General features: G+C 68.4%; 55 protein-coding genes (1 of these 55 cut by a window edge). 21 read left to right on the top strand and 34 right to left on the bottom strand.

The window, feature by feature from the left end; genetic code table 11:
• The 3 genes from lipA to EV653_RS03445 form a co-directional block, all read left to right on the top strand.
• Nucleotides 1-477, top strand: the 3' portion of a protein-coding gene (gene lipA, locus EV653_RS03455; RefSeq protein ID WP_134097866.1) for a lipoyl synthase. Its footprint begins 462 nt before the window's first position; the window shows 477 of its 939 coding nt (coding positions 463-939); its start codon lies off the left edge, out of view; its stop codon occupies nt 475-477.
• A gap of 2 nt (nt 478-479) precedes the next feature.
• On the top strand, nt 480-1,175 hold the full coding sequence (locus EV653_RS03450; protein WP_134097864.1) for a DUF4191 domain-containing protein: 696 nt from the start codon (nt 480-482) through the stop codon (nt 1,173-1,175).
• A gap of 101 nt (nt 1,176-1,276) precedes the next feature.
• Complete coding sequence (locus EV653_RS03445) at nt 1,277-2,569, top strand: SAM-dependent methyltransferase (protein WP_134097862.1); 1,293 nt, start codon at nt 1,277-1,279, stop codon at nt 2,567-2,569.
• 13 nt (nt 2,570-2,582) lie between these two features.
• Here EV653_RS03445 and EV653_RS03440 read toward each other — a convergent pair whose 3' ends face one another.
• The gene (locus EV653_RS03440) at nt 2,583-3,038 is read right to left on the bottom strand and encodes an RDD family protein (RefSeq protein WP_134097860.1); all 456 of its coding nucleotides are present in this window, start codon (nt 3,036-3,038) and stop codon (nt 2,583-2,585) included.
• A 190-nt stretch (nt 3,039-3,228) separates the two neighbouring features.
• Between EV653_RS03440 and glnA the strand changes: the two genes are divergently transcribed.
• Together glnA and EV653_RS03430 are read left to right on the top strand one after the other, a co-directional pair.
• The gene (gene glnA / locus EV653_RS03435; RefSeq protein ID WP_134097858.1) at nt 3,229-4,653 is read left to right on the top strand and encodes a type I glutamate--ammonia ligase; all 1,425 of its coding nucleotides are present in this window, start codon (nt 3,229-3,231) and stop codon (nt 4,651-4,653) included.
• Nucleotides 4,654-4,795: 142 nt separating this feature from the next.
• Nucleotides 4,796-6,490: a sialidase family protein gene (locus EV653_RS03430; RefSeq protein WP_202871468.1), complete on the top strand. Its 1,695-nt coding sequence runs from the start codon at nt 4,796-4,798 to the stop codon at nt 6,488-6,490.
• On the opposite strand, the gene EV653_RS03425 is transcribed toward EV653_RS03430, so the two are convergent.
• Nucleotides 6,480-7,358, bottom strand: coding sequence for an aldo/keto reductase (locus EV653_RS03425; RefSeq protein WP_134097856.1), 879 nt, complete (start codon nt 7,356-7,358; stop codon nt 6,480-6,482). The genes EV653_RS03430 and EV653_RS03425 overlap by 11 nt on opposite strands.
• Nucleotides 7,359-7,430: 72 nt before the next feature.
• On the opposite strand from EV653_RS03425, the gene EV653_RS03420 reads away from it, so the two are divergent.
• Nucleotides 7,431-8,000, top strand: coding sequence for a TetR/AcrR family transcriptional regulator (locus EV653_RS03420; protein WP_134097855.1), 570 nt, complete (start codon nt 7,431-7,433; stop codon nt 7,998-8,000).
• Here the strand turns inward: EV653_RS03420 and EV653_RS03415 are convergent.
• Entirely contained in the window at nt 7,997-8,824 is an 828-nt protein-coding gene (locus EV653_RS03415; protein WP_238159786.1) for a helix-turn-helix transcriptional regulator, read from the bottom strand. The two genes, EV653_RS03420 and EV653_RS03415, sit on opposite strands and share 4 nt — an antisense overlap.
• Nucleotides 8,825-8,934: 110 nt before the next feature.
• Between EV653_RS03415 and EV653_RS03410 the strand changes: the two genes are divergently transcribed.
• Nucleotides 8,935-9,948, top strand: a complete 1,014-nt coding sequence (locus tag EV653_RS03410) for an aldo/keto reductase (RefSeq protein WP_134097853.1) — start codon at nt 8,935-8,937, stop codon at nt 9,946-9,948.
• Here EV653_RS03410 and EV653_RS03405 read toward each other — a convergent pair.
• The 4 genes from EV653_RS03405 to EV653_RS03390 form a co-directional block, all read right to left on the bottom strand.
• Nucleotides 9,945-11,822 carry a glycoside hydrolase family 76 protein gene (locus EV653_RS03405; RefSeq protein WP_134097851.1) on the bottom strand — a complete coding sequence of 626 codons (1,878 nt, stop codon included), beginning with the start codon at nt 11,820-11,822 and terminating at the stop codon, nt 9,945-9,947. The two genes, EV653_RS03410 and EV653_RS03405, sit on opposite strands and share 4 nt — an antisense overlap.
• Before the next feature lie 78 nt (nt 11,823-11,900).
• Nucleotides 11,901-12,869, bottom strand: coding sequence for an aldo/keto reductase (locus EV653_RS03400; RefSeq protein ID WP_134097849.1), 969 nt, complete (start codon nt 12,867-12,869; stop codon nt 11,901-11,903).
• A gap of 105 nt (nt 12,870-12,974) precedes the next feature.
• Entirely contained in the window at nt 12,975-13,421 is a 447-nt protein-coding gene (locus tag EV653_RS03395) for a DUF4234 domain-containing protein (protein WP_238159533.1), read from the bottom strand.
• Nucleotides 13,422-13,511: 90 nt separating this feature from the next.
• Nucleotides 13,512-14,906, bottom strand: coding sequence for a DUF2252 domain-containing protein (locus tag EV653_RS03390; protein ID WP_202871466.1), 1,395 nt, complete (start codon nt 14,904-14,906; stop codon nt 13,512-13,514).
• A gap of 82 nt (nt 14,907-14,988) precedes the next feature.
• On the opposite strand from EV653_RS03390, the gene EV653_RS03385 reads away from it, so the two are divergent.
• Nucleotides 14,989-16,041, top strand: coding sequence for an LLM class flavin-dependent oxidoreductase (locus tag EV653_RS03385; RefSeq protein WP_134097847.1), 1,053 nt, complete (start codon nt 14,989-14,991; stop codon nt 16,039-16,041).
• 109 nt (nt 16,042-16,150) lie between these two features.
• Entirely contained in the window at nt 16,151-17,032 is an 882-nt protein-coding gene (locus EV653_RS42575; RefSeq protein ID WP_134097845.1) for a peptidoglycan recognition protein family protein, read from the top strand.
• A 67-nt stretch (nt 17,033-17,099) separates the two neighbouring features.
• Here the strand turns inward: EV653_RS42575 and EV653_RS03375 are convergent, their stop codons facing one another.
• The 5 genes from EV653_RS03375 to EV653_RS03355 are packed head-to-tail and all read right to left on the bottom strand — an operon-like array spanning nt 17,100 to nt 20,894.
• On the bottom strand, nt 17,100-17,660 hold the full coding sequence (locus EV653_RS03375; protein WP_134097843.1) for an HAAS signaling domain-containing protein: 561 nt from the start codon (nt 17,658-17,660) through the stop codon (nt 17,100-17,102).
• Nucleotides 17,657-17,998, bottom strand: coding sequence for a PadR family transcriptional regulator (locus EV653_RS03370; RefSeq protein WP_134097841.1), 342 nt, complete (start codon nt 17,996-17,998; stop codon nt 17,657-17,659). The genes EV653_RS03375 and EV653_RS03370 overlap by 4 nt, the downstream gene beginning before the upstream one ends.
• 45 nt (nt 17,999-18,043) lie before the next feature.
• Entirely contained in the window at nt 18,044-19,588 is a 1,545-nt protein-coding gene (locus EV653_RS03365; RefSeq protein WP_134097839.1) for a DUF6297 family protein, read from the bottom strand.
• Nucleotides 19,585-20,214 (bottom strand): ABC transporter ATP-binding protein, encoded by a 630-nt coding sequence (locus EV653_RS03360; RefSeq protein WP_134097837.1) that lies wholly within the window; start codon nt 20,212-20,214, stop codon nt 19,585-19,587. Before EV653_RS03360 ends, EV653_RS03365 begins: the two co-directional genes overlap by 4 nt.
• Nucleotides 20,215-20,258: 44 nt before the next feature.
• Nucleotides 20,259-20,894, bottom strand: coding sequence for an O-methyltransferase (locus EV653_RS03355; RefSeq protein WP_134097835.1), 636 nt, complete (start codon nt 20,892-20,894; stop codon nt 20,259-20,261).
• Between the two features lie 94 nt (nt 20,895-20,988).
• On the opposite strand from EV653_RS03355, the gene EV653_RS03350 reads away from it, so the two are divergent.
• A complete protein-coding gene (locus EV653_RS03350) occupies nt 20,989-21,969 on the top strand; it encodes a carbohydrate kinase family protein (protein ID WP_134097833.1) in 981 nt (326 codons plus the stop codon).
• On the opposite strand, the gene EV653_RS03345 is transcribed toward EV653_RS03350, so the two are convergent.
• Nucleotides 21,956-22,390, bottom strand: a complete 435-nt coding sequence (locus EV653_RS03345; RefSeq protein ID WP_134097831.1) for an ester cyclase — start codon at nt 22,388-22,390, stop codon at nt 21,956-21,958. The two genes, EV653_RS03350 and EV653_RS03345, sit on opposite strands and share 14 nt — an antisense overlap.
• A 79-nt stretch (nt 22,391-22,469) precedes the next feature.
• Between EV653_RS03345 and EV653_RS03340 the strand changes: the two genes are divergently transcribed.
• Nucleotides 22,470-23,063, top strand: a complete 594-nt coding sequence (locus tag EV653_RS03340) for a TetR/AcrR family transcriptional regulator (RefSeq protein WP_134097829.1) — start codon at nt 22,470-22,472, stop codon at nt 23,061-23,063.
• On the opposite strand, the gene EV653_RS03335 is transcribed toward EV653_RS03340, so the two are convergent.
• The 10 genes from EV653_RS03335 to EV653_RS03290 form a co-directional block, all read right to left on the bottom strand.
• Nucleotides 23,051-23,737, bottom strand: coding sequence for a GntR family transcriptional regulator (locus EV653_RS03335; protein ID WP_134097827.1), 687 nt, complete (start codon nt 23,735-23,737; stop codon nt 23,051-23,053). The genes EV653_RS03340 and EV653_RS03335 overlap by 13 nt on opposite strands.
• 43 nt (nt 23,738-23,780) lie before the next feature.
• Nucleotides 23,781-25,058, bottom strand: coding sequence for an alpha/beta fold hydrolase (locus EV653_RS03330; RefSeq protein WP_134097825.1), 1,278 nt, complete (start codon nt 25,056-25,058; stop codon nt 23,781-23,783).
• Nucleotides 25,055-25,879, bottom strand: a complete 825-nt coding sequence (locus EV653_RS03325; protein WP_134097823.1) for an ABC transporter ATP-binding protein — start codon at nt 25,877-25,879, stop codon at nt 25,055-25,057. The genes EV653_RS03330 and EV653_RS03325 overlap by 4 nt, the downstream gene beginning before the upstream one ends.
• On the bottom strand, nt 25,876-26,676 hold the full coding sequence (locus EV653_RS03320; RefSeq protein WP_134097821.1) for an ABC transporter ATP-binding protein: 801 nt from the start codon (nt 26,674-26,676) through the stop codon (nt 25,876-25,878). Before EV653_RS03320 ends, EV653_RS03325 begins: the two co-directional genes overlap by 4 nt.
• Entirely contained in the window at nt 26,673-27,656 is a 984-nt protein-coding gene (locus EV653_RS03315) for an ABC transporter permease (protein ID WP_134097819.1), read from the bottom strand. The genes EV653_RS03320 and EV653_RS03315 overlap by 4 nt, the downstream gene beginning before the upstream one ends.
• Complete coding sequence (locus EV653_RS03310; RefSeq protein WP_238159532.1) at nt 27,653-28,624, bottom strand: ABC transporter permease; 972 nt, start codon at nt 28,622-28,624, stop codon at nt 27,653-27,655. The genes EV653_RS03315 and EV653_RS03310 overlap by 4 nt, the downstream gene beginning before the upstream one ends.
• A complete protein-coding gene (locus EV653_RS03305) occupies nt 28,621-30,315 on the bottom strand; it encodes an ABC transporter substrate-binding protein (protein WP_238159531.1) in 1,695 nt (564 codons plus the stop codon). The genes EV653_RS03310 and EV653_RS03305 overlap by 4 nt, the downstream gene beginning before the upstream one ends.
• Nucleotides 30,315-32,183 carry a glycoside hydrolase family 127 protein gene (locus tag EV653_RS03300; RefSeq protein WP_134097817.1) on the bottom strand — a complete coding sequence of 623 codons (1,869 nt, stop codon included), beginning with the start codon at nt 32,181-32,183 and terminating at the stop codon, nt 30,315-30,317. The genes EV653_RS03305 and EV653_RS03300 overlap by 1 nt, the downstream gene beginning before the upstream one ends.
• A gap of 90 nt (nt 32,184-32,273) precedes the next feature.
• Nucleotides 32,274-34,796, bottom strand: coding sequence for a polynucleotide kinase-phosphatase (locus EV653_RS03295; RefSeq protein ID WP_134097815.1), 2,523 nt, complete (start codon nt 34,794-34,796; stop codon nt 32,274-32,276).
• The gene (locus EV653_RS03290) at nt 34,793-36,193 is read right to left on the bottom strand and encodes a 3' terminal RNA ribose 2'-O-methyltransferase Hen1 (RefSeq protein ID WP_134097813.1); all 1,401 of its coding nucleotides are present in this window, start codon (nt 36,191-36,193) and stop codon (nt 34,793-34,795) included. Before EV653_RS03290 ends, EV653_RS03295 begins: the two co-directional genes overlap by 4 nt.
• A 217-nt stretch (nt 36,194-36,410) precedes the next feature.
• On the opposite strand from EV653_RS03290, the gene EV653_RS03285 reads away from it, so the two are divergent.
• Nucleotides 36,411-36,734 (top strand): hypothetical protein, encoded by a 324-nt coding sequence (locus EV653_RS03285; RefSeq protein WP_134097811.1) that lies wholly within the window; start codon nt 36,411-36,413, stop codon nt 36,732-36,734.
• A gap of 43 nt (nt 36,735-36,777) precedes the next feature.
• Here EV653_RS03285 and folE read toward each other — a convergent pair whose 3' ends face one another.
• Nucleotides 36,778-37,389, bottom strand: coding sequence for a GTP cyclohydrolase I FolE (gene folE, locus EV653_RS03280; RefSeq protein ID WP_134097809.1), 612 nt, complete (start codon nt 37,387-37,389; stop codon nt 36,778-36,780).
• A 76-nt stretch (nt 37,390-37,465) separates the two neighbouring features.
• On the opposite strand from folE, the gene EV653_RS03275 reads away from it, so the two are divergent.
• Together EV653_RS03275 and ybaK are read left to right on the top strand one after the other, a co-directional pair.
• Nucleotides 37,466-38,152: a helix-turn-helix transcriptional regulator gene (locus tag EV653_RS03275; protein WP_134097807.1), complete on the top strand. Its 687-nt coding sequence runs from the start codon at nt 37,466-37,468 to the stop codon at nt 38,150-38,152.
• Nucleotides 38,139-38,627, top strand: a complete 489-nt coding sequence (gene ybaK / locus EV653_RS03270; RefSeq protein WP_134097805.1) for a Cys-tRNA(Pro) deacylase — start codon at nt 38,139-38,141, stop codon at nt 38,625-38,627. The genes EV653_RS03275 and ybaK overlap by 14 nt, the downstream gene beginning before the upstream one ends.
• Here the strand turns inward: ybaK and EV653_RS03265 are convergent.
• Together EV653_RS03265 and EV653_RS03260 are read right to left on the bottom strand one after the other, a co-directional pair.
• On the bottom strand, nt 38,614-39,909 hold the full coding sequence (locus EV653_RS03265; RefSeq protein WP_134097803.1) for a glycoside hydrolase family 32 protein: 1,296 nt from the start codon (nt 39,907-39,909) through the stop codon (nt 38,614-38,616). The two genes, ybaK and EV653_RS03265, sit on opposite strands and share 14 nt — an antisense overlap.
• 101 nt (nt 39,910-40,010) lie before the next feature.
• Nucleotides 40,011-41,090 (bottom strand): 3-deoxy-7-phosphoheptulonate synthase, encoded by a 1,080-nt coding sequence (locus tag EV653_RS03260; RefSeq protein ID WP_134097801.1) that lies wholly within the window; start codon nt 41,088-41,090, stop codon nt 40,011-40,013.
• 835 nt (nt 41,091-41,925) lie between these two features.
• On the opposite strand from EV653_RS03260, the gene EV653_RS03250 reads away from it, so the two are divergent.
• The 4 genes from EV653_RS03250 (at nt 41,926) to EV653_RS03235 (ending at nt 43,711) form a co-directional block, all read left to right on the top strand.
• Nucleotides 41,926-42,480: a histidine phosphatase family protein gene (locus EV653_RS03250; protein WP_134097799.1), complete on the top strand. Its 555-nt coding sequence runs from the start codon at nt 41,926-41,928 to the stop codon at nt 42,478-42,480.
• A complete protein-coding gene (locus EV653_RS03245) occupies nt 42,470-42,856 on the top strand; it encodes a fluoride efflux transporter FluC (RefSeq protein ID WP_134097797.1) in 387 nt (128 codons plus the stop codon). The genes EV653_RS03250 and EV653_RS03245 overlap by 11 nt, the downstream gene beginning before the upstream one ends.
• Nucleotides 42,853-43,218 carry a fluoride efflux transporter CrcB gene (crcB, locus tag EV653_RS03240; protein ID WP_134097795.1) on the top strand — a complete coding sequence of 122 codons (366 nt, stop codon included), beginning with the start codon at nt 42,853-42,855 and terminating at the stop codon, nt 43,216-43,218. The genes EV653_RS03245 and crcB overlap by 4 nt, the downstream gene beginning before the upstream one ends.
• 199 nt (nt 43,219-43,417) lie before the next feature.
• Complete coding sequence (locus EV653_RS03235) at nt 43,418-43,711, top strand: WhiB family transcriptional regulator (RefSeq protein ID WP_134097793.1); 294 nt, start codon at nt 43,418-43,420, stop codon at nt 43,709-43,711.
• A 19-nt stretch (nt 43,712-43,730) separates the two neighbouring features.
• Here EV653_RS03235 and EV653_RS03230 read toward each other — a convergent pair whose 3' ends face one another.
• The 6 genes from EV653_RS03230 to EV653_RS42655 all read right to left on the bottom strand — a co-directional run bounded on the left by EV653_RS03230 (nt 43,731) and on the right by EV653_RS42655 (nt 48,133).
• Nucleotides 43,731-44,126 carry a PLD nuclease N-terminal domain-containing protein gene (locus EV653_RS03230; protein ID WP_134097791.1) on the bottom strand — a complete coding sequence of 132 codons (396 nt, stop codon included), beginning with the start codon at nt 44,124-44,126 and terminating at the stop codon, nt 43,731-43,733.
• Between the two features lie 99 nt (nt 44,127-44,225).
• Nucleotides 44,226-45,095: an ABC transporter permease gene (locus EV653_RS03225; protein WP_134097789.1), complete on the bottom strand. Its 870-nt coding sequence runs from the start codon at nt 45,093-45,095 to the stop codon at nt 44,226-44,228.
• Complete coding sequence (locus EV653_RS03220) at nt 45,085-45,870, bottom strand: ABC transporter ATP-binding protein (RefSeq protein WP_134097787.1); 786 nt, start codon at nt 45,868-45,870, stop codon at nt 45,085-45,087. Before EV653_RS03220 ends, EV653_RS03225 begins: the two co-directional genes overlap by 11 nt.
• A 43-nt stretch (nt 45,871-45,913) precedes the next feature.
• Nucleotides 45,914-46,984 (bottom strand): ABC transporter substrate-binding protein, encoded by a 1,071-nt coding sequence (locus EV653_RS03215; protein ID WP_134097785.1) that lies wholly within the window; start codon nt 46,982-46,984, stop codon nt 45,914-45,916.
• Nucleotides 46,985-47,017: 33 nt separating this feature from the next.
• On the bottom strand, nt 47,018-47,992 hold the full coding sequence (locus EV653_RS03210) for a sulfite exporter TauE/SafE family protein (RefSeq protein WP_134097783.1): 975 nt from the start codon (nt 47,990-47,992) through the stop codon (nt 47,018-47,020).
• Between the two features lie 54 nt (nt 47,993-48,046).
• A complete protein-coding gene (locus EV653_RS42655; protein ID WP_363867744.1) occupies nt 48,047-48,133 on the bottom strand; it encodes a putative leader peptide in 87 nt (28 codons plus the stop codon).
• Between the two features lie 154 nt (nt 48,134-48,287).
• On the opposite strand from EV653_RS42655, the gene EV653_RS03205 reads away from it, so the two are divergent.
• Nucleotides 48,288-50,873, top strand: coding sequence for a family 78 glycoside hydrolase catalytic domain (locus EV653_RS03205; protein ID WP_238159530.1), 2,586 nt, complete (start codon nt 48,288-48,290; stop codon nt 50,871-50,873).
• Here EV653_RS03205 and trmB read toward each other — a convergent pair.
• Both trmB and EV653_RS03195 read right to left on the bottom strand, forming a co-directional pair.
• Complete coding sequence (gene trmB, locus EV653_RS03200; RefSeq protein ID WP_238159529.1) at nt 50,854-51,501, bottom strand: tRNA (guanosine(46)-N7)-methyltransferase TrmB; 648 nt, start codon at nt 51,499-51,501, stop codon at nt 50,854-50,856. The genes EV653_RS03205 and trmB overlap by 20 nt on opposite strands.
• Nucleotides 51,502-51,629: 128 nt before the next feature.
• A complete protein-coding gene (locus EV653_RS03195) occupies nt 51,630-54,551 on the bottom strand; it encodes a bifunctional [glutamine synthetase] adenylyltransferase/[glutamine synthetase]-adenylyl-L-tyrosine phosphorylase (RefSeq protein ID WP_238159785.1) in 2,922 nt (973 codons plus the stop codon).
• A gap of 252 nt (nt 54,552-54,803) precedes the next feature.
• On the opposite strand from EV653_RS03195, the gene EV653_RS03190 reads away from it, so the two are divergent.
• Together EV653_RS03190 and EV653_RS03185 are read left to right on the top strand one after the other, a co-directional pair.
• Nucleotides 54,804-55,298, top strand: coding sequence for a hypothetical protein (locus EV653_RS03190; protein ID WP_134097775.1), 495 nt, complete (start codon nt 54,804-54,806; stop codon nt 55,296-55,298).
• A 45-nt stretch (nt 55,299-55,343) separates the two neighbouring features.
• Nucleotides 55,344-55,919 (top strand): peptidylprolyl isomerase, encoded by a 576-nt coding sequence (locus EV653_RS03185; protein WP_134097773.1) that lies wholly within the window; start codon nt 55,344-55,346, stop codon nt 55,917-55,919.
• Nucleotides 55,920-55,948 lie beyond the last annotated feature (29 nt).

Below are 55,948 nucleotides of genomic sequence, written 5' to 3'. Positions count from 1 at the left end.
CTCGCGCCGGACTTCAACGCCGTGCCCGAGCAGCTGGCCGAGGTGTTCTCCTCCCGGCCGGAGGTGTTCGCGCACAACGTCGAGACCGTGCCGCGGATCTTCCGCCGGATCCGGCCCGGCTTCCGCTACGAGCGGTCGCTGGACGTCATCACCCAGGCCCGCGACTACGGCCTGGTCACCAAGTCGAACCTGATCCTCGGCATGGGCGAGACCCGCGACGAGGTCAGCCAGGCACTGAAGGACCTGCACGCGGCGGGCTGCGAGATCATCACGATCACGCAGTACCTGCGGCCCTCGGTGCGGCACCACCCGGTCGAGCGCTGGGTCAAGCCCGAGGAGTTCGTCGAGCTGGACGCCGAGGCGCAGGAGATCGGTTTCGCCGGAGTCATGTCCGGGCCGTTGGTGCGTTCGTCGTACCGGGCCGGTCGGCTGTACCGTCAGGCCGTTGAGTCACGTATGAAGAACCAGGACAGGTAGAGATGGCCAAGAACGACGCGCCCGAAGAGAAGACCAGCCGGCTCAAGCAGATCGTCTCTGCGTACAAGCTGACCCAGAAGTCCGACCCGACGGTCGGGCTGGTGCTCGCCGGGATCTTCCTCGGCATCGTCGCGCTGGCGGTGCTCGGCGGTTTCCTGGTCGGTCCGCTGCTGATCTGGATCCCGCTCGGTGTCGCGCTCGGCTTCCTGGCCGCGACGCTGGTGTTCGGCCGCAAGGTCGAGAAGGCGGCGTACAGCCAGATCGAGGGGCAGGCCGGTGCGGCCGCGTCGGCGCTGCAGACGCTGCGCCGCGGCTGGACCGTGACGCCCGCGATCGCGGTCACCAAGAACGCCGACATCGTCCACCGCGTGGTCGGCCGGCCCGGGATCATCCTGGTCGGCGAGGGCCAGGCGAGCCGGGTGAAGAACCTGCTCGCCGCCGAGGCGAAGAAGCACAACCGGGTAGCGGGCGGCGCGCCGGTGACCCAGATCATCGCCGGTCAGGGCGAGGACGAGATCGACATCCGCAAGCTGACCAAGCACGTCATGAAGCTGCCGGCGGTGATGCAGCCGTCGGAGATCACCGACCTGCTGCAGCGGCTCAAGGCTCTGGACGCGGTCCGGCCGCAGGTGCCGATGCCCAAGGGCCCGGTGCCGAGCAGCCTGAAGGGCGCCCGCCAGGCGATGCGGGGACGGTAACCAAGCGGCATGCCCGACAGTTGATCTGTTCAGACATGCGCCGTGGGGAGGCTGGGAGCCCTTAGGGTGCGACCAGGACGGATTACAGGGGAACAGCTGACATGACGGATCTGATGCCGCCAGTGCGCCGACGGGTGCACCAACCGGTGGCCGAGACGTGGCCGACGCTGGCGCGGCCACGCTCGAATCCGGTCCGGAGGTACGGCGCGGCGACCGCGATCAAGCTGATCGCGAAGGACCTGCCCGCCACGATCCACCTGGACAGCAACCGGTCGTACGGTCTGGGCGGCCCGGCGATGCGGGTGCACCGGACGTTGCCGTTCCTGGACCGGCTCGGGCACGACGCCGGGTCCGGGTTCGGCGAGGCGTACCTGGCCGGCGACTGGGACCCGGAGCCGGGCACCGATCTGGCCGACCTGCTGGTCCCGTTCGCGGAGCGGTTCAGCAACGACGAGACCCGGCACCTGCTGCCGAGGTGGGCACAGTCGCTGCGCTGGCTGGTCACCCGCTCGCAGCCTGGCGAGCAGGAGAACGACCGGGCCGGCGCCCGCGAGAACATCAGCCGGCACTACGACCTGAGCAACGCGATGTTCAGCGAGTTCCTCGATCCGACCCTGACGTACTCCGCGGCGTACTTCGGTGACTCTGCTCACAGCGACCTGGCAACCGCGTCGTACGACGAACTGACCGCGGCCCAGTTGCGCAAGCTCGATTCGATCCTGGATGCGGCCGGGGTGCAGTCCGGGTCGCGCGTGCTCGACATCGGGTGTGGCTGGGCGAGTCTCGCCATCCGGGCCGCCCAGCGGGGCGCGTGGGTGACGGCGATCACGATCGCTTCGCAACAGGCGTTGCTGGCGCAGCGCAAGATCGCGGATGCGGGTGTCGGCGACCGGGTGCAGGTCGCGCTGCGGGACTACCGCGACCAGATCGGCGAGTTCGACGCCGTCCTGAGCGTGGAGATGATCGAGGCGGTCGGCGAGAAGTACTGGCCGGTGTACTTCGAGGCGATCGAGCGGCGGCTCGCGCCGGGCGGCGTCGGCGTCGTGCAGGCGATCGTGATGCCGCACGAGCGGATGCTGGCGACCCGGAACACGTTCACCTGGGTGCAGAAGTACATCTTCCCGGGCGGCCTGATCCCGTCGATCAAGGTGATCGAGGACGTCACCGCACAGCACACCGGGTTGCGGGCGGAGGTCATACGCCACCTCGGTGCCGATTACGCGCGCACGCTGCGAGTCTGGCGGAACCGCTTCATCGAGCGCTGGCCGGAGATCTCGGCGCTCGGGTTCGACGACACGTTCGGGCGGATGTGGGAGTTCTACCTCGCGTACTCCGAGGCGGGCTTCCGCACCGGGTACCTCGACGACGTACAACTGCGGCTCACACGCCGCTGACCCTGCCGCCTGATCAGCGGCGTACGACGACGGTCTTCGCGGCCAGGTCGTGCAGGCCGCGGTGGTCACGGTCGAAGATCACCGCCGGGATCAGCAGGCAGATCAGGAACGACCTGATCACTCCCCCGAGCAGCCCGACCTGCGGGACGTCCTTGTTCTTCAGGTTGAGGACGCGCAGGCCGCAGATCCGGTGGCCGATGGTGCCGCCGGCCAGGCCGGTGAGGATCGCGGTGACCAGGAAGAAGATCGCCAGATGTGACGTGTTGTAGTCGTTGCCGCCCGCCCACATCGGCTTGCCCACCACGACCGACGCGATCAGGCCGGCGATCAGCCAGTCGATCAGCAGGGCGAGCAGCCGGCGCCCCCAGCCGGCCACCGAGCCCGGACCCTCCTCGGGCAGGCCCAGCCGGCTCCCCGGAAAACGGAATTCTTCGGTGGGTCCTGTGCCCGGCTGCGCCGACGATGCCATGATGACTAGCCTACGGAACAGCCCCGGGGCCGCCTGCGGCGGATCGTAAGATCTCAGGGCGTAATCGCCGTACACCAGTGGGTCAGCGCGGACACGCTGGGCGTAACATCCGCGAAACATCAGGGTCATGACGGAGAAACCGGCGGGCCCTACGTTCAGATGCAATCTCTGAGCCACCCTAGGAGTACGTATGTTTTCCAGCGCTGAGGAGCTGCTCGCCTACGTCAAGGACGAGGGCATCGAGATCATCGATGTCCGGTTCTCCGACCTGCCGGGCATCATGCAGCACTTCACCGTCCCGGTGTCGTCGTTCGGGCCCGAGGTCTTCGAAGAGGGCCTGATGTTCGACGGTTCGTCGGTGCGCGGGTTCCAGCAGATCCACGAATCGGACATGAAGCTGCTGCCCGACCCGACGACGGCCTTCCTCGACACGTTCCGCGGGACGAAGACGCTGGCCATCAACTTCTTCGTGCACGACCCGCTCACCGGCGAGGCGTACTCGCGTGACCCGCGCAACATCGCCCGCAAGGCGCAGGAGTACCTGAAGTCGACCGGTATCGCCGACACCGCGTTCTTCGCGCCGGAGGCCGAGTTCTACGTCTTCGACGACGTCCGGTTCGAGACCAAGTCCAACACCGGGTACTACGCGATCGACTCGGTCGCCGGCGCCTGGAACACCGGCCGGGTCGAGGACGGCGGCAACCGCGGCTACAAGGTCCGCTACAAGGGCGGCTACTTCCCGGTCGCGCCGACCGACCACTTCGGCGAGCTGCGCGACGACATCACGCTGGCGCTGGAGAAGGCCGGTCTGGTCGTCGAGCGGGCGCACCACGAGGTCGGCACCGCAGGTCAGGCGGAGATCAACTTCCGCTTCGACGAGCTGCTGAAGACCGCCGACAACCTGATGAAGTTCAAGTACATCGTCAAGAACACCGCCTGGGCGGCCGGCAAGACCGCGACCTTCATGCCGAAGCCGATCTTCGGCGACAACGGCTCGGGCATGCACGTCCACCAGTCGCTGTTCTCCAACGGCGACGCGCTGTTCTACGACGAGTCCGGGTACGGCGGCCTGTCCGACATCGCCCGCTGGTACATCGGCGGCCTGCTCAAGCACGCCCCGTCGCTGCTGGCCTTCACCAACCCGACGGTGAACTCGTACCACCGCCTGGTGCCGGGCTTCGAGGCGCCGGTCAACCTGGTCTACTCGCAGCGCAACCGCTCGGCCTGCATCCGGATCCCGATCACCGGATCGAACCCGAAGGCGAAGCGGATCGAGTTCCGCTGCCCCGACCCGTCGGCGAACCCGTACCTGGCGTTCTCGGCCCAGCTGCTGGCCGGCCTGGACGGTATCCGCAACAAGATCGAGCCGGCCGACCCGGTCGACAAGGACCTCTACGAGCTGCCGCCGGAGGAGCACGCGGGCATCCCGCAGGTCCCGACCTCGCTCCCGGCCGTGATCGACTCCCTCGAGGCCGACCACGCCTTCCTCCTCGAGGGCGACGTCTTCACCGAGGACCTGATCGAGACCTGGATCGACCTCAAGCGCGAGCAGGAGATCGCCCCGATCCAGCTCCGCCCGCACCCGCACGAGTTCGAGCTGTACTACGACGTCTGAGTTGCCTGAGACGTAGCTGAGAAGCCCCGCCCGATCAGTTCGGGCGGGGCTTTTCTGTGCCTTCTGCTCTGCTCTGGACCGGTGTCCGGGTGAGGCGCACAATGCGCATGACATCCCTCGGGGGGCTGGGAAGGGGGAACACGTGAGGCCGTCAACCATGCGCCGGTCCGCCGTCCTCGGAGTGATCGGCCTGATCGGGTCGCTCGCTCTGGTGACGATGGGCACACCGGCTGCCACCGCCGCGGGCACCACCGCCGTCCACAACCCGTTGCTGAAAGACGTTCTGGCCGAGGAGGAAGAACCCGATCCGGACGACCCGACGCAGTCGGCGCTCTGCCAGTCGTATCTCGGCCATCCGAATCCGTACGGGAACCCCGCGCCGAACGTCGACCAGATCGTCGGCGACACCGTGGTCCCGGTCGGCTCGCAGAAGGGCTGCAGCGCCGCGCAGAACGAGACCACGATCGCGGTCAACCCGCGCAACCCGAACAACATCGTCGCCGGCGCGAACGACTACCGGCTGTTCAATTCCCGGGAAGGCCGCAACGACAGCTCGAGCTTCGCGTACACGTCGTTCAACGGCGGCCGGACCTGGACGAATGTGGTGATCCCCGGTCTGACCTTCGCCGCGGGCGGCACCGGCGCCTTCAGCTGGTTCGACGGATCCGGTGACCCGGTCGTCGCGTTCGGGCCGAACAACACCGTCTACTTCGCCAGTATCGTGTTCAGCCGGTCGGCACCACTCGGCGGGCAGGACGCGACCGCGATCGTCGTCAACGTGTCGCACGACGGCGGCCTGCACTGGGGCGGACCGCATGTCATCGCGATGGACGGGGTCAACGCCGACGGCACGCCGGCCGTGACCCACATCTTCAACGACAAGCCGTGGATGGCAGCCGATCCGTCGAACGGCAGGGTCTACGTGAGCTGGACCAAGTTCACCTATGACACCGACGACAACTATCTCGAGTCGCCGATCATGGTGTCGGCCAGCGTCGACTTCGGCGCGCACTTCGGAGCACCGGTCCGGATCCCGCCGTCGCTGACCGGGTTCCACGGCGGCATCACGCCGTACGACCAGGGCTCGAATCCGCAGGTCGGCAACGACGGGCAGCTGTACGTCGCCTACGAGGCCTCGGTCTGCGCGACGGCCGCGTGTGACGCCGCGGGCGACCGCGACGCCACGGTGGTAGCGACCTCGACCGACCACGGGCGCACGTTCCGGCACGCGATCGTCGATACGAACTACGACTTCCCGGACACGCTGAGCGGCGAGAACTTCCGGCTCAACAGCTATCCGCAACTCGCCTACGACCGGGTGAACGAGAAGCTGACGGTGGTGTGGTCCGACGACCGCAACGGTCTGTACGACGCGACCACCGGCGCATCCGTCAAGACCAACGGTGACAACGTCGTGTCCTCGTCCGGCAACGGCAAGAGCTGGTCCCGGCCGCTGGTCATCGGCACGCCGCAGGACGAGTTCTTCAGTGCGGTCGCCGCGCGCGACGGCGAGGTCGCGATCACGTCGTACACCAGGCACTACGACCGCAACGGCATCGACCTCGACTACGCGTACTGGGCCGCTTCCGGCACCCGGTCGCTCAGCCGGGCCGCCACCCAGCGGATCACCACCGCCTCGGAGAACCCGCAGGTCCAGTTCCTCGCCGTCAACCCGGACGGCACCGAGGTGCAGGGAGTGTTCATCGGCGACTACTCAGCGGTTGCCATCGGCAATGACCTCCGGATCCACCCGTGCTGGACCGACTTCCGCGGCCGGCCCGGCGTGAACACGCCGAACCAGGACGCCTACACCCAGAGCATCCAGCTCAGGCACTGACGACAGCGTCGAGCTCGGCGAGGGCCTCCTCGTCGAGCTCGACGTCGACCGTGCGGAGGTTGTCCTCCAGGTGGGCAATGCTGCGGGTGCCGGGGATCAGGGCCGTGTTGCCCGAGTGTGCCAGGATCCAGGCCAGGCAGACCGCGGCGGGCGTGGCGCCGATCCGCGCGGCAATCCGCAGTACGACGGGGTTCTCGACGGGTGACGGGATCTGGTCGAAGGCGGAGCCGAGGGGGAAGTACGGGATCCAGGCGATACCGTTCGTCGCGCAGAGCTGCAGTTGCTCGTCGGCGGAGCGGTCGATCAGGCTGTAGGCATTCTGCACGCAGACGATGCCGGCCGGGAGGGCCTGTTTGAGCTGCTCTGTGCTGATGTTGCTGAGGCCGATCGCGCCGATGAGGCCTTCGTTGCGTAGGGCAATCAGTTCGGCGAGCTGGTCGTCGAGCGGGACACGCTGGTCGCCTTCGGCGATGAGCCCTGGGCCTTGGTCGGCGCGGCGGAGGTTGACCACTGGGACCTGGTCGAGGCCGAGGGACGTGAGGTCGAGCTGCACCTGCTCGCGTAGCTGCGACGGATGCTGGGCCAGGGCCAGAGGCACCGGCGCGTCGACGCGGCGGGCGCCGACCTTGCTGACGATGACGAGGTCATCCGCGTACGGGTGCAGGGCGGCACGGATGTGTTGGTTGACGGTCGTGTGGCCGTAGAACGAGGCGGTGTCGAGGTGGTTGACGCCGAGCTCTACGGCGCGCCGCAGGACGGCGCCCGCCGCTGTCGTGTCCAGCTTCTCGAGCTGCATCGCGCCGTACCCGATCCGGGCGATCTCGTACGGTCCGAGTGTGATGGCGCCGCCGGGGCGTTGAGAGGTCATAGCGGTGTCCCCAGGTAGAGTAAGTGGAGGTTTCTCCAATTACCGTAACACTAACTGGAGGTTTCTCCACTTATGCGGGCTGACGCGACGCGGAAGCGTGAGCAGGTGGTCGCGGCGACCGCGGACGAGCTGGCCGAACTCGCCGTGGCCGCCCGCGCGGGCGAACCTGTCCACCTCTCGCTCGACCGGGTGGCGGCGCGGGCGAGGGTCGGCGTGGCCACGCTGTACCGGCACTTCCCGACCCGGGAGGCGCTCCTCACGGCGGTCTACCACCAGGAGCTCGGTCGGCTCTGCGACGCCGCGCCCGAGCTGGCGACCGCCGAACCCGCCGACGAGGCCTTGCTGGCCTGGATGCACCGCTACCTCGACTTCGTCGACTCCAAGCGTGCGATGGGCGTCAGCCTGCGTGCCATCGTGGCCTCGGGCGCGGTCACGCAGTCGGACACCCGGTCCCGGCTCGCCGGGGCCATCGCCCATTTCCTCGAGGCGGGCGCGGCCGCGGGCACGCTGCGCTCCGGCGTACCGGCCGATGACGTCGTTGCGGCGATGGCCGGGGCTGCGATCACCGCGGCTCCCGAAGAGCAGCGCGAGCAAGCCGAGCGCCTGCTCGACCTGCTCCTGGACGGTCTCCGGCCCCGCTAGGCGAAGCTCTGCGTGCCGATCACGCGGAGGAGATCCAGCTTCTCGCGGGCGTCGGTGCCCTCGACGGGGAGGAAGGCGCGCACGCGAAGGTCGGCGGCTGGGGTGAGCAAGGTTTCGCAGGTCAGGTCCAGGTTTCCGACCTCGGTGTGCACGAAGCGTTTGCGGGGCAGGTGGACGGCGACGTCGTGGCGGGACCACAGCGTGCGGAACTCCTCGCTGTGGGCGATGAGGGCATCGACCAGCTCGGTGACGTCGCGGTCGCCCATCCGGCGGGAGTAGGTCGCACGGAGGTCGGCGACGTGGAAGGCGGAGTGAGCGTCCCAGTCCTCCGCGGGGAAGATCTGCCGGATCGCCGTGTCGGTGAACCAGAGCCAGGTCAGGTTTCGCCCGGCGCTGGGACCGATGACGACATCGGCGAGCGCGTTCTGCCAGAGGACCTCGTCGAGGTCCGTGCAGATCACCACCGGAATGTCGGTGAGGCGGCTGACCAGGGCCATCAGGCTGGGCGGGATGTGGCGACCGGCTCGGCGTAGCGGTGGCGTGAGGCCGGCCAGGTGGTACATGTGGTCGCGTTCGTTCAGGTCGCAGCGCAGCGCGCGGGCGAGGCCGGCGATGATCGGCTCGGACGGGTTCGCGCCGCGGGACTGCTCCAGCCGCGAGTAGTAGTCCGTGGACATGCCGGCGAGTTGAGCGACCTCCTCGCGGCGCAGGCCCGGCGTACGGCGGCGTGCACCGTCGGGCAGTCCCACGTCGGCCGGGCGCAGCACCTCCCGGCGCCGGCGGAGGAAGTCGGCCAGGCCGTCACGATCGATCACACGGTCCATCATCCGCGACCCCCCAAGCCCTATCCAGGGACAACCTGTCCGTGGATGAAGTGGGCCTTCTCCCCCGCCCCCGGCCGGCAGAGGGTAAAGGGGAACCCAAGGAGGAACCCATGCACTACCGCACGCTGGGCCGGACCGGTATCAAGGTCAGCCCGTACGCCCTCGGCGCGATGATGTTCGGTGCCGTCGGCAACAACGACCGCGACGAGTCGCTCCGGATGATCGACAAGGCACTCGACGCCGGGATCAACTTCGTCGACACGGCGGACTTCTACTCGCACGGCGAGTCCGAGGAGATCGTCGGCGCGGCACTCAAGGGCCGTCGCGAGCACGTCGTGCTGGCCACCAAATCGCACCTGCCGATGGGCGACGACCCCAACCAGCGGGGCAACTCGCGGCGCTGGATCATCACCGCGGTCGAGAACTCGCTGCGTCGCCTGCAGACCGATTACATCGACGTGTTCCAGATGCACCGGCCCGATCCGGACACCGATATCGAGGAGACCCTGTCCGCGCTGACCGACCTGATCCGGAGCGGGAAGGTCCGCGCGGTCGGTTCGTCGGCAACCCCCGCGAGCGAGATCGTCGAGGCGCAGTGGGTCGCCGAGCGTCGTGGCCTGGAGCGGTTCCGGACCGAGCAGCCGCCGTACTCGATCCTCAATCGTGGGATCGAGCGCGAGGTGCTGCCGATGGTGCAGAAGTACGGGATGGGCGCCTTGGTCTGGAGCCCGCTCGCTCAGGGGCAGCTGACCGGACGGGCGCCGGCCGACCTCCGGCGTACAGCGATCTTCAAGCACATGACCGACGAGCGGCGGCTCGAGGTCGTGGAGCAGCTGATCCCGGTCGCCGACGCGGCCGGGCTCAAGCTGACCCACCTGGCCATGGCCTTCGCCATCGCGCACCCGGGCGTCACGTCGGCGATCATCGGCCCGCGGACCATGGAGCACCTCGACGACGCCCTGGCCGGGATGGACGTCACCCTGGATGACGCCATCCTCGACCAGATCGACAAGATCGTCCCGCCGGGCACCGATGTCGGCCGGCTCGACATGGACTACGACACCCCGGCGATCCTCGACGCCTCGCTGCGCCGCCGGCCGATCGCCGACCGCGCCGCTGCCTAGTTGTACGTCGCGGTCACGTGGTAGACGCGGCCGCCCCAGCCGTCGTCGGGGAAGGAGTCCGACACTCGCACGTACCCGGCCCTGCTCGATCCGGCGGCCGGGCCGAGGTACGGCGTGAGGTCGAACGTGCGGGCTGCCTTGTTGTTCCCGTCGTGCTCCTGGTTGGTCTCGGTGGCGACCGTGGTCCAGGTCTGCCCGTCGCCGCTGACCTGGACGACGAACTCGTTGTCGATCGTCAACGTCGCGGACGCGCTGGTGGTGTCGGCCGGGAACGGGAACCGGTAGACGAAGTACGAATGCCCGTCGGCGAACCGGTTCTGTACGCCGTTGCTCTGCGAACCGTCCGCGTCGAACAGCCACGGGGTCTCCGCCGCCGTACCGGTGTCGAAGTCGACGTTGTGAGCGACCAGGATGTCCGACCGCGTGCTGAACGACAGCGACCCGGACGTCGCCGTCGCGGTGACCGAGTGGAGGCCGTCCGCAGTACCGGCGGGGATCGTGACGTCGAGAGGAACCGACGCGTGCACCGGCGAAGCATTGCCGTGCGGGCGCAGCGTGACCGTCGTCTTCGCGGGGGTCACCGTCCACCCGGAAGGGGCGGCCGGTCGCACGACGACCTGGAGTGGGGCCAGACCGGTTGCCTGCACGTCGACCTGGACCTTCACGTGCGTCGCGCTGCCGGTCGCGGGCATCACCACGGGCAACGCCGGATCGGTTGTCGCCGACAACGATCGCGCCGGCGGCACGGTGGGTACGGCGGCGATCAGGGCGCTCAGCGCACTGGCCTGTGTACGCCAGTCGAAGACGTTCGGCTCGGCGCCGGACCACCGCTCCCCCAGCCGGTCGGACGCGTCGCGGTCGTTGCCCCAGACCGTGGCGGCTTGCTGCGCGACGAAGTCCGTATAGCGCGGGTCGTGCGTGGTGTCGGCGAGATCCATCCAGTAGCGCATGAAGATGCCCTTGAACTGCTTGCCATTGTCGTCACAGGTGCGGCCCGGCGCATCGCAGTACTCCGTCAGCACGCCGTCGGTGACGAGTCCGCCCGGAGCGATCGCGGCGTCGGCCAACCGCCGTACGGTCGGGAGGATCTTCGCGTCGTTGGTGGCTCGGTAGAGCTCGAGGCCGGCACCGATCGCGAGGCCCTGGTTGTAGCTCCAGACCGTGTCGCCGTTGCTCGTGCAGTCGTCCCTCAGACCGTCGTTGACCAGACCGGCGGAGTTGATCATGCCGCTGGCGGTGAACCAGTTCCAGCCCTCCTGCGCGCGGCCGAGCCAGCGCTTGTCGTGCGGCATGCGGTTGTGCAGCTCCGCGGTGAGGCGGATCCAGAGGCCGTTGGTGACGGCGTTCTTGTACGTGCGTTCGCCGTTCCACCAGACTCCGCCGCCGCACGAGCTCGGGTCCCAGTACCCCTCGACGTACTCCGCGATCTTGACCGCCATGTCGAGGTACTTGGGGTTCTTGGTCAGGTCGTACGCCTGGACCCAGGTCAGACCCCACCACTCCGAGTCGTCGATCGCGCGGCTGGTGAAGTTGCCGAGCAGCGGGTCGCCGGACAGGTACCCGGCCGGGAACACGCCCTTGTCCTTCTCGAACGTGTTGTCCAGCTGACCGAGGTAGCGGCGGTCGCCGGTGCGTTGCATGTAGTCGCCGATGGTCTGCAACGCGACCGCGGAGTTCCACCAGCTGGAGGGGAACCAGGCTTTGTCCGGCTCGTAGGAGCTCATCAGTTCGTCGGCCGCGACCCGGGCCCGCGCGGTGGCGGTCGGGCCGTCGGTGGGCGGCGTAGTGGCTCCGGCCGGCGGTGACACCAGCGCGATCGCCAGTGTCACCGCCCCGGCCACGAGCAGACGGAAGGTACGACGGTGCAAGACCATGGGCGGATCTCCTCGAGCGGCGTGGAAACGTTTCACCGAGCTTCCGAGGAGATATCGTCGTCGGAGCAGACAACGATGTCAATGGCCCAGGATCGCGGCAATCTCATCCAGTTGCGCCGGGGCCAGCGGACCGTGCTGCAGGGCGCCGGCGTTCTCCTCGACCTGCGCGACCGTCTTGAAGCCGGGGATCGGCACGAACGCCTCACTGCGCGCCCACAGCCAGCCGAGCGCCCCCTGCGCGAGCGTCCGCCCGCCGGACGTGAGCACGTCGCGGATCGCGTCGAGACGGCGCAACGACTCCGCCTGGTCTCCGGTGCGGAAGTTCCAGCCGTGCCGTACGTCGTCCTCGGGCAAGCTGCTGTCCTGGTCGAACTTCCCGGTCAGCAGACCCATCCCCAGCGGACCGCGGACGATGCTCGCGAGACCCTTGTCCTCGCACAGCGCGAGGACGTCGGCGTTCCCGCCGAACACGTTGAAGTGCTGCTGGATCGCCTTGCAGTGCGGGCTTTTCGCGAACAGCGCGGCCCGCTCCGGATCGTCCGTGCTCCACCCGATCGCACGGACCTTGCCCGCGGCAACCAGTTCCTCGAAGACCGCGAGGACGTCGTCCGCCTTGGCGAGGTCGTACCCGCCGAGGTGGAACTGGTACAGGTCGATCCGGTCCGTGTTCAGCCGCCGGAGCGACTCGTCGCAGGCCCAGCGGATGTACTCCGGGTCGCCGTTCTCACCAGGTGCCTCGCGGGTCTCCTCGACGTACGTGTAGCCGGCCTTGGAGGCGATCACGATGTCGTCGCGGACGTCGCCGAGCGCGTCCGCGATCAGCTTCTCGCTGTGCCCGCATCCGTACACGTCGGCGGTGTCGAAGAACGTCACCCCCAGTTCGTACGCGCGCCGCAACGCGCGCTTCGACTCGCCGTCGTCGATGACCCCCCAACCGACCGGACTCCCCTGCCGGGCATGCGGTCCCCCGATCGCCCAACACCCCATGCCCAGCGCACTGACCGCCGTTCCGCCTGCACCCAACGAACGCTGCGCTGCCTGCGCCATAACACCCTCCGACCTAGAACGGGAACGTTTCCAGTCACCAGATCACGCTCCCGCGCGGGAGTCCAACAGGTGTTGCTCATGACCTCGACAAGTCGCAGCGATGAGTCAGACGTACGGCGAGATCGGCGTACCCACAGGAGCGTCGCCGTACGAGTTGACCACCTTGTTGAGCTCGACCTGGTAGTACAGCGTCCCCAGACCGAACACGAACATCAGCAACAGCCCGAGACCGGCACTGCACGTGATCGGCAGCCCGGCGGCCCGCTGCCCCTCCGCGATCCGCTTGCCGGTGCGGAAGTACGAGATCATCGGCGCGATCACGGTCCAGCTCAGGAAGAGCAGCACGAGCATCGGGCCGGCCACCGGAACCACGCGCCGGCGGTCGAAGTGCGCGAGCTCCTTGTGGATCTTGTAGTACCAGACCAGGTGATAGATCCCGAGCGTGATCAACGGCAGGCCGAGCCAGACACCGACCGGGTGCCGCAGCTTCATCTGCATTCCCTGCGCGACCGGCGTACCCGCTCGGCTCGGCAGGACGATCTGCTGTCCCACGAGTGTTCCCCCCTACGATCGGGTCACAGAGCGCGACCCTGTCGGGCACTACATCGCATTCTCGTCACGATGCGTTACAGCAGAACCTGATCAAACTCCGGTTCGGGCTTCAACCCGGCCGTCGGCGACGGCCTTGGCGAAGGTCTCGTGGTCCTGGGCGTTCTGCGCGGCGTAGGTGTCGGCGAAGTCGGTGACGGCCTGGTCGAAGCGGTCGGACTTGCCGAGGTAGGCGGCGAGAGCGAAGCGGTCGCCGGAGCGGGCGTGAGCTCTGGCGAGGGTCCAGCCGCAGAGCCGGGCGTACAAGATCATGGCGTCCGGAGTGAGGCTCTCGATGTCGGCGGACAGCTTCCAGTCGCGGAGCTGGCGGACGTAGTAGTCCTGCTCGCCGTCGGCGGTATCGGCGCGCAGCCAGCCGAGGAAGATGTCGCTGCTGGCCTGCATCATCCGCTGGCCGACGACCACGCGCTCGCCCTGGCTCATCCGCGCGGACGATCCGGCGTACGGCGACAAGACCGACGGACCCGCCTGCTTCGCCTGGAGGACCAGCGCTTCGTCGGCGATCGTGGACTCCAGCAGCATGATCCATGCCCTGGTGCCGACACTGCCGACGCCGACGACCTTGTGCGCGATATCGGTCAGCCGGAAATGATCCAGGAGATGGCGGCGGTCGTGCTGGAGAGTGTCGCGGTAGCCGGTAATAAGCTCCTGCAGCCTGGCCAGCACCACCGCGCCGTCGAGGTCGACCAGGTCGTCCATCGGGATGACGAGCGGTGGGTTCGAGACGATCCGCCGGTGGCCGTCGACGGTGGTGGTGAGCTTGCCGATCGCCTGCATGCTGTCGCGGGTGTATGCCTTCGCGAGCTTCCCGCGCGCCGCCTTCAGGCCCTTCCGCTGACCCGACGGGAGCGACGCCTGGAACCGCGCCGCCACCTCCTCGATGTCCAGCCGTGCATACCAGACGGCAAGAATCGGCTGCCCGGCGAACTCGCGCACCGTCTCGCGATACGTGCGTACGGCGTTGAGCACGATCTCGCGGCACTTCTTCGGACCGAACCCGTTGTCCTGTCCGGCCACCACGAAGCTCGTCGCGAGCCGCTTCACATCCCACTCGAACGATCCGGGCAGCGTCTCGTCGAAGTCGTTCACGTCGAACACGAGCCGCCGATCGGGCGACGCGTACGCACCGAAGTTCGACAGGTGAGCGTCTCCGCACAGCTGCACCTCCAGCCCGGTCGCCGGCGTCTGAGCGAGGTCGGCCGCCATGACCAGTGCGGCGCCACGGTAGAACGTGAACGGCGAGACGAGCATCCGGCCGTGCCGGATCGGAACGAGCTCCGGCACGCGCCCCTCGGCCTGGGTGAGCAGCAGCCCGACCGGATCCCGCGTGGCACTCAGCCGGACCTCGGCGTGCGACTCGCGCGGCACCTCCTTCCGCACCGCCTTCCCCCGCGCCGCTCGTTGTTCCGCAGTCAGTGGCTCATCCATGCCTCCAGAGTCGCCCGGCGGCGCCATCTTGACCAGCAAGACACTTTAAGTCGACTAATCGAGTGAACTTAAGCTGATTTGCATGACTTTCCTCTGGTACATCCCGAACCAGGTCGACCCCGGTCACCGCGGCGACGACACCGTCCAGGGACACAACAGCATCGAGCGCTTGACCGAGCTCGCCCGGCTCACCGAGGACCACGGCTGGTCCGGCGCGCTGCTCGGCACCGGGTGGGGCCGGCCGGACACGTTCACGGTCGCGACCGCGCTCGCCGCCCGGACGACGACCTTCCAGCCGCTGGCCGCGATCCGGCCGGGCTACTGGCATCCGGCGCATTTCGCGTCGTCGGCGAGCACGCTCGATCAGCTCAGCGGCGGGAGGTTGCTGATCAACATCGTCTCCGGCCAGGACAACCTCGCGGCGTACGGCGACAGCGAGGGCGATCAGCCGCAGCGCTACGCCCGGACGAAGGAGTTCCTCCAACTGGTACGGCGGTTGTGGACCGAGGAGGACGTCACGTTCACGGGCGAGTACTTCTCGGTGACCGGGTCGACGGTCGCGACGCGTCCCGTCGTACGGGAAGGGCGGCTGCATCCGCGGCTGTACTTCGGTGGGGCGTCGGACGCGGCGCAGCGGGTGGCGGCGACGGATGCCGACGTACAGCTGTTCTGGGGTGAGCCGCTGGACGGGATCGCGGAGCGGATCGCGCACCTGCAGGACCTCGAGGCTGAGCTCGGTCGCGAGCATGCGCCGCTGGAGTTCGGGCTGCGGATCACGACGCTGGTTCGGGACACCGCCGAGGAGGCGTGGGCCGACGCCGAGGCGAAGGTCGCGAAGATGGCCGAAGCGCAGGGCAATCGCGACCGCCGCTGGTTCAAGGCTGTCGGGCAGCAACGCCTCCTCGACCTGGCCGAACGCGGCGAGGTCCTCGACGACAACCTCTACACGGCCCCCGGCAAGTACGGCGGAGGCGGCGCCGGCACGACGTGGCTGGTCGGCTCGCCCGACGACGTCGCCAAGTCCCTGCGCAGGTACCGCGACCTGGGCATCACCCACTTCATCCTCTCCGACACGCCGTACCACGAAGAAACCATCCGCATCGGCGACCAGCTCCTCCCCCTGTTGCGCCAGTGACCTGAAAGGATGCTGCTCATCGCTTGACGTGTGCGCGCCCAGTGTGATCGGTTGATTACCGAGCGCCAGGGGTGGGTATGTGGCGCTGTGAGGCACGTGAGGAGCATCGATGGTCAACTATCTGCCCCGGTCTGCGTGGAATGCGCGACCACCGAAGGACGGGCCGGGCAACCTGACCGTGTCCCGGGTCGAGGGCGCGGTGATCCACTGGCCGGGCACCGGGTCGACGAAGGTCATCCACACCCAGGCGGCGGTCGCGTCCGCGTTGCGCGGGTGGCAGGACTACCACATGGACACCCGCGGCTGGTCGGACATCGCGTACCAGGTCGCGGTCGACCAGTCCGGTCGGGCCTGGACGCTGCGCGGTCTGCGTACGCAGTCCGGCGCGAACGGCGACAACGACGTGAACGAACGGTACGGCGCGATCCTGCTGGTGCTCGTGACCGGCGAGCAGCCGTCCGCCGCGATGAAGGCGACCACCCGCGCGGTGATCGCCGACTTCCGCAAGCTCTACCCCCGCGGTACGGCGATCCGGCCGCACTCCGCGGTCCGGCCGGAGCCGACAGACTGCCCCGGCGACCCCGCCCGTGCCGCGATCGCCCGCGGCGACTTCACCCCCGGCCATTCGGAGGACGACGACATGACCCCCGCCCAGATGCAGGAACTCAAGAACTTCATCGAGGCTCGCTCGCAGGCCTATGCCCTCTGGGTGCACAAGCAACTGCGCCGCGACCTCACCGCGGTGGTGAAGGCGTACGCACTCGACATCAAGAACTACGAACGCCAGACCGACGCCGCCGACGCCGCCCGCGCAGCCGCCGCCGTCTGGGCCACCGCCCCCAAAAACCTCCAGGCAGACGGCACCCCCACCACCCCGGAACCGGTCACCCCCGACCCCACCACCACCCCCGACCCAAGCCTCCCCGACCTGGACCCGTTCCCCACGGTCGACGAGCACCCAACACCGAACGGCAGCAACAACCCCGCCTAGCAAACCCAACCAAGCAGGCCCACCAACAACTGTCGGCGGGGCCTGCTTGGCTGTTCCGGTGGCTGGTCTACGACGTCTGACGCGGGGGGCGGGCGTTCAGTACGAGGGCGGCTGTCAGGGCGATCGAGACCAGCGCGTCGGCCGCCAGGCTGATGCCGATCGGGGCCTGGAAGAAGGTGTCCAGCGCCAGTGCCACGGCGTACCCCAACGGCCAGGACAGGGTGCCGATCAGCTTCCACAGCGTGGTCCAGCGGTTCGACGACCAGAGCATCCCGAGGCCGATCACCCAACCGACCACGGCCACGATCACACTGAACGACAGCAGGTAGGGCGCGAGCAGCAACAGCCCGACCGCGACGAAGTCCCACGGACGCAGCCTTGGGGGCACCTCGACCTCCACCAGGCCGTCGGTGGCGGCGGCGACGATCTCGCTCGGCCGGCCGAGCCGCTGCAGGATCTCGCGGATCTCGTCCTCGGATGTGGCACCTGCCGCGCGCGCTTCGGCGATGTGGGCCTTCACGTCGTCGAGCAACTCGTCGCGCCGGCCCGCCGGCAGCGCGGCGGCCTCGGTGGCCAACTCGTTCAGGTACGCATCGACCAGGCGGTCGCTGTCCAGTTCCATGTTCATCCCCGTCTCCCACTCTGCAAGATCTTGTCGACCGAGGTGCAGAACCGTTGCCAGTCCGCGGTGAACGCGGCCAGCGCCTGGCTGCCCTCGGGTGTCGAGGTGTAGTACCGCCGCGGCGGGCCTGATCCGGACTCCTGCCAGCTCGTCTCGACCAGGCCTTCACGGCGCAGCCGGGCCAGCAATGGGTAGATCGTGCCCTCGGTCGTGACCAGTCCGTCGACTTCACCCAGCGCCTTGACCAACTCGAAACCGTAACGAGGTTCTCCCTGCAACAGCGCCAGGACGCAGAACTCCAGCGTCCCGCGGCGCAGCTGCGTGAAGACCTTCTCGGCTACCATGCGAGACAAGGTACCTGTCCACGCCAAGATAGGCCAAGTCGAGGATCAGTCAGTTTTCGGGCGGACCGAGAACATCACGGTGAGGACGAAGGCCGGGATGGCCACGACCCACAGCGGAGGCAGGTTGAGCAGGACCGGCGCCAGGCACAGGAGCAACAGGTCGAACCCGCGAGCCGGCTGGGAGAACAGCCCGGGTGGGATCGCCCCCATCGGCGAGGCGACGAGCGGACCGGAGTACGTCGGGGGCCGCGCGGACGCCTGCCGCACCGCGCCGGAGATCACGCCGCCCGCGACCGCGAACGTGGCCGAGAGACTGCCGATCGCGGGGAAAGCGAGCCCCGCCCAGAGCACTGCGAACAGCCCCGGAACCACCGCCATCACGACGCGCAGCTCGCGCAGATCCATCCCCATCGCCCGGACCAAGCCGGTCGAACGGCAGACCGTCCGCAATCCGTCGAGCATCGGCCGTACGGCGATGAACCCCGCGAACGCGGCCGCGATCGGAACAAGTACGTCGAACCCCGCGCCCGCGACGGCGTACGGGACGACGAGCAGTGCGCCCGCGATCACGAGCCGCCGCGGCCAGCGCAGGATCCGCCAGAACTCGCGCTGCACGATCGCGCCACCACGCGAACCCATGCCGCGTCGCGAGCGCACCCGGCCCTTCAACCGCCAGTGCCGCCCGGCGATCACGTCGCCGAGCATGCTGATGTCCAGACTGCTCGCCGCGCCGGCAAGCCCCGCGAGCAACTCACCGCCCGCGATCACACTCGACCGCCCGAGCCTGTCGAGTGTGCGCGAGGTGATCGTCGTCAGGCCGAGGCAGAGCACGACGACGACCAGGCAGACCACCAGCAGATGCAGCCCACCTGGATCGAAGGCGGACACCTGCTCCATCTCCGCAAACGTCAGGACGACGTTCGCCGTCTGCACATTTCGCGTCGGTTCGTGCTGGAAGGCCAGGATCGCGGCGGGCACGAGGGCGGCGATCAACAGCAGGTCGGCCACCCGCAGAGTCCACCGGGAGCGCCGGGTCGACTGTTGGGCCCAGACCGTGGCAATGGCCGCACACACCAGGAGCGCGCTGATCAGGACCGCCGCCTCGAGCACGACGCCGAAGCTCGACCCGATCAGGGCCCAGATGATTGCCGCGGCCACGAGCCCGGCGACTGCGACGGTCGCGGTCACCAGCCGGTACGCCGGGCGCAGCAGCGCCGCTCGGTTGACCGGCGTGGCGAGCAACCAGAACCCGCTGGCCCTCGACGCCGACACCGGTCCGACGGCGAGCAGCATGCGCACGGTGATTGCCAGCAGCAACGGCACCATGATCCACGGCATCCACTCGGAGAGCCGGCCGCAGGTGTACGACGTACAGCGGGCCGCGTTCGAGTTCAGGTGCCGTACGACGTTGCCGGCCGTCGCGCCGAACATCGCCAGCGTGAACAGGACCAGGTACACGTCCTCGAAGATCTGCCAGAACGACCGATCCGCGTGCCGCCGCCGGGTCGTGCGCATCCACTGCCGTAACGACCTCGACGTCGGGATCGCCCCGAAATCGCTGGGATCGAAGACAACAGGCCCGTCGGTCATGGCAGCGGAGTCAGGGTGACGACGGAGTCGGCGACCGTCTCGACCAGCGCGGGATCGTGGCTCGCGAACAGGATCGAGGTGCCGGACTTCTTCTCCTCGAGCAGCCGGTTCGACAGCCACTGCACGCCGTCGGTGTCCAGCCGCGCCTCCGGCTCGTCGAGCACCATCAGCTTGCGCGGTCGGACCAGTGCCGTCGCCAGTGCGAGGCGACGGCGCTGGCCCGACGACAGCGAGCCGGGGAGCTGGTCGGCGGCCGGCAGCAGGCCGATGTCGTCGAGCGTGGTGTCGACGAGATCTTCCGGCGAGGCGTTGCCGTGCGCGCGGGCGAGCAGGTCGAGATGCTCAGCCGCGGTCAGGTCCGGGAAGAAGTCCAGGTCGTCGAGCAGCGTAGCGACATCACGACGTACGACCTCGACCCGCTCGTCGATCGGCACGCCGTCGAGCAGGATCTTCCCGGCGGCCGGCTCGGCCGACCCGACGATGCACTTGAGTACGGTCGTCTTGCCGGCGCCGTTCGGCCCGACCAGCGCGATCGCCTGCCCCGCGGCCAGCGAGAAGGTCAGCCCCTCGATCACCGGCCGGTCGCCGTACTTGTGCTGCAGACCCTGCACGGCCAGCCGCGGCACCGGCTTGCTCCCTGACTTGTTCGCCGGCCTGCTCCCCGACTTGCTCACTTCTTGCGGACCAGAGTCAGCCCGTCGCCGATGCCGAGCATGACCACGTCGACGCGATCGTCCTGCGCGATGTGCGCGTTGAACTCCTTGCGGTCGGCCGGGCCGTCCGCCTCGATCACCCGTCCGCCGGCCAGCGTGTTGTCGAACAGCATCAGCCCGTTCGGGCGGATCAGCGGCAGAACGGTCTCGAAGTACTTGATGTACCAGTCCTTGTCGGCGTCGACGAACGCCAGGTCGAACTCGCCGTCGAGCTTCGCCGCGGAGTCGTGCGCGTCACCGATCCGCAGGTCGATCTTGTCCGCGACGCCCGCCCGCTCCCAGTACTTGCGGCCGATCGAGGTCCACTCGTCGCTGACGTCCAGGCAGATCAGCTCGCCGTCGTCCGGCAGCCCACGCGAGATCGCCAGCGCGGAGAACCCGGTGAAGGTGCCGATCTCGACCGCCCGGCGGGCGCCGATCAGCCGGGTCAACATGGTCAGCAGGCCGGCCTGGTCCGCGGTGGTCAGCATCCCCGCCGGGTTGCCGAGCTTCTCGGTCTCGGCGCGCAGCTCGGTCGCGATCTCGTCCAGCGGCATACCGTGGGCGACCATGTAGTCGTGCAGTTCCTCGGTCACCGGTACCTGATGGCCCATGAATTCCCGCCCTCCGTGTATTTGTTCGGTCGCCTGTAGTCTCTATTGGCTGTCTGCACGCCGCACACCCACCCCACCTGAGGGAGCCTCAAGCATGCGCATCGCCGTCGCCGGTTCGATCGCGACCGACATCCTGATGACGTTCCCGGGCCGGTTCAAGGACCAGTTCCTCGAGGAGCAGATGCACAAGGTCTCCTTGTCGTTCCTGGTCGACGAGCTGGTGGTGCACCGCGGCGGTGTCGGCGCGAACATCTGCTACGGCATGGCCCAGCTCGGGTTCGGGTCGCTGCTGGTCGGGTCGGTCGGCGCCGACTTCGCCGAGTACGGCGCGGCGCTGACGGCGGCCGGCGTGGACGTGTCGCATGTCCGCGTCTGCGAGAACGTACACACCGCGCGGTTCACGTGTACGACGGACCAGGACGCGAACCAGATCGCCTCGTTCTACACCGGCGCGATGGCCGAGGCGCGCGAGCTCGACCTGGGCGCGATCCATCAGGCCACCGGCGGCGTCGACCTGGTGCTGATCGGCGCCGACGACCCGGACGCCATGCTCAAGCACACCGAGCTGGCCAAGCAGCACGGGATCGCCGTCGCCGCGGACCCGTCACAGCAGCTGGCGCGGATGGACGGTACGGACATCCGGCGGCTGATCGACGGAGCGGCGTACCTGTTCAGCAACGAGTACGAGGCCGGCCTGATGGTGCAGAAGACCGGCTGGAGCCACAACGAGATCCTCGAGCGGGTCGGCGTCCGCGTCACCACGCGCGGCGGCGACGGCGTGGTGATCGAGGACGCGACCGGCGTACTGGCGAAGGTCCCGGCCGTGCCCGCTCCGGGCCTGGTCGACCCGACCGGCGGCGGCGACGCGTTCCGCGCCGGCTACCTCACCGGCCGCGCCTCCGGTCTCGATCACGAAGCAGCCGCCCACCTCGGCTGCACGCTCGCCACCACCGTCCTCGAAACGGTCGGGACGCAGGAGTACATGCTCGACCACGACGTCTTCCTCGACCGCCTCACCAGCGCGTACGGCGCCGACGCCGCCTCCACCGCGAAGCAGGCGCTCAAGTCGTCGTAACCGCCTGAAGCCGGGCCAGCCCCCCGGTCTGCGCGAGCAGGGCGAAGCGGTCCGGGCAACCCCAGTGTTCGACGATCCGGCCGTTGACGACGCGGGCCACCTCGAACAGCCCGATCTCGATCGGGGCATTGCTCGGCGGCCCGAAGAACGAGCCGGTCGCGGTCCCCCGCGCCCGGCCGCGGGCCCACACGACGTCGTCGACGACGACCGACTCCTCCAGCGTGTACTCGATGTCCGGCATCAGCTCGTGCACCTGCCGGATCGCGGCCTTCACCTGTTCGCGTGCCTGGTCACCCCTCCCGGCCAGGCCGAACTGATGCTCGATCAGGTCCGGCGCGCACACCTCGTCGACGATCGCGTCGTTCCCGGTCGCGAACCCCTCGTGCAGGATCCGCTCCAGCACCTCACGTGGTCCTTCCATGACTCCCCCTCGAAGTGACTTCACTAGCAGTGCACTCGATGCAGTATCACTGCACTGAACACAGTGATAGTGTGCTGACATGCCCGAGGCTGTCAAGTCCTATCGCCAGGTGCAGGCCGAAGAGACCCGTCTGCGGATCGCCCGTGCGGCCCGTGCGCTCTTCGCCGCGCAGGGGTACGGCGCCACCAGCATCGACGCGATCGCCAAGGAGGCCGGCGTCGCGACCCGGACCGTCTACTCGGCCTTCGGCACCAAGCGGGAGATCCTGTCGCTGATCTGCGACCAGTGGCTGAGCGAGGCCGGCGCGATCGAGCGGGCAGATCAGGTGTTCGCGATCGAGGACCCGGCCGAGCGACTCCGCGGCGCGGCCGGCTGGCTCACCACCTTGTACTCGGCCGGCTTCGACGTCGTCCTGATCTTCGAGGCCGCGACCGACGAAAGCCCCGAAACAAAGGCCTTGCTGCGGTCGAAGCTTGCCGGACGCAACCAAGTGATGGACGCGATGATCGCGTCGCTGGAGGGCCGGCTGAGGATTCCGCTCAAGCAGGCGCAGGCCATCTACCGCGCGCTCGCGGCGCCCGGGGTGTATCAGGAACTGGTCGACGAGTCCGGGTGGACTCCGGAAGAGTTCGAGACGTTCGTTGCCGACTCACTCCTTCGTCAGCTGCTCTGAGAGCGGGCCCACAATCCGCGGACATGGCCGATGTGCCGACGCATCAGCTGTTCGGCGCCCTCGCCGTCGCCGGCCTCGACCAGGTCCATCAGCTCGTGGTGCTCGGTGGCCGACGGGAGCAGCCGGCCGCTCTCGACCAATGGCGTGAGACCGAGCAGACGGGTCTGGGAGCGCAGGTCTGATACGACGTCGACGAGCTTCTGGTTGCCGGAGTACGCGAGCAGCGTGACATGGAAGACCCGATCCGCCTCGATGTACGCGATCAGGTCGCCCGCCTGCGCCGCGACCACGATGTCCTCGGCGAGCCGGCGCAACCGCGGGTAGTCCGCGGCCGGAATCGCCGGTACGACGTCCCGGATCGTCGGCGGCTCGATCAGCTGCCGGACCGCGGCCACGTTGTCGAGGTCCTCGTCGGACACCTCGGTGACCCGGAAACCCTTGTTCCGCAGGGAGATCACCAGACCCTCGCGGACCAGGTCCAGCATCGCCTCGCGCACCGGCGTCGCGGAGACCCCGAACCGCGCCCCGAGCGTCGGCGCGGAGTACACCTCCCCCGGCTTCAGCTCACCGGAGATCACCGCCGCCCGCAGTGCGTTGGCAACGCTGTCACGCAGGTTCTCGCGCTGTGCGAGCCGCCGTACGCTCGGCATCGGCTCGGTCGAATCGGCAGTCATCGCTCACCTCCCAGGGTCGCCGCCTATTGTGAAACACCGCGCCTCACCGCGCTGGGATGCCACCCCCGATCGACGCGACCAAGTCGGCGAGCCGCTCGAACACGCGGTCCGACCCGAGGCCGTCGTGCTCGTACTCGTTCGTCACCCAGGCCTGCAGATTTCCGACCCGCCCCGCGGTGTCGAGCTGCAGCCCGGAGTCGACGTACATGTCGTCGAAGTACACGGCCGCAGCGACCGGTACGTCGTTCGCCGCGAGCCGGTCGAGGTCGTACAGCTCGGGCCACTGCGGCCGCTGCGCCATCAGCTCGACCGCGCCCTGGAACGGCCGCAGCCCGCGGATCTCGGAGAACATCCAGGGATACATCATCTCGCCGGTGAACAGCAGCGGCCGCGCGTCCTCGGCGAACTCCGGGCGCCGCGCCCGCTCCGCCTCGGCCGCCCAGCCGGTCGCGCCCTCACCGGATCCGTAGATGCTCTCCTGCAGCGCGGCGAACAACGGCTCCTCGAGGTACGACGACAGGTCGAGAGCCTGCCCGAGGAAGGTGTCCGAGAGCTCGTCCTCGTCGAACGCCTCGTCGATCAGCCAGTGGATCCGCTCGTATCCAGGCTTCATCCCGAACGCGATCCCGAGCGACTGGAACCGGCGTACCGTCAGCCGATCGCCATCCGGCAGCCGTACGTCGTCCGCCGCCAGCCGGTCCGCGATCGCACCGACCCGCTCGACGTTGTGCGGGTAGCGCTTGTAGAACTCGCGGTTCTTGGCCTCGACCCGCGGATAGGTACGCCGGTACACCTCGGCCGCCGACGGATCGATCGAGGCGAGCCCGCCAGTGACGTAACACGCTGTCAGACCCTCGGGCGCCTTGGAGAGATAGGTGAGCGTGAGGAATCCGCCGTAGCTCTGACCGAGCGTCGACCACGGCTTGTCGCCGAAGACCGTCGTCCGCAGGTGCTCGGCGTCGGCGATGATCGAGTCCGCCCGGAAGCACGCGAGATAGTCGGCGCCTTCCTCGGCCGACATCGTCGCGATCCGCCGGCGCGTGACCGGCGTACTCCGGCCTGTGCCCCGCTGGTCCATCAGGACGACCCGATAGTTCTTCAGAGCCTGCCCGATCCACCCGGTCACGCCGACCGGCCGCGGGCCCCTGCCGCCCGGACCGCCCTGGAGGAACAGCAGACACGGCAGGTCGTCGTTCTTGCGGGTCGGGTCGACGAGTTCGCGGGCGAAGACCCTGATCGTCTCGCCCGGTTCCGACCAGTCGAGCGGAACGTCGACGATGTGCTCGCGGACGTGCATACCTGGAATCGTGTAGCTGATCATGAAGCCTCTTTCTGCCTGCGTCTGGCATCCCACTCGGGGTTGATCCGCGGTACGGCGGCCAGCAGCGTCTTCGTGTACTCGTCCTGTGGATCGCCGAACACCTGGTCCCGCGACCCGACCTCCACGATTCTGCCTCTGTTCATCACAGCCACACGCTGGGAGATCTGCCGCACGACCGCGAGGTCGTGCGCGATGAAGATGTAGCTGAACCCGCTCTCCCGCTGCAGCCGCATCAGCAGTTCCAGCACCTGCGCCTGGATCGACACGTCGAGCGCCGACACCGCCTCGTCGCAGATCACCAGCTTCGGGTTCACCGCGAGCGCGCGAGCGATCCCGATCCGCTGCGCCTGCCCGCCGGAGAACTGCGCCGGGTAACGCCGGTAGTGGTCCGGGTTGAGCCCGACGCGTTCCATCAACTCCTGCGTGAACGCCCGTCGCCCACCGGCCGGCGCGATCCCTTGATACGTGAGCGGCGCGGTAATGATCCGCTCGACCGTGTAGCGCGGGTTGAGCGACGAGAACGGGTCCTGGAACACCACCTGCACGTTGTTCCGGAACGTCGCCAGCTCCTTGCCTCCGGCCCGGGTCACGTCCTGCCCGTCGAACACGACCGACCCGCTCGTCGGCTCCAGCAACCGGGCCGCGATCCGCGCGGTCGTCGACTTCCCGCTGCCCGACTCCCCCACGATCGCGAGCGTCTCACCGAGCTCGACCTCGAAGCTCACGTCGTCGACCGCGGTGAACGTGGACCTCTTCGCCATCGCGCCTTCGCTCCGGGTGACGAACTGCTTCGTCACGCCGCGAACCTGCAGCAACGTCATGCTGATACCTCGTCATCGATCCTGGGTACGGCGTCCAGCAGCATCCGCGTGTACTCGTGGCGGGGATCCGAGAACACCTGCTCGGCCGACCCGTACTCGACCGGATCGCCCTCGCGCATCACCAGCACCCGCTGCGCGATCGAGCTGATCACCGCCAGGTCGTGGGTGATGAAGATCATCCCGGTCCCGGTCGTCGACTGGAGTTCGGCCAGCAACTCGAGGATCTGCGCCTGTACCGTCACGTCGAGTGCGGTCGTCGGCTCGTCGGCGATCAGCAACGACGGCGAGCAGCACAACGCCATCGCGATCATGACTCGTTGCCGTTGGCCACCGGAGAACTGGTGCGGATAGTGATCGACCCGCCGGCCGGGATCAGGAATTCCGACCCGCTCGAGGGCCTCGATCGCCACGTGCTTCGCCGCCCGGCGCGATCCACCGCGATGGGTCTGGTACATCTCCGAGATCTGCAGACCCACGGTGTAGTAGGGATTCAGCGACGACAGCGGATCCTGGAAGACCATCGAGATCGCGTTGCCACGCACGGCTCTGAGCTCCCGTTCCGACTTGCCGAGCAACTCGGTGCCCTCCAGCCGAACACTCCCGGACGTCTGCGCACCGCGCGGCAGCAGACCGAGGACGGCGAGCGCGGTCATCGACTTGCCCGACCCGGACTCGCCGACGATCCCGACGGTGTCGTCGCGGCCGACGGTGAACGACACGTCTTTCACCACGTCGACCGGCCCACGACTTGTCGGAAGGGTGACCGTCAGACTGTCGACAACAAAGAGATCGCTCATGACGACACCACCCGCACCCGCGGATCCAGCGCCGTGTACAGCAGGTCCACCACCACGTTGCCGATGACAACGAAGAACGCGGCGAGCAGGGTCACCGCCATGATCACCGGCTGGTCGTTCTTGGCGATCGAGTCGGCGGCCATCTTGCCGATCCCGTTCAGCCCGAACACGGTCTCGGTGATCAACGCGCCGCCGAGCAGTCCGGCGAAGTCCATCCCGAAGATCGTCGTGATCGGTGTCAGCGCCGGCCGCAGTGCATGGCGGCGCATGATCAGCGATCCGCTCAGTCCCTTGGCGCGCGCAGTACGGAAGTAGTTCTCCGACAAGGTGTCGATGACGTTGCTCCGGGTCAACCGTGCGTACAGACAGGCGTAGCCGACCGCCAGCACGACCCATGTCATCAGGTACGACTCGAACCACAGCACCGGGTTGTCCGCGAACGGCACCGCCGACGGGAACGGCAGCACCTGCAGCTTCACCACGAGCACGTACTGCAGCAGCAGCGCGAGCACGTAGTTCGGCACACTCACGCCGCCGAGTGCGAGTGCCATCGCAGTACGGTCCCACCAGGTTCCTTGTTTCACGGCGCTGACGAGACCGCCGATGACACCGGCGAGCAGCCACAGTACGGCGGCGCCGACCGCGACCGTGATGCTGACGGGCAGCCGCGCGGTGATCATGCTCCACACCGACTCGTTGGTCTGGAAGCTGTAGCCGAGACACGGCGCCGGGCAGTGCACCGAGCCGTACTGACGGCCCGCGAAGATGCCGCGCAGGAACTCCCAGAACTGGGTCAGGATCGGCTGGTTCAGCCCGAGCACGTCGCGGATCGAGTTGATCCGGTCCGGCGTACACGTCTTGCCGCAGATCATCACCGCGGGATCCGGTGACAGCTTGAAGAAGATCAGGTACGTAAACAGACACACGGCCAGCAGGATCAGTACGACGCTACCGAGCCGGCCCAAGACATACCGGGTCATGCTGCCTCCCCCTGGTCGATCAGCGTGCGGATCTTGTCGCCGAGGACGGTCAGCGAGAGCACGGTGAGGAACAGGAACGCGCCCGGGATCGCGAAGAACATCGGGTCGACGGAGTACCAACTGACCGAGCTCGCGATCATCTGGCCCCACGACGCGGTCGGCGGCGAGACGCCGACGCCGAGGAACGACAGCCCGGCCTCGGTGCCGATGAAGCCGGGGATCGCCAGCGTCGTCATCACCACGATCGAGCCGCGCAGGTTCGGCAGGATCTCCCGGAACACCACCTGGGTGTCCTTGGCTCCGGAGGCCCGCGCCGCCTCGACGAACTCACGGTTGGCCAGCGTCATCGTCTGCCCGCGGATCACCCGGGCCAGGTACGGCCAGCCGAACACGCTGATCACCACGACCAGCAGCACCGGCCGGTTGCCCGAAGGCAGCGACGACAGGATCGCGATCATGAAGATCAGCGCGGGGAACGCCATCAGGAAGTCCATCAGACGCGAGATCACCTGGTCGACCCAACCGCGGTAGAACCCGGCCAGCATGCCGAGCACGACGCCGAGGATCCCGGTCAGCAGCGTCGCCGACAACGAGATCGTGATCGACACGCGCGCGCCGTACACGATCCGGGCGAACAGGTCGCGGCCGTTCTGCGGTTCGACGCCGAACCAGTGCGAGCCGCTGATCCCGCCCAGCGAGCCGTGCGGTACGCCGCCCAGGTCGGAGTTGATCGCGGCCGAGTCGAACTGGTACGGCCCCCACCCGCTGAGCTTGGTGATCAGCGGAGCGGCGACCGCCATCAGCACCACGATCGCCAGGAACACCAGGCACGCCAGCGCGCCCTTGTCCCCGGTGATCGTGGTGGGGATCCGCCGGCCCGAGGTCGGCGGACCGCCGGCGGGTGCCGACGGTCCTACCTCCGGTACCTCGAGCAGAGCTGCGCCTGTCCCCCCGGCGGTGGTCGTCACTTCCCCGCGTCCTTGAGCCCGACCGAGACCAGGTCGATCCCGCCGGAGAAGCCGTCGTGCAGGTAGGCGCCGCCGATGTTGCTACCGACAAGCATCAGCACCTTCTCGTACAGCAGCGGCACGACCGGCGCGAGCGCCATGATCTGCTTGTCCAGCTCGCCGTACGCCGCGTTGGCCGCGTTGACGTCGGTCAGCTTTGCGATCTCGTCGATCTTGGCGTTCACGCCCGGGTCGTTCAGCTGGGACAGGTTCGTGTTGCCCTTCGGGGTGATGTTGCGGCCGTCGAACAGCGGCGGCAGGAAGGTCGCGCCGGACGGCCAGTCCGGACACCAGCCGGTGATCGCCGCGTCGTGCTGCTGCGACGTCGTACCGATCACCTCGTAGTACGTCGCGGTGTCGATCGTGTTGATCTTCACGGTGACTTTCAGCGGCTCGAGCGCCTGCTGGATCGCGACCGCCATCGCCTGCATCTTCGGTTGCGCCCGGGTGTCGAGCGTCATCGTGAAGCCGTTCGCGAGGCCGGCCTCGGTCAGCAGTTTGCGCGCGCCTTCGATGTCGCCCTTGTTGTCCGGGCTCGGGTACGGGTCGTAGTCCACCCGGCCGGTGATCGTCGGCGGCTGGATCGTGTTCCCGATCTCGGCGAGCGCCGATCCGCCGTCCGCGTCACGCACAGTCTGCTTGTTCACCGCGAGGTTGATCGCCTGCCGCACCTTCACGTTGTCCAGCGGCTTCTTCGTGGTGTTCAGCCCCATGTACGTCGTACAGCCGTTGATGCCGGTCATCGTCCGCTGCTTGAGCTGCGGCGTCTGCATCCGGGCCACGGTCGCGGCCTGGACGGTCCCGGCGATCGCGTCGGCGTCCGTGCCCTGGCCCGCGAGCATCCGCTCGTCGATCGTGGCGGGGTCGAGGCCGAACGTCCACTGGAACGCGTCGGGGTTCGCCGTACGGACGTCGTCGGTCTTCTTGTCCCACTTGTCGTTGCGGACCAGCTTGAGCGACGCTCCCGGCTTGTAGTCGGCGAGCTTGTACGGACCGGACGAGATCGGCTTGCTGTCCAGCTGATTGCCCGCGCCCTGGCCCTTCGGCACCGGCGTGAACGTGTTCTGCGCGACCACGCTGCCGAAGTCCGCGAACGCCTTCTTCAGGTGGAACACGATCGTCTTCGCGTCCGGCGTCGCGATCGTTGCCAGGTCACCCGATTTGAACGGGCCCTGGTACGACGCGGGCGCCTCGATCAACTGCTTCGCGTACGGCGAGCCGATGCCGATCTCGGGATCCCAGGCGCGCTCGACACCCCACTTCACGTCGGCGCTGGTGATCGGCGCACCGGTCTCGAAGAACACTCCGTCCTTCAGCGTGAACGTCCAGGTCTTGCCGCCGTCGCTGGGCTTGCCGGTGTCGGTGGCGAGATCCGGGACGATCTTGGTGCCTTCGGCACCCGGTGCGGCGCCCTGGGTGGTGAGCGTCCGGTAGATCAGCCGGTAGAAGTTGTTGACGCCGCCGTCGAAGCCGCGGGCCGGGTCGAGGTGTGAGAAGGCCGCGTTCGCGAGCACCTGCAAGGTGCCGCCCTGTCCCGCCTTGGCATCCGGACCGGCCGACTGGCCGCTGGTCCCGGACGTGCCGCCACCGCACGCGCTGAGGGTGAGCGCGGCGGTAGCCACCAGCCCCACAAGCATTGAAGTTCTCTTCATCAGCCTTCTCTTTCGGTTCGAAGCCACACACGCATGGCCAGGGCCTCACGGTTTCCCCACAGGAAGTACGGGATGAACGTCGCCGGCACTTCGTGGACGGCGGATTGCTGGGTTGCCTCGGTGATCACGGGATAGAGCTCGGCCGGCGGCTCGGGTGCAACGCCGGCGGTCAGCTCGAGCACGAGATGGTCGTCGCGCTGCCGCGCGATCGCCGTGCGGACGGCGCTCGGCGTCAGTATCAGGTCGTCGACCGGCGCACCCACATCTTGTTGCTCGACGCAATAAACCAGCGGCCCGCGCGCCACCGCGATCGCGTCACGGGTCGCGTCCAGGTAGGGGTGCGATCCATGGGCTCTCGGTGCCATCGGCAACGTCAGCCGCACGACGTCGCCGGCAACGAAAGTGCGGCGGACGACAACCCAGCCGTCGTCCCCCAGCGCCGGCGCTTCGCCTGCAGCCCCGGGCAGGGCGAGGGTCGCCTCGGTCGCCCAGGCCGGGAGCCGGAGTGCGATCGTGCGTTCCTCGGCCGGTGCGTTCTCGACCGTGAGGGTGATCTCGCCGTCCCACGGGTAGTTGGTGGAGACGCTGATGGCCAGGTCACCAGCGGTGATGTGCGAGTCGGCGTACACCCCGACGTACAGGATGTCGTCGCGGGTGATTGCGATCTGGTCCTGGAGTTCGGACATCCAGCGGACGATGTTCGGTGGGCAGCACGGGCATCCGAACCACGCGCGCCGCAGCAGTTCACCACCGTCTTCGGCACCGGACCGCTGCTCATGATCCGACCGGCGCTGCAGCGGGTTGTCGTAGAAGAACGCCGTACCATCCGCCGAAAGCCCAACAGCGTAAGCGTTGTAGAGCACGGTCTCGTAGACATCGAGGTATGGCGCCTTGCCGGTGGCGACGAACATCCGCCAGGCCCATTGCATCGTCGCGATCGCGGCGCACGTCTCGGCGTACGCACGCTCGGACGGTAGTTCGTACCGGTCGCCGATCGCCTCGTCGGAATGCCGGCTGCCGAGGCCGCCGGTGAGGTAGAGCTTGGTCGCGACCATGTCGTCCCACAGACGCTCGAGCGCGGCCAGCAGCGTCTGATCGCCGGTCTCCAGGTACACATCCGTCGCGCCGGCGGCCAGATAGGCCATCCGTACGGCGTGCCCGATGACGGATGGCAACTCGCGGAACGGAACGTGATCCTGGAAGTACTCGCCCGGGAAGATCGTGTGCTTGAGCTTCCCCTGCCCGCGCCGGTCGACGAATAGTCGGGCCTGGGTCAGATAGTCCGCATTGCCGGTTTCTCGATACAGCTCGACGAGCGCCATCTCGACCTCGGGGTGACCGTCGATCACTTCCTCACCGTGCTCGCCGTACTTGCGCACCACGAGGTCGGCGAACGTGCGCGCGATCGTCAGCAGCCGGTCGTCGTCGAGCCGGCGGTTCGCGGCGACGGCGGCCTGGATGAGGTGGCCGAGGTTGTAGAGCTCGTGCCCCCACCCGAGATCCGACCACGGCTGCTTGGGCTGGTCCGGGTCCTGGAAGTACGAGTTCAGGTAACCGTCCTCGGCCTGCGCCTGGTCGAGCAGGACGACGACCTCGTCGAAGAACTCCCGCGCCCCGGCCGGCGCGTCGTCGCGGCCCACCTCGTACGCGAGCCCTTCGAGCGTCTTGTACAGATCCGTGTCCAGGAACGGGTAGCGCCCGCGGTACGGCCCGACCGACGGATCGGCGAGCCGGCGGAGGTTCTCGAGGTTCCCGGCCTTCCGCAGTTCCCCGATGACATGCGGAATCGTCGCCTCCCGGTTCCGCCGCTGCCAGCTCGCCAGCAGCCCACCGGTCAGCTCGACGTTCACTTCAGTACCGTGTGACATTGCACTGACCTTAAGTGCAATGTCACACCTTGCCAAGGGATCACGGCAGAGGTTTACACGCCGGAAACCATCACCCGCGCCCCGGCGAGCTCAGAGGCGCGGGTCGATCGGTTCTGATTCGAGGGCCAGGACGGCGAAGACGCATTCGTGGATGCGCCAGAGGGGCTCGCCGCGGGCGGCCCGGTCGAGGGACTCCAGACCCAGGGCATACTCGCGGAGTGCCAGCGAGCGCTTGTGACCCAGGTTGCGATCGCGGAGGCGGGTGAAGTTGGCGGGGTCGGTGTAGTCCGGGCCGTAGATGAGGCGCAGGTACTCCTGCCCGCGGACCTTCAGACCGGGCTGTGCGAGACCCTTCCCGGTGCGGGTCAGGTTCGGGGCCGGCTTCACGACCATGCCCTCTCCTCCAGCGCCGGTGAGCTCTTCCCACCAGGCGATGCCGGCGTCCCAGTTGTCCGCGTCGACGAACAGCCGCCTGGTCTGCGTGATCAGCTCCGGGCCCTTGGCAACCATCCGGTCGGCCACATCGAGGTGCCACGCGTGCGGCCGGTCCTGGTACGTCGCCCCTTCGGACGCCAGCACCTGGAACGGCGCCAGCCGTACTCCGTCGAGCCCGTCGGTCGGCCAGCAGTACCGTCGATGCGCCTCGGTGAACTTCGCGGCGTTCGACGTACGGCGCTCCATCGACGCCAGCAGGTCGCCCACGTCCAGCCCGGCGCCGACGGCGGAACGCAGCGCGGCGGTTGCTGCGGGCAACGACGTACGGGCGGCCGCGCCGACGGCGGCGTACTGGTTGCGCAGCAGGTCCTCGGCCTTCGCGCTCCACGGGAGCAGCTCGGCATCGAGCAGCAGCCAGGACGTGTCGAGCTGTTCGAAGATTCCGGCCTCGGAGGCGACGCGGCGCAGCCGGAGAAGGAGCTCGTCGGTCAGGTCCGCGTCGAAGAACGACCGCCCGGTGCGGGTGTGGATCGCACCCCGGCCGGCAAGGCCGAAGCGCTTCTCCGCCACGTCGTCGTCCCTCGTCAGCAGCACGACCGCACGCGAGCCCATGTGCTTCTCCTCGCACACCAGCTCGGTGACGCCTTGTGCGCGGTACGTCTCGAAGGCCTGCCGCGGGTGCTCCAGCAGCCCCGGCTCGGGCGATGTCGCGACCGGGCTCATCGTCGGCGGCAGGTACAGCAGGAACCGTGGATCGATCGCGAACCGGCTCATCACCTCGAGCGCCGCACCGGCCTGCTCCGCGCGGACACTCAGTCGCCCGTGCGTCGCGGTCTCGATCACCCGGCGCCCGGTCACGTCGGTCAGCTCGAGTACGTCGGGTTCGCGCGACGGTGCCGTTGCCACGTGCAACGGTTTGGCCGGCGCGTAGTACTCCTCGGCCGCCTTGACCGACACCAGCTCGCGCTCGGGATAGCGGAGCGCGGTCAGCGAGCCGCCGAAGACACAGCCTGTGTCGAGGCAGATCGTGTTGTTGATCCACTCCGGCTCGGGCGTCGGCGTGTGGCCGTAGACGACCATCGCGCGACCGCGGTAGTCGTTCGCCCACGGGTACCGCACGGGCAGCCCGAACTCGTCGGTCTCGCCCGTCGTCTCGCCGTACAGGCAGAACGAACGCACCCGGCCGGACGCACGACCGTGCATGCGCTCGACCAGGCCGGCGTGCGAGACAACCAGCTTGCCGCCGTCGAACACGTAGTGCGAGATCAGCCCGTCGATGAAGGTTTCGACCTGGTCGCGGAACTCCTGCGGCTCCAGCGCGAGCTGCTCGAGTGTCGTCTCGAGCCCGTGGCTGATCTTGACGTTCTTGCCGCGGAGCGCGCGGAGCAGCTTGTCCTCGTGGTTGCCCGGTACGCAGTACGCGTTGCCGTTGGCAACCATGCCCATGACGAGACGCAGTACGCCGGGAGTGTCCGGCCCGCGGTCGACCAGGTCGCCGACGAACACCGCACGGCGGTCCGCGTGAACAGCGTCGACTGGACGGCCGGCGTCGTCGCGGGTGATCGTGTAGCCGAGCTCGGTGAGTAGCTGCTCGAGCTCGGGACGGCAGCCATGGACATCGCCGACGATGTCGAACGGGCCGGGCTGGTCCTTGAGATCGTTGAACAGTCGCGTGCGTTCGATGCTGACGGCATCGATCTCGTCGACGCTGTTCAGCACGTGAACAGTCCGGAAGCCTTCGCGTTTGAGACTTCGCAGGCCGCGCTTCAGTTGTGAGCGCTGGCGGGCGATCACCTTCGCGCCGAACTGCCGGTCGGCCCGCTGCTCGGTGCGCTCGGTGCACACCCGCTCCGGCGGGTCGAGCACGATCGCGACCGGGAGTACGTCGTACTCCCGGGCGAGGTTCACGAGCTCCTTGCGTGCCTCAGGCTGCACGTTCGTCGCGTCGATGACCGTCAGCCGCCCGGCAGCGAGACGCTTGCCGGCGATGAAGTGCAGCACCTCGAACGCGTCCTTGGTCGCAGCCTGATCATTCTCGTCGTCCGAGACCAGCCCACGACAGAAGTCACTCGAGATCACCTCCGTCGCCAGGAAGTGCTGCCGAGCAAACGTGGACTTCCCCGAGCCACTCGCCCCCACCAGAACCACCAGGGAGAGCGCTGGTACGTCGATCTTCATCGAGCGTCCTCCCGTCGGAACAGTGCCAGCTGGGTTGGTGGGCCTACCTCGGGGTCGACCGGGCCGACAGGGCGGAAGTCGACTGAGTAGTCGTAGCGGGTCGCGACTTCATGGGACCAGGATTCGAACTCGCGGCGGGTCCACTCGAAGCGGTGGTCGGGGTGGCGGAAGTTGCCTGCGGGCAGGGATGGGAAGCGCACGTTGTACTCGCTGTTCGGGGTCGTCATCACGACGGCTGCCGGGCGAGCAGCGCGGAAGACCGAGTGGGCCAGAGCGGGCAGGCGGGGTGGGTCGACGTGTTCGACGACCTCCATCAGCACGACCGCGTCCAGCCCGGCGAGCCGCTCGTCGGAGTACGTGACGGACGACTGCAGGAACCGGAGCCGGTCCCGTTGCCGGTCGGGCAGGTCGTCGTAGTGCAGCCTCCGTTTGGCCCGGATCAAAGCTCGCGCCGAAACGTCGGTCGCGATCAGCTCACCGATCATCGGGTCCTTGAGCAGCTCGCCGACCAGCGCGCCCTCGCCGCAGCCGATGTCCGCGATCCGCCGCGCGCCCAGCTCACGCAGTACGCCGGCCACGACGCCGCGCCGTTCGACCGCAAGCGAGACCGAGCCCTCGTCCGACGACTCCTCGGCCAGCTCCTCGCCGTCGACTTCGACAAGTCGCTCCAACGCCGCATCAGACAGATACCGCCGGTGCGCGAGATAGCGGCGGGAGATGAGTTCCTTCTCGGGATGCGCACCGAGCCACCCCTCGCCGGCGCGCACCAGCTTGTCGACCTCGTCCGAGCCGACCCAGTAGTGCTTGGCGTCGTCCAGCACGGGCAGCATCACGTACAGGTGATTGAGCGCATCGGCCAACCGCAGTACGCCGGTCAGCCGCAGGTCGACGTACCTCGAATCACCCCAGGCCGGGATCTCCGGGTCGAGCGGCACCGGGCGCGCGTCGACGTTCCATCCGAGCGGCGCGAACAGCCGCTCAGCCAGGTCGGACCCGCCGTTGCACGGCAGCGCAGCCACATGGATCTCCAGCGGGATCGCGCGCGCCGCCAACTCCGGACGCGCGTCACAGCGACCGTTCATCGCGGTCCGGAAGAGCTTCGCCAGCGCCACCGCGAGCAGGCTCGATGCGGCGTACGGGCGGTCGTTGACGTACTGCCCGAGCGTGAATCCTTCCGCCGCCCTCCCACGGCCGGAGCGGACCAACCCGATCGGGTCGATCTCCAGCAGGACCGCCGCCGTACAACGCTCGTCGGTCGCCTCGGGGTAGAAGACATGCGCCGATCCGCCGGTGACCTCGATCTTCTGCGGCCGGGCCGGGTTCTTGTGCAAGAGGAACCCGAAATCACTCGCGGGCGCGTCTACTCCGGTCAGGTCGGTGCCGAGGGTCAGGAACACCGCGCCATTCGATCACGGGTCGAGGAGCGAGACACGCGGATTAGGGGCTGGCGTGTTCGGCCCTTTGGATCTAGCTTGTGGTGAGAAGATCAGTCGCTACAGACCGTACTTCCCCGCTGACAGTCGGTACATGTCCCCGGTTTGTGGCGAAAGCCCAAGCACGTGACAACGGGGAAAGGATCATGGCACCAATCTGTCGCCTCCCGGGGTGTACCCGGTGAAACCCCAGACTTTCGAACTCGTCCGCTACGCCGACATCAGCGGGGTTTCCGGCACCGGCGTCGTCGCCGAAGGGTGCGTCTTCACCGACGGCTCGGTCGCGCTCCGCTGGCACGGCGCGAACCCCTCCACGGCCGTCTGGCCGGACCTGGATTCCATCCTCGCCGTTCACGGCCACCGCGGCGCGACCGTGGTGCGCTGGCTGGACGTCTCCGAGATGGAGCCGGTGCCGGGCACCGACCTGCTGCCCGGCGAGCTCACGCACATCCTCGCCACCGGCCGCCGGACCCACCACCACCCGCCGGCCGTCGCGTCGGCGTGAAACTCGGCTGAAACCGGACTGAACTTCGGACTGACCGCCCGGCCTACGGGGTGAGGCCGGTCAGCGCGAAGAACTCCTGCCGCGAACTGGGGTTTTCGCGGAGGATCCCGTGCAGCGACGACGTGACCGTGCGCGAGCCGGCCGCACGGACGCCGCGCAGCGACATGCACTGATGCTCGGCCTCGATCACCACGCCAACGCCCTTCGGGTCGAGGTGGTCCTGCAGCCAGTCGGCGACCTGCTTCGTCAGCCGCTCCTGCACCTGGAAGTCACGCGCGAACAGCTCCACCACCCGGGCCAGCTTCGACAGCCCGAGGATCCGGTCGCCGGGCAGGTACCCGACGTGGGCGACGCCCTGGAACGGCAGCAGGTGGTGCTCGCACAACGACTGCACCGGGATGTCCTTGGCCAGGACGAGCTCGTCGTACCCCTCGTCGTTCGGGAAAGTGGTCAGCTCGAACTCCCGCGGTGTGAGCATCTCCGCGTACGCGTTCGCGACCCGGCGCGGGGTGTCCACCAGGTGTGCGCTCTCCGGGTCCCGCCCGAGCGCGGTCAGCAGATCCGCGACCGCACGCTGTGCGGCCGGAAGGTCGATCTCCTCCCGCCGCGCGACGATATGGAGGGGGACGGACTCGAGGTCGGCCGAGATCGCCATCTGCACACTCCCTGAGGTCTCAACGAACTGCCACTATAACTGTTACATCAACACAAGTTGTCGATAGAATCATCCTGTGGACACGTCGTGGGACACAGAGGTTCAGGCAGTCGCCGCATTGGAGGAGCCGACCCGCCGCCGGCTCTACGAGTACGTCGTCAACGCGCCGGACCCGGTCAGCCGCGACGAGGCCGCGGCCGAGCTCGGCATCCCCCGGACGACGGCCGCCTTCCATCTGGACCGGCTCACCGAGGAGGGCCTGCTCGACACCTGCTTCGAGCGCCGCAGCGGACGCACCGGCCCGGGTGCCGGGCGGCCCGCAAAGCTGTACCACCGCTCCGACCGGGAGATCGAGATCACCCTCCCCGAGCGCCAGTACGCGGTCGCGGGCCGGCTCCTCGCCGCAGCCGTCGAGGACGCCGAAGCCGACGGTACGTCGCCGCGCGCCGCGGTCAACCGCCGCGCCCGGGAGTACGGCGAAGCCATCGGCCGGGACGCCGGGGACCGCCCGGTGATCGAGATCCTGGCGTCGCACGGCTTCGAGCCGCGCGCGGACAAGGACGGCATCGGACTGGTCAACTGCCCGTTCCGGCGCATCGCCCAGGAGCAGCCCAAGCTGGTCTGCGGGATGAACCTGCACTTGCTGGCCGGCATCGTCGACGCACTCGACCTTCCCTACGAGGCCCGCCTCGCCCCGTCGCCCGGTCACTGCTGCGTCCGGCTGGTGCCCGCCGGTCTAAGCTCGCCAGGTGGCGAAGAGTAGGCAGAGTCAGGGGACGCCCGCGACGGTGGCGCTGACGAAGGCGAAGGTCGAGTTCACGACGCACGCGTACGAGCACGACCCGGCGGCGAAGTCGTACGGGCTGGAGGCCGCCGAGGCGCTCGGCCTGGACCCGGAGCAGGTGTTCAAGACCCTGCTCGTCGAGGTCGACGGCAAGCTCGCGGTCGGCGTCGTACCGGTCGGGAAACAGCTTGATCTGAAGGCGATCGCGGCCGCGACCGGCGGCAAGAAGGCGGTGATGGCCGACCCGGCTGCCGCCGAGCGCACCACCGGGTACGTCGTCGGCGGCATCAGCCCGATCGGCCAGAAGCGCGCATTGCCCACCGTCATCGACAGCACCGCCACCGACCACCCGACCATCTACGTGTCGGGCGGCCGACGCGGTTTCGACATCGGCCTGTCCCCCGCCGACCTGATCACCGTGACCAAGGCACGCACGGCGGCTATCGCCAGATAGACGCGAGCTGGTGGATCGTCAGCTGTTCCACGACGACCCGTCCCTCGGCCACCAGCTCGAGCTCGGCCGGACGGACGTTGTAGCTCTGGTAGACCGCGCCGTCGTTCCCGAACACGTCCAGCTGGTCGCGGTCGACCAGTAGGTGGAGTTTGATCCGGCCATTGACCGGCCGGAGCTCGGCGCCGTCGAGCCGTTGGTCCTGGTACGCGACGTCGCGGCCGACCTTGAGCGTGAAGCGGGTGACTTGGCCGACGTCGACCGTTGCCTCCAGCTCGTAAGTGCTGCCGGCTGGGATCTGCTGTACGCCGTCTTCGACCGTCAGGTTTTCCCAGGTCTGTGTGCTTTCTCGGAGCGACGCAAGCTCCGGGATCGGGGTGCTGAAAACGCGGAGGCCGTCGTCGGTGTGGTGCAGGGTTAGATCCACCGGGACCGACGCATTGCCGGTCCAGATCGAGCCTTTGTTCTCGCCCTGCCACGCCATCGAGACGATCCGCCCGTTCGGCACGTTCTCGAAGGTCAGGGCCGCGTAGTACCCGGCGCCGGCGAAGGTCTCGGTCTGGTTGATCCGCTGCGGCTCGGTCCACTCCGAGTGGTACGTCGTACCGTCCCAGGCGCCGACGACGTACTGGCCGCTGCCTGCGTGCAGGACCCAGCGGTGGTCGTCGTCGAGCGGCATCCGGATCAGGTTCGGGCACTCGAACAACCAGTCGGCCGAGTAGCGCGACGCGAACGTCCAGTCGAGCAGGTTGATCGAGGTGTAGAAGTCGACGCCGTTCCCGCCCTCGTCCGACCACACGACCATGCCCCAGGTCTCCGAGACGGGGTCCCGGAAGACCTTCGGGTCGCGGCTCGTGCCGCCGGGTGTGACGACCTTCTTGCCGTCGGCGTACGTCAGGAACGTGTTGCCGCCGTCCAGGCTGTAGAAGACGGTCACGCCGTTCGTGCCGGAGTACACAAGGATCGGGTCATGGTCGCCGTCCTTCAGACCGCTCACGTTCTCGAGGTCGACGACCCCGCCGCCCGACCACAGGTCACCGGGGTGGACCTGTGGGTCGAGGGCGATCGGTTGTTGCGTCCAGTGCACGAGGTCGGTGCTGGTCGCGTGACCCCAGTGCATGGTGTCCCAGACCAGGCTGTTCGGGGCGTGCTGGTAGTAGAGGTGATACACGCCGCGGTAGTACAGCGGCGCGTTCACGTCGTTCATCCAGCCGGCCCGCGAGCTGAAGTGGAACTGCCCGCGGTTGTCTTCCTGGTAGTTCGTCGCTGGATAGGGGAAGGTCATGGTCCACACCTACCCCATCAGCACGTCAGCCAGTGATTCCGGGCTTTCACGGTGACCGGACTGGTCGGCCCTCGACACCTACGGGACCTCCGGAGGAATAGCTATCGGCGGCGAGCGATTGCTGCGTCCCGAAGATCCTGCAGCGTCTGCTCGGTCGTCTCCCAGCCCATGCAGGCGTCGGTGACCGACTGGCCGTAGGTCAGCTCGCGGGTCGGGTCGAGGTCCTGGCGACCCTCCCGCAGGAACGACTCGAGCATCACGCCGACGATCGCCTTGTTGCCGGCCGCGACCTGCGCGCCGATCTCCTCGGCCACCACCGGCTGACGGCGGTGGTCCTTGCGGCTGTTGCCGTGGCTCGCGTCGATGACGACCCGCTCCGGCAGGCTCGCCGTACGGAGGAGCTCGACAGCGCCGGCGACGGACTCCGCGTCGTAGTTCGGCCCGCCGTCGGAGCCACGCAGTACGAGGTGGCAGTCCGGGTTGCCGCGGGTGTGCAGGATCGCGGGCGCGCCGTCGTGGTCGATACCGGTGAAGACGTGCGGTACCGCGGCAGCCTTGATCGCGTCGACGGCCGTGGCGATCGAACCGTCGGGGCGGTTCTTCATCCCGATCGGCATCGACAGGCCTGACGACAGCTGGCGGTGCACCTGGCTCTCGACCGTTCGTGCGCCGATCGCACCCCAGCCGACGGTGTCAGCGATGTACTGCGGGGTGATCGGGTCGAGGAACTCGCAGCCGGCCGGCAGGCCGAGCTCGGTCACCTGGACGAGCAGTTGGCGCGCGATCCGCAGACCGCGGTTCACGTCGCCGGAGCCGTCGAGGCCCGGGTCGTTGATCAGGCCCTTCCAGCCGAGGGTGGAGCGCGGCTTCTCGAAGTACACGCGCATCGCGATCAGCAGTCCGTCGGAGAGGCGCTCGGCGACCGGTCGCAGTCGTTCGGCGTACTCGAGGGCCGCTTTCGCGTCGTGGACCGAGCACGGGCCGACGACCACGAGCAACCGGTCGTCGACGCCGTCGAGTACGTCGGCCACCGCCTGCCGACCGTCGGCGACCCGGGCGGCGAGCTCGTCGTTGAGCGGGAACTCGTCGTGCAACGCCTGCGGGGTGATCAGCGGGACGGTCTTCTCGATCCGCCGGTCGACGACGCGCGCCTGTTCGGTCGGTTTCGGGAGGGTGTTCATCGGGGGGACCTTTCCGCCGGTCCGCTCGCGTTGCAGCGCAGGCAGCCGGCTGGTGGGACGAGAAAAGCCAAGGACGGATGTCCTTGGCTTCGGGCCGGCTGCGGTGTCTGCGGTTGGGCGTCAGCGATCGGCTGAGCTGCCCGGCACCAGAGCCGGCCACTCAAAAAATCGCCAATAGCTACGCTTCACGTCCACGACAATAGCATCCGTGAACATCCGTACCGCCCACCGAGACGAACTACCCGCCCTCCAGGTCGCGGAATCGGGCGGGAGCTGATCGCGTACGTCGACCAGTGGGCTGGCGGATCCGGGCGGCGGAAACTGCGTTCGGGTTGGACCCTGTGGAGCGGGTCTTCATGCGACGGGCGGTTGCCGGTCAGTAACCGGACGCGGTGTGGGCTCGTTGATGGCTGCAAGACCGGCTAGACGACGGGGAGTGCTGCAGGTGGTGAGGCCGCGGACCTTTGAGTTGGTTCGGTATCGGGATCCGAGTGGGGTTTCGGGGACCGGAGTGGTGGCTGAGGGCTGTGAGTTCAGCGACGGTTCGGTGGCCTTGCGATGGCGGGGTGACAACCCGGCCACAGCCGTCTGGCCCGACCTCGACTCGGTGCTGGCGGTGCACGGCCACCAGGGCGCGACCGAGGTCCGGTGGGTCGAGGGCCAGGGCCCCTCCGAGCCACGTGCAGGGCTCGACAACCTCTTCGACGAACTGCACCAGGTCCGAGCGCCACAAATACCTTCCCCACCCCACCACCCCGGTCAGGCATCGCTCACCGATCCGCCGCCGCCCGGCCACGCCCGTGGATGGGCAGGGGCCAGGCATCTGAGGTAGAACGTGGCCGGGACGCAGATCTACCTGGTCCGGCACGGCGAGCCGGACTACGAACCGATCGATTCGCGGGGGCTGCCGGGGATGGCGGCCGACTCCGCCCCGCTCAGTGCCGTCGGGATGAAGCAGGCCGAGGAGCTGGCTGACTTGCTCGGCGGCATCCGCGCGACGTACCTGGTCAGCTCGCCGCTCACCCGCGCCCTGCACAGCGCCGCGATCATCGGCCACCGGCTCGCGCTCGGCGTCCGGGTCGACTACGACCTGCGCGACTGGTTGCCGGACCAGACCGGCCGGTGGCGCAGCATCGCCGACCTCCACGCCGCGCAGGCCGAGTTCGAGGCGTACGACGGCGAATGGCCGGAAGGTGTGCAGCGACCGTGGGAGCCGCTGTCCCAGGTCCGCGAGCGTGCCCGCGCCGTCCTCGCTCGCCATACCGCCAGCACCGACGGACCCGTCCTCGCGATCACCCACGCGACGGTGATCCGGGCGCTGACCGGTGTGAAGGACACGGCCCACGGCGCCCACGAGTACTACCGGTACGATCCGGCGAATGACGGCTGAGCCGGGACTGCCACGCATCATTGGCGTCGTCGCTCTCGGTGGTGTCATCGGCTCGCTGGCCCGCTACGGCCTGGCCGAAGCAGTGCCGCACGGAGCGACTGGTTTCCCCTGGGCGACGTTCGTCACCAACGTGCTCGGCTGCTTCGCGATCGGGGTTCTGCTCGCGCGGTTGACCCCGCGCCATCATCCGCTGCTGCGGCCCTTCCTCGGCACCGGCATCCTCGGCGGCTTCACGACGTTCTCGACGTTCGCGGTCGACACGGAGAAGTTGCTGCACGTGCAGATGGTTGTTGCATTCGTCTACTTCTTCGGCACAGTCGCCGCGGCGTTGGCAGCGGCAACGATCGGCGAGCATCTCGGCGGGCGGACGCGATGAACATCGTCTTGGTGGCACTCGGGGCCGCGGTCGGTGCACCGCTCAGGTTCCTGGTGGACAAGCACATGGTGGCCCGGTTGTTGCTCGGTGCCCGGATCGAGACCCCGTTGCCTTGGGGCACCTTCGCCGTCAACATCCTCGGCAGCTTTCTGCTCGGGCTGCTGACCGGCGTCGGCAATCACACGATCGCTTTGCTCGTCGGCGTCGGGTTCTGCGGCGCGTTCACGACGTACAGCACGTTCGCGGCCGAGACGACGGCGTTGGCCAGTTCCGGACATCGCCGTAAGGCGGTCCTCAACGTGGTACTGAACCTGGGTACCGGCCTGGTCGCGGCAGTTGCCGGAGCCTGGCTGAGTAAGTGACTCATGTCACACGAGGTGATGACGTGAACACCTGCACCGCCTGACTCTGCGCCTGAAAGGGCCTGATCACGGCCCGCAACGGCACGCGGTGATAACGAATGGCCCGAAGTTCGAGACAACAAGGGTTGAACTACGTAAGAGATGAGCATAGTTTTCACCGAGCGCCCGTCCGCGCTCACGGTGAGTCAAGGAGGTTGCCATGTCGAGAGGGATGCCTCGCCTGCCCCGCCCGCTCATGGATCTGTGGGACTGGCAGTCACAAGCCGCATGCCGGGATGTCAACCCGGAGCTCTTCTTCTCACCCGAATCGGAGCGTGGCGTTCGCAAACGCGCCCGCGAGATGGTGGCCAAGTCGCTGTGCGGGACCTGCCCGGTCCAGCCCGAGTGCCGGCAGCACGCGCTCTCCGTCGGAGAGCCGTACGGCGTCTGGGGCGGCACGACGGAATCCGAGCGCGACAACACCGTCCTCCCCGAGCACCGGAAGTCGGCGTAGCAGCTGCCCGCTACCGATCTCAGGCAGTTCCCTCGTCGTTCTCGGACGGGGGATCGTCGTCCTGGGCCTTGTTCTTCGGGGCCTTGTTCTTGGGGTCTTCGGGCTCCGGCGGCTTGACCGTCGTGCGCGGGTCGCGGTAGCGGTCCAGTGACTTGAGAAAGTCCGGATCGTCATCGGGTGCCACAGGGCGACTGACGGGCCGCGACGGCCGTACCACGGCCTCGCGGCCGTCACCGCCCTGCGTGCGCGACATGAGCAGCCAAACGATCGGGCCCACGAACGGGACGAACACGATCAGGACGATCCACACCAGCTTGGGCAGGTGCGGCACGTCCTCGTCGGGTGTCTGGATGCAGGAGAACAGCGCATACACGCTGAGCACCAGGCTGATCAGGAACGGCAGGAATCGAACCACGCTCCCAACAGTACGGCGCGGACCCGATCAGCGGGCGGAGGCGGCGGGTCCTGTCCGGTAATCCCACGCCGTGCCGAGTGCCGCGCAGTAGGCGTGGGATTACCGGGCAGGACCCAGTCCTCGTGCCTTGAGGACGGTGTTCTCGAGTGGGCGGAAGACCAGGAGTTCGATGCCGACGCCGACTACGAAGATCAGCACGATGCCGGCGAAGACCATCGAGATGTCCGACAGCGACATGCCGTTGTGCAGGTATTGCCCGAGGCCCTCACCGAGTTCCGGGGAGGTCGCGATCAGTTCGGCGGCCATCAGTGAGCGCCACGAGAACGCCCAGCCCTGCTTGAGTCCGCCGAGGAACCCGGGCAGCGCGGCCGGCAACAGGATGTACCGGATGCCGCCGAACCGGCCGGCACCGAGAGCTTTGCCGACGCGCGGCAGGATCGGCGGCACCTGGTCGAGGCCGGAGACGAGCCCGTTGGCGATCGACGGCACGGCGCCGAGCAGGACGACCCAGTAGATGGCGCGGTCGTTGAGCCCGAACCACAGAATCGCGGCCGGCACCCACGCGACCGAGGGCAGGCTCTGCAGGCCCGAGACGAGCGGGCCGATACCTCGGCGTACGACGGTCAGGTTGGCGATTGCGAGCCCGAGCGGTACGGCGATCAGCAGCGAGATCGCGAAGCCGATGACGGCGCGGTGGACCGATACCCAGAACAGTTCGGCGATGTCGCCGCTGGTCACGAGCTGCCAGATCTGACTCCAGACGGCCGCCGGCGCGGGCAGTTTGAACTCGGGCCAGAACGCAGCGGCCCACAACGCCTGCCAGATCGCGACCAGGACGACGACCGCTCCGATCGGCGGCAGGACGCGCGCGGCGATCCGCCGTACCCGCGAACCCTCGGTGGTGTCAACCGGCGTGTCGAGCGCGTCGAGACCGGCCTCGACGGATCCTTCCTGAACGTCAAGCGGCATGACTGCTGATCACCTTGCGGAGTGCGGTGTTGATCTCGTCCGTCACGGCTGCAGCATCAGGAGCGTCCTCGACATCCCACTGCTGTACGACGCGGCCGGGTCGTGACGAGAGCAGTACGACGCGTTGACCGAGTCGCACTGCCTCGCGGACGTCGTGGGTGACGAACAGGATCGCCGTACCGGTCGCTCGCCAGATCCTCAGGAGCTCGCCCTGCAGGACGTCGCGGGTGATCGCGTCGAGGGCGGAGAACGGCTCGTCCATCAACAGCAACGACGGCTTGTCACCAGCGTCCCCGGTGCTGTCGGTCGTGGACGCAAGCGCCCGGGCCAGCGCGACGCGTTGCCGCATGCCACCGGACAGCTCGTGCGGCCGCTTGTCGCCCAGGCCCGCCAACCGCACCAGCTCGAGCAGCTCGGCTGCCTTCGCTCGCCGCTGTGCCTTCGGTACGCCGGCCATCCGCAACGGCAACTCGACGTTCCCGGCCGCGGTGAGCCACGGCATCAGCGCAGCCTCCTGGAAGACGACCGCCGGGCGCGACGAATTCAGCTCGATCCGCCCGGCCGTCGGATGGTCCAGGCCCGCGACGAGATTCAGCAGCGTGGTCTTGCCGCAGCCGGAGGCGCCGAGCAGGCAGACGAACTCGCCGGGCTCGACCTCGAGATCGACGCCGTCCAACGCGACCACCGACTTCCGGCCGGTCCCGAACGTCTTGCCTACTTGATGAAAGCGCACCGGGCTCAGCACGTCCGGCAAGGTGTCGATGGTCGCGGTCATGGCCTGCCTCCTACTACTCGTCCTGCTACTTCGAGTCGTCCTGCTACTTCGAGTCCAGGCCGGCGGCGTCCACCGTCGGCTTTCCGGCCTTGCTGAGTACGTCGTTCAGCGGGCCGAGGTCCGCGAAGCCGGCCACCACCGGCGCTTGTTTCGCGATCCCGGCCGTCACCTGGTCCTTGGCCAGTTGCGGGAACGTGCTCGCGATCGGGTCCGCGGTGATCTGGATGTTCTTGAACGCCCGGTCGATCACGGCGGGCTTCAGCGCCTTACCGGTCGCCTGCTTCAGCTGGTCGTTCACGACGGCCTTCGCGTCGGCCGTATTCGCGCTGCTGTAGTCGATCGCCGCGAGAAGCCCGGACAGCAACGCCTTCACGGTCTCGGGGTGCTCCTGCAGGAACTGGGTCCGGACGATCAGCACGGTCGTCGGGAACTTCCCGTCCGGCCACAAGGACGCCTCGTCGACCAGCACCTTCGCGCCCGCGTCGAGCACGAGCCGCGACGACCAGGGCTCCGGCAGCCAGGCTGCGTCCACGTCGCCCTTCTTGAACGCGTCGAGCGTCTGCGCGTTCTCCAGGTTCGTGACCTTGACCTTGCCGGTCAGGTTCTTGCCGGCGAGCCACTTCTTCAGCGACACGTCCTGCGTGTTGCCGAGCTGCGGAGTGACCACGGTCTTGCCGATCAGGTCCTCCGGCTTGGTGATGGTCGGCTTCACCACGAGCTGAGCGCCGCCCGAGGTCGCGCCGGCGATCAGGCGGACGGCCTCGCCGTTGGACTTCGCGTACGCGTTGATGGCGGGACCGGAGCCGATGAAGCCCGCGTCGAGTGAGCCGCCGAGCAGCGCGCCGACCTCCTCGGGTCCGGCGTTGAACTTGGTCGGCACCAGCTTCGTGCTGCCGAGGTCCTTGGTGAACAGGCCCTTGCCGAGACCGACGAGCGCGGCGGCGTGGGTGACGTTCGGGAAGTAGCCGAGCCGCAGCTCGGTGGCGGGGCCCTTGTCGCTCGACGCGGCGGCCGTGTCGTCACTGCCGCCGGCGCGCGAGCAGCCGGCAGCGGCGAGAGTCAGGGCCACGGTGGCGGCGAGCAGGCGGAACGGACGGATGGCGGAGATGCTCACGAGAAGACCTTTGTCTTGAAGGAAGGCGAAGCTTCAGGAAGCGGGTTCGAGCTCGCGCTCGACCGTGACTGCCTCGGTGCCGGCAGTGGTGTCTGCAGTGGTGTCTGCAGTGGTGTCTGCAGTGGTGTCGGCAGTGGTGTCTGCAGTGGTGTCCGCCTGGCGGCCGGTGATCCGGACTCCGTAGACGACCAGGCCGGCCCACGCGGCAACGAGGGCGGCGTAGACGGCGTACCGCGGGCCGGTGGTGACGTCGAGACCGTTCAGCAGGGTGCGGGCGTTGGTCAGGATCAGCACCAGGCCGACCGCGACCCCGAGCCAGCGGGTCGCCAGCCGGGACACCAGCCACGCGGCGATCGGGGCCGCGATGACGCCGCCGATCAGCAGTGCGGCGACGATGTCGTACGGCAGGTTGTCGCGACCGAGCCCGAACAGGAAACCGATGCTGGCGGCGACCGAGACCAGGAACTCGGCCGCGTTCACCGACCCGACCGCGCGCCGCGGCGCCAGCTTGCCGCTGGACAGCAGCGCGGAGTTCGCGACCGGTCCCCAGCCGCCTCCGCCGGTGGCGTCGATGAAGCCGGCAACCAGACCGAGCGGGCCGAGGAACTTCCCGGCCGGACGGCCCTCGATCACGGCGCGGACCTTCCCGGTGCCGAAGCGGACCAGGATGTACACGCCGAGCAGGAGCAGCAGACCGGCCACCCACAACGACGCCGACTCGGTCGACAGACTGGACAGGAACGTTGCGCCGGCGAACGCACCGACCGCGCCCGGCGCACCGATCAGCGCGACCACGCGCCAGTCGACGTTGCCGAAACGCCAGTGCGACAGGCCCGAGGCGAGCGTGGTGCCGACCTCGGACAGGTGCACCGAGGCGGAGGCGACGGCCGGGGAGATCCCGGTGATCAGCAGGGCCGTACTGGCAGTGACGCCGTACGCCATACCGAGCGTGCCGTCGACGAGCTGGGCGATCGAGCCCAGCAAGGCGATCAGGATGAGACGACGCACGGAACTACTCCTACGGGTCGGGGAGGAGAGACAGGCGGAGTGGTACGCCGAAGGTCAACAACCCGAGGAGTTCACGCGGAGCAGATCAACGTGCCGACGGCGCGTCAGCGCATCGCCGGGAGCGTTCGAGGTGATCTGCACTCGTCCATGAAAGCGCACAAAGTCGAGCAAGATGCTGAGGTTTCAGTATCTGGGACGGTCAATCACTGATCGAGACAAACGATCAGATTCGATCATCGGCCGGTTCTGGTCAGATCGTTGAATGCTGCGGCGCCCATTGCCTACGGTCCTGTGCGTGCTGACTCCCCGCTCTCTGAAGACCGAGTACGCCGTCCGACCGCTCGGTGTCGACGTGAACCGGCCGCGGTTCAGCTGGGTCGCCACCGCTCCCGGGTACGGCGCGACGCAGACGGCGTACCAGGTCCTGGTCGCGTCCGCGCCGGAGTTGCTGGCTCCGGACAGCGCGGATGTCTGGGACTCGGGGAAGGTCGACTCGCCGCGGACCTTCGGCATCGAGTACGACGGACCGACGGCGGCGCGGACGCGGTATTACTGGACTGTCCGCTTGTGGGACGACCAGGCGTCGGAGTGGGCTGCACCGGAATGGTTCGAGACGGGTCTGCGCGACGAAGGCTTCGGGTCGGCACAGTGGATCGGCGGAGCGACCGACAGCGCTCCCCTGCTGCGGCGTGGGTTCACCGGCGACGGGAGTGTGCGCCGGGCACGGTTGTACGCAAGCGGTCTCGGGTACGCCGACCTGCGGCTCAACGGGCAGTCCGTGAGTGACGCCGTACTCGATCCTGGTTTCACCGCCTATGACCGCACCGTGCTTTATGTGACGCACGACGTCACCGAGCTCGTCACGGCCGGCGACAACGTGGTCGGGGCTGAGCTCGGGCGTGGGTTCTTCGGCCTGACCTCGGTCAATGTCTGGCGTTGGCATCAGGCGCCTTGGACCGCTGACCCGCGGCTGATCGCCCGGCTGGTCATCGAGTACGACGACGGGCGCGTGGACGAGATCGTCACGGACGAGTCGTGGCGCATCACCGGCGGTCCGACGCTGTCGGACTCGCTGTACACCGGCGAGACGTACGATGCCTGCCGCGCGCTGCCCGGATGGGACGCACCCGGGTTCGACGACTCGTCCTGGTCGGCGGCCGCCGTTGTCGAGGCGCCGAAGGGGAAAGTGACCGCGCAGGCGCACGAGCCGATCCGGGTGGTCGAGACCGTGGATCCGGTCGATGTCACCGAGGTCCGGCCGGGTGTGTGGATCGCGGACTTCGGTCGGACCGTTGCGGGCTGGACCAAGCTCTCCGTGACGGCGCCGGCCGGTACGACGATCAGCCTGACGCACGGCGAGACAGTTGCTGATGGCAACGTGGTGGCCGAGAACGGGCACGTCGACGGTGATCGGATCCAGCGCGACGAGTATGTTGCGGCCGGCAACGGCACGATCGAGACCTGGGAGCCGCGGTTCTCGTACAAGGGCTTCCGCTACGTGCAGATCGAGGGCGCGCGGGCCGAGGTGCAGATGCGGGTGGTGAACTCGGACGTCAGCAGTGTGACCCGGTTCGCCGCGTCGCAGGCGCCGTACGAACAGTTCGAGCAGGCGACGCGGCGTACGGTCCTGAGCAACCTGCACGGGATCCCGACGGACACGCCGTTCTTCGAGAAGAACGGGTGGACCGGCGATGCGCAGGTGGGTTCGCCGACGATGCTGGCGACGCTGGACCTGGCGCGGTTCTTCACCAAGTGGCTCGGTGACATCCGGGACAGCCAGGCGGACTCCGGGCAGTTGCCGGTGATCGTGCCGTCGAGCGGATGGGGGTTCACCGACCTCTCCCCCGCGACCGAATGGCCGACGGTGTATCCGTTCCTGCTCCGCGAGATGTACCGCTGGTACGGCGACGAGCGACTGCTGCGCGAGCACTGGGAATCGCTCACGCGCTATCTGTCCTGGGAGCTCGGCCGGGTCGAGGACGGGCTGTCGGTGAGCGTGCTCGGCGACTGGCTTCCGCCGGGATACGGGAACGGTCCGGCACCGGAAGACCGGCGACTGACGGGTACGGCGTACCTGTATCGGGCCGTCGTGGTCGCGGCGGAGATCGGCGAGCTGATTGGTCAGCCCAACGACTATCGGAAGGCCGCCGACGAGCTCGCGGACGGGTTGAACCGGGCATTCCTGGATCGCGAGGCCGGACGGTACCGGTCGGCCGAGGATCCGGACTATCGCCAGACGTCGAACGCCGTGCCGCTCGCGTTCGGGATCGTGCCGGACGACATGGTCGCGAAGGTGGCCGCGGGGCTGGCGGCCGACGTCAAGGCACGCGGGTTCCATCTCAACACCGGTTGCCTGGGCGTCGGCGTACTGCTGCCGGTGCTGACTGCGCACGGGTACGGCGACGTGGCAACGAAGGTCGCGCTGCAGCGGAGTTATCCGAGCTGGGGTTACTGGTTCGACCTCGGCGCGGACACGATGTGGGAGATGTGGGAGGACGACTCGCGGTCGCGCAACCACTACTTCCAGGGCACGGTCGTGCAGTGGATCTTCGAGAACGTCGCCGGGCTGCGCGTGGTCGACGCGGGCTGCGAGCGGATCGTCGTCCGCCCGGACGCGGGCGACGAGGTGAACTCGGCGAGCATCCGGACCGAGACGATCCGCGGGCGGGTCTCGGTCTCCTGGCAGCGAACCGGTCGGGTGCTGTCGTTGGAGGTCCAAGTGCCGGTCGGTACGACGGCAGAGGTCCATGTACCGTCGGCGGCCGCTTCGGACGTTGCCGCAGTACCGCAGTCCTATGCGGGCGAGGCGACGTACGACGACGGGTACACGATCTTCACGGTGCCGGCCGGGCAATGGCATTTCACCAGTCGGTCGGCGTGACCTTCGTGTAGATGAGGTCGCGGACCTCGCGGCCCTCGGCTTGCGCGCGGGACTCGAACTTGGTGACCGGGCGCCAGGCGGGACGCGGGGCCCAGCCGTCGTACTGGTTGCGCAGAGAGGGCTCGGCTTCGCAGACCGCGAGCATGCGGTCGGCGTAGTCCGCCCAGTCCGTTGCCAGGTGCAACGTTCCGCCGGCTTGGAGGCGGGAGGCAACCAAGGCGACGAACGGCGGACTGACCAGGCGGCGCTTGTGGTGCCGCTTCTTCGGCCACGGGTCCGGGAAATAGATGCGTACGCCGGCCAGCGCGCCCGGCGCCACGTGATCGCGGAGGAAGTCGAGCGCGTCGCCCTGGAGCAACCGGACGTTGTCGAGGTCGTACTTCTCCACCCAGAGCATCAGCTGTCCCAGGCCGGCGGGGTACACCTCGGCGGCCAGATGGTTGACCTCGGGCGCCGCGACGGCGAGCTGAGCGGTCGCCTCGCCCATGCCGGACCCGATCTCCAGCACGGTAGGCGCTTCCCGGCCGAACCACTCGGTGAGATCCAGCTCACCCGGCGGCAGCTCCTCCTGCGTGCGGCCGAGCTCCGACCAGTGCGTCTGCCAGACCCGCTTCTGCCCAGCCGTCATCCGAACACTCCGCCGGACCGTACTGAAGACGCCCGCCTGCCTGACCTGATCCACTGTTTCCACCACCAGGAGTCTAGGGCGTGTCTGCCGAGTGCCGCGCGGTAGGCGTGGGATCGGGAGACACGCCCCTAGTCGTCCCAGAAGAGGTGGGCCACGGTGTTGTGGGCCCGGCGGGTGGTGCGGAGGTAGTCGTCGGAGAAGCGGCTGGATTCGCCGGGCGGGTAGCCGCAGATCTGGGCGACCGCGGCGAGGTCGCGCGGGTCCCGGGGCAGCGAGTCGCTCGGGCGGCCGCGGACGAGCATGATCGCGTTGCGGATGCGGGTCGCCATCTCCCACGCGGCGCGGAGCGTGTCGGCCTCGGTCGGGTCGACGAGGTTGGCGTCCACGCCGGCGTAGAGCGCTCCGAGCGTGCGCGTCGTACGGAGAGTGGGAACGCGATGCGCCTCGCGGAGCTGGAGGAGCTGGACGGTCCATTCGATGTCGGCGAGACCGCCTCGCCCGAGCTTCGTGTGAGTGGCCGGATCGGCCCCGCGCGGGAGCCGTTCGGCGTCGACGCGGGCCTTGATGCGGCGGATCTCCATCACGTCGCGTTCGCTGATCCCGTTCTCCGGGTAGCGCAGCGGATCGATCAGCTCGCGGAAGGACTGGCAGAGGTCGGCGTCGCCACACAGCGGGTCGGCCCGCAGCAGGGCTTGCGCCTCCCAGACCGCCGACCATCTGGCGTAGTACGAGGCGTACGACGCGAGCGTCCGCACCAGCGGTCCTTGCCGACCCTCCGGCCGCAGGTCCGCGTCGACCACGACCGCCGGATCCGTACCCGGCAACGCCAGCAGGCGGCGCAGCTCGCTCGCGGCCTGCGTCGCGAAGTCCGTCGCCGCCTTCTCGTCCGCGCCCGGCAACGGGTCGTGGACGAACATCACGTCGGCGTCGCTGCCGTAACCGAGCTCGTGCCCGCCGAACCGACCCATCGCGACGATCGACATCCGCGTCGGCTCCGGCTCGCCCTCTGGCAAGAGGCGCTGTGCGACGGCTCGCCGCGCGACCTCGAGCGCGGTGGTCAGCGTTCCGACCGCGATAACCGTCAGCGCCTCACCGACGCTCTCGACGTCGACGAGTCCGGACAGATCGGCCGCCGCGATGCGGAACAGCTCCCGTCGGCGGACTGCCCGGATCGCCTGTACCGCAGCCTCCGGCGTGTCCTGCCGACGGGCGGCCGCGGACATCTCGGCCAGCAGCGCGTCCTGGGTTCGCGGTGTCAGCTCGCGCTCGTCGGCGAGCATCGCGGTTGCCTCGGGCGCGCGCTGCAGCAGGTCGACGGCGTACCGGCCGCTGGCCAGGAGATGCGCAAGGCGTTCGGCCGATGCGCCCTCGTCGCGGAGCTGGCGCAGATACCACGGTGTCGAGCCGAGCGCGTCGGAGATCGTGCGGAACGCGAGCAGGCCGGCGTCCGGATCCGGTGATTCGGCGAACCAGCCGAGCATCGCGGGCAGCAACGCCTTCTGGATCGACGAACGCCGCGACACCCCCTCGGACAGCGCCTCGATGTGCCGCAGCGCCGACGCGGGATCGGCGTACCCGAGCGCGGTCAGCCGCTGCTTGGCCGCCTCCGGCGTCAGGCGTACCTCAACCCCTGGGATGCGCGCGACGGCGGCGAGCAGCGGTCGGTAGAAGAGCTTCTCGTGCAGCCGCCGTACTTCGAGCGCATGCTTCTTCCAGGCTGCGGTCAGGTCCTTGACCGGGTTCTTCGTGAAGCCGAGTGAGCGGCCGAGGCGGCGCAGGTCCGCTTCGTCGTCGGGGACGTGATGGGTACGGCGCAGGCGGTACAGCTGGATGCGGTGCTCCATCGAGCGCAGGAAGCGGTACGCATCGGCGAGTACGGCGCCATCGGTGCGTCCGACGTACCCGCCGGTGGTGAGGGACTCGAGCGCGACGAGCGTCGTACCGCTGCGGACCGACTCGTCACTGCGCCCGTGGACGAGCTGGAGGAGCTGTACTGCGAACTCGACGTCCCGCAGCCCGCCGGGGCCGAGCTTCAGCTGGCGATCGACGTCCGCGGCCGGGAGGTGGTCGATGACGCGGCGGCGCATCGCCTGCACGTCGTCGACGAAGCCCTCGCGGTCGGCCGCGGACCAGGCGAGGCTGCCGATCCTCTCGGAGTACTCCCGGCCGAGCGCCGCATCGCCCGCGACCGGACGAGCCTTGAGCAGCGCCTGGAACTCCCACGTCTTGGCCCAGCGCTGGTAGTACGCCAGGTGGCTGTCGAGGGTGCGGACGAGTGGACCGGACTTGCCCTCCGGGCGGAGCGCGGCGTCGACCGGCCAGAGCGTGCCCTCGCCGGTGTGCGCCGAACAGATCCGCATCGTGGCCGCGGCGAGCTGGGTCGCGGTCTTCAGCGCGGGCAGTTCGGCCTCGCCCTCGTGCGGCTCCGCGACGAACAGCACGTCGACATCGCTGACGTAGTTGAGCTCCCGGCCGCCGCACTTGCCCATGGCAATGATCGCGAGCCGGCAGTCGGCGGCGCCCGGGTGCGCGGCGAAGTACTCGTTGCGGGCGATGTGCAGCGCGGTCTCGAGCGCTCCGCCGGCCAGATCCGCGAGTACGGCGGCGACCTCGTCGACGAGCAGGCCCTCGGCGAGATCACGCGCGGCCACCCTGAGCAGCAGGCGACGGTACTCGACCCGCAGCGCGTCGACCGGGTTGTCCGCCTCGACCGCGGTGGCGAGCTTGGCGGCGACGTCCTCGATCGACGGGTGGGCACTGGCCAGAGCCGGATCGGCGAGGTCGTACCAGTGGCGCGGATGGACGGCGAGATGCCGGCCGAGCGCCTCGCTCGCGCCGAGCACGTAGATGAGGCGACGGCGGAAACCCTCGTCCATCTCGAGCGTGCGCGCGAACGCGGCCACGTCGTACGCGTGCCGGTGCAGCGCCTCCGCCATCCCGCACAGCCCGTGCAGCGCGAGGTCCGGATCGGCCGACTCACCCAGCGTGGTGATCAGCTGCTCGGTGGCCATCGGACTGTGCGAGTCGAGCGCGTCCAGCTCCTCGAGCATCCCCGCCGCCCGCTGCGGGTCCTCGAACCCGAGCCGGACCAGCCGTCCCTCCCACGACCCTCTCCGACCCTCAGCCACCCTCACAACCTATCCAACCTCCCATCGCGAGGCTCCTTGGGCACCCCTCGACCGTTGCCGGAGGCGCACAATGGTTGGCGTGTTCACAAAGTCTCAGCTGGATCGCGGGAAGATCGCGAGGAATACACGGTGTCGTGTAGCGGATTCGCTCAGTAGTCGGCATGATGGCTTCTCATGGTCATGATGACGGGGTCGCTCGCGGTGCGCGGGACGGTGCTCTGGCTGACACCCCAGCAGGGCGGGCGAGTGTCAGGTCCGCCGGAGCCGGATTACGACTACGACTACACCGCGACGGCGTACCTCCCACCCCGAACGCCGGACGACGGCCAGGCCGGGATCGCGCTGCGCCGGTTCGCGCCGGGGGCCTGGCGTACGCCGGCCGAGGGGATTCTCGTTCCGGGCAAGAGAAATCGCGCCCAGCAGGTGATCCCCGGCTGCATCGTGATCATCACCGAAGGCGTCCGCCCGGTCGGGCTGCTCACGGTCGAAGAGGTGCACGCGCTGGCTCCGGATGGTACGCCGATCATCCCGGTCGTCGAGCCGGTTCGCGACGCCGGTGCGGATGCGCCGCTGGCGGCTGAACCGCCGTACCGGCACTCGACGGCGGCATCGCGCTGGACCTCGAAGCACGCCTCCGACGACGCACCACCACAGCCCGCCGGAGTCTGAACACACTCTGTTGCATTCTGCACACTCAGTGTTACCTTCGGAACTATGCGTCACTGGAAACGGGTCGTCGCCGTCCTGCTGGTCGCCGCCATCGCGCTCGTCGTCGAAGGCTGGGCCGCCCGCGCCCAGGCCGCCGCATTCTTCAAGAGCTGCCACTACGAGCGAGTGCCCGGTGAGACCGGGCGTCCGCCGTACTCGCTCGCGCCGACGATAGGCCTGGTCAAGGTGACCATCCGCACGAACCACGGCGACCTGGTCCTCACGCTGGACCGCAGCACGGCGCCGTGCGCGGTCCACAGCTTCACGTACCTGGCGGTCAAGCGCTTCTACAACCAGACCCCGTGCCCGCGCCACACCCGGGCGATCCTCGAGTGCGGCGCCGGCCGGCCCGGCTACCACTTCACCCCCGAACTAACCGGCCACGAAACCTACCCCCGCGGGATCGTTGCCCTCAGCAACACTCCGGTCCTCGGCAACACCGCCACCTTCTTCATTCTCGGCCTCGACGCCACCCTCCCGCCCACGTCGACGATCATCGGCAAGCTCACCGCCGGCACCGCCGTCCTCAACCACCTCTCAACCACCCAGCCAACCACCATCCAAGAAGTCCTGATCGGCTGACGGCCGGTGACTCCGGACCTGAGTGATTT

The sequence above is a fragment of the Kribbella pratensis genome (assembly GCF_004365355.1).
GTDB lineage: Bacteria > Actinomycetota > Actinomycetes > Propionibacteriales > Kribbellaceae > Kribbella.
Note: the sequence above shows the minus strand (reverse complement) of the source record. Positions and strands in the feature narration are given on the sequence as shown.

What these genes read in the sequence shown, in the direction of transcription:
- EV653_RS03450 (WP_134097864.1), top strand. Translation starts at nt 480, where the DNA reads ATGGCCAAGAACGACGCGCCCGAAGAGAAGACCAGCCGGCTCAAGCAG.
- EV653_RS03445 (WP_134097862.1), top strand. Translation starts at nt 1,277, where the DNA reads ATGACGGATCTGATGCCGCCAGTGCGCCGACGGGTGCACCAACCGGTG.
- EV653_RS03440 (WP_134097860.1), bottom strand. Translation starts at nt 3,038, where the DNA reads ATGGCATCGTCGGCGCAGCCGGGCACAGGACCCACCGAAGAATTCCGT.
- glnA (WP_134097858.1), top strand. Translation starts at nt 3,229, where the DNA reads ATGTTTTCCAGCGCTGAGGAGCTGCTCGCCTACGTCAAGGACGAGGGC.
- EV653_RS03425 (WP_134097856.1), bottom strand. Translation starts at nt 7,358, where the DNA reads ATGACCTCTCAACGCCCCGGCGGCGCCATCACACTCGGACCGTACGAG.
- EV653_RS03420 (WP_134097855.1), top strand. Translation starts at nt 7,431, where the DNA reads ATGCGGGCTGACGCGACGCGGAAGCGTGAGCAGGTGGTCGCGGCGACC.
- EV653_RS03415 (WP_238159786.1), bottom strand. Translation starts at nt 8,824, where the DNA reads ATGGACCGTGTGATCGATCGTGACGGCCTGGCCGACTTCCTCCGCCGG.
- EV653_RS03410 (WP_134097853.1), top strand. Translation starts at nt 8,935, where the DNA reads ATGCACTACCGCACGCTGGGCCGGACCGGTATCAAGGTCAGCCCGTAC.
- EV653_RS03405 (WP_134097851.1), bottom strand. Translation starts at nt 11,822, where the DNA reads ATGGTCTTGCACCGTCGTACCTTCCGTCTGCTCGTGGCCGGGGCGGTG.
- EV653_RS03400 (WP_134097849.1), bottom strand. Translation starts at nt 12,869, where the DNA reads ATGGCGCAGGCAGCGCAGCGTTCGTTGGGTGCAGGCGGAACGGCGGTC.
- EV653_RS03390 (WP_202871466.1), bottom strand. Translation starts at nt 14,906, where the DNA reads ATGGATGAGCCACTGACTGCGGAACAACGAGCGGCGCGGGGGAAGGCG.
- EV653_RS03385 (WP_134097847.1), top strand. Translation starts at nt 14,989, where the DNA reads ATGACTTTCCTCTGGTACATCCCGAACCAGGTCGACCCCGGTCACCGC.
- EV653_RS42575 (WP_134097845.1), top strand. Translation starts at nt 16,151, where the DNA reads ATGGTCAACTATCTGCCCCGGTCTGCGTGGAATGCGCGACCACCGAAG.
- EV653_RS03375 (WP_134097843.1), bottom strand. Translation starts at nt 17,660, where the DNA reads ATGAACATGGAACTGGACAGCGACCGCCTGGTCGATGCGTACCTGAAC.
- EV653_RS03370 (WP_134097841.1), bottom strand. Translation starts at nt 17,998, where the DNA reads ATGGTAGCCGAGAAGGTCTTCACGCAGCTGCGCCGCGGGACGCTGGAG.
- EV653_RS03365 (WP_134097839.1), bottom strand. Translation starts at nt 19,588, where the DNA reads ATGACCGACGGGCCTGTTGTCTTCGATCCCAGCGATTTCGGGGCGATC.
- EV653_RS03355 (WP_134097835.1), bottom strand. Translation starts at nt 20,894, where the DNA reads ATGGGCCATCAGGTACCGGTGACCGAGGAACTGCACGACTACATGGTC.
- EV653_RS03350 (WP_134097833.1), top strand. Translation starts at nt 20,989, where the DNA reads ATGCGCATCGCCGTCGCCGGTTCGATCGCGACCGACATCCTGATGACG.
- EV653_RS03345 (WP_134097831.1), bottom strand. Translation starts at nt 22,390, where the DNA reads ATGGAAGGACCACGTGAGGTGCTGGAGCGGATCCTGCACGAGGGGTTC.
- EV653_RS03340 (WP_134097829.1), top strand. Translation starts at nt 22,470, where the DNA reads ATGCCCGAGGCTGTCAAGTCCTATCGCCAGGTGCAGGCCGAAGAGACC.
- EV653_RS03335 (WP_134097827.1), bottom strand. Translation starts at nt 23,737, where the DNA reads ATGACTGCCGATTCGACCGAGCCGATGCCGAGCGTACGGCGGCTCGCA.
- EV653_RS03330 (WP_134097825.1), bottom strand. Translation starts at nt 25,058, where the DNA reads ATGATCAGCTACACGATTCCAGGTATGCACGTCCGCGAGCACATCGTC.
- EV653_RS03325 (WP_134097823.1), bottom strand. Translation starts at nt 25,879, where the DNA reads ATGACGTTGCTGCAGGTTCGCGGCGTGACGAAGCAGTTCGTCACCCGG.
- EV653_RS03320 (WP_134097821.1), bottom strand. Translation starts at nt 26,676, where the DNA reads ATGAGCGATCTCTTTGTTGTCGACAGTCTGACGGTCACCCTTCCGACA.
- EV653_RS03315 (WP_134097819.1), bottom strand. Translation starts at nt 27,656, where the DNA reads ATGACCCGGTATGTCTTGGGCCGGCTCGGTAGCGTCGTACTGATCCTG.
- EV653_RS03305 (WP_238159531.1), bottom strand. Translation starts at nt 30,315, where the DNA reads ATGAAGAGAACTTCAATGCTTGTGGGGCTGGTGGCTACCGCCGCGCTC.
- EV653_RS03300 (WP_134097817.1), bottom strand. Translation starts at nt 32,183, where the DNA reads ATGTCACACGGTACTGAAGTGAACGTCGAGCTGACCGGTGGGCTGCTG.
- EV653_RS03295 (WP_134097815.1), bottom strand. Translation starts at nt 34,796, where the DNA reads ATGAAGATCGACGTACCAGCGCTCTCCCTGGTGGTTCTGGTGGGGGCG.
- folE (WP_134097809.1), bottom strand. Translation starts at nt 37,389, where the DNA reads ATGGCGATCTCGGCCGACCTCGAGTCCGTCCCCCTCCATATCGTCGCG.
- EV653_RS03265 (WP_134097803.1), bottom strand. Translation starts at nt 39,909, where the DNA reads ATGACCTTCCCCTATCCAGCGACGAACTACCAGGAAGACAACCGCGGG.
- EV653_RS03260 (WP_134097801.1), bottom strand. Translation starts at nt 41,090, where the DNA reads ATGAACACCCTCCCGAAACCGACCGAACAGGCGCGCGTCGTCGACCGG.
- EV653_RS03245 (WP_134097797.1), top strand. Translation starts at nt 42,470, where the DNA reads ATGACGGCTGAGCCGGGACTGCCACGCATCATTGGCGTCGTCGCTCTC.
- crcB (WP_134097795.1), top strand. Translation starts at nt 42,853, where the DNA reads ATGAACATCGTCTTGGTGGCACTCGGGGCCGCGGTCGGTGCACCGCTC.
- EV653_RS03235 (WP_134097793.1), top strand. Translation starts at nt 43,418, where the DNA reads ATGTCGAGAGGGATGCCTCGCCTGCCCCGCCCGCTCATGGATCTGTGG.
- EV653_RS03225 (WP_134097789.1), bottom strand. Translation starts at nt 45,095, where the DNA reads ATGCCGCTTGACGTTCAGGAAGGATCCGTCGAGGCCGGTCTCGACGCG.
- EV653_RS03220 (WP_134097787.1), bottom strand. Translation starts at nt 45,870, where the DNA reads ATGACCGCGACCATCGACACCTTGCCGGACGTGCTGAGCCCGGTGCGC.
- trmB (WP_238159529.1), bottom strand. Translation starts at nt 51,501, where the DNA reads ATGACGGCTGGGCAGAAGCGGGTCTGGCAGACGCACTGGTCGGAGCTC.
- EV653_RS03195 (WP_238159785.1), bottom strand. Translation starts at nt 54,551, where the DNA reads ATGCTCGAGGAGCTGGACGCGCTCGACTCGCACAGTCCGATGGCCACC.
- EV653_RS03190 (WP_134097775.1), top strand. Translation starts at nt 54,804, where the DNA reads ATGGTCATGATGACGGGGTCGCTCGCGGTGCGCGGGACGGTGCTCTGG.
- EV653_RS03185 (WP_134097773.1), top strand. Translation starts at nt 55,344, where the DNA reads ATGCGTCACTGGAAACGGGTCGTCGCCGTCCTGCTGGTCGCCGCCATC.